This window comes from Mesorhizobium sp. SARCC-RB16n, from assembly GCF_008520305.1.
In the GTDB taxonomy this organism is placed as follows: domain Bacteria; phylum Pseudomonadota; class Alphaproteobacteria; order Rhizobiales; family Rhizobiaceae; genus Mesorhizobium.
The window spans coordinates 55,871-98,506 of the sequence record NZ_ML703277.1; the positions used below are offsets into that span (position 1 = coordinate 55,871).

The 42,636-nt window shown below is 62.2% G+C and carries 54 protein-coding genes, 2 tRNA genes and 1 pseudogene (1 of these 57 running past the window's edge); 33 read left to right on the forward strand and 24 right to left on the reverse strand.

Features of this window, described 5'->3' with window-relative positions:
* Together C7I87_RS22405 and C7I87_RS22410 are read right to left on the reverse strand one after the other, a co-directional pair.
* A protein-coding gene (locus C7I87_RS22405; protein WP_149906258.1) for a sensor histidine kinase crosses the window boundary here: on the reverse strand, positions 1-50 show its 5' end (the start). The gene continues 1,309 nt to the left of window position 1, outside the view; 50 of the gene's 1,359 nt are visible here — the first part of the coding sequence; it begins with the start codon at positions 48-50; its stop codon lies beyond the left edge, outside the window.
* A 12-nt stretch (positions 51-62) separates the two neighbouring features.
* Entirely contained in the window at positions 63-740 is a 678-nt protein-coding gene (locus tag C7I87_RS22410) for a response regulator (RefSeq protein ID WP_149906259.1), read from the reverse strand.
* Between the two features lie 486 nt (positions 741-1,226).
* On the opposite strand from C7I87_RS22410, the gene C7I87_RS22415 reads away from it, so the two are divergent.
* The 4 genes from C7I87_RS22415 (at position 1,227) to C7I87_RS22430 (ending at position 2,844) form a co-directional block, all read left to right on the forward strand.
* Complete coding sequence (locus C7I87_RS22415) at positions 1,227-1,427, forward strand: DUF680 domain-containing protein (RefSeq protein WP_015318441.1); 201 nt, start codon at positions 1,227-1,229, stop codon at positions 1,425-1,427.
* Positions 1,428-1,473: 46 nt separating this feature from the next.
* Positions 1,474-1,701 (forward strand): DUF680 domain-containing protein, encoded by a 228-nt coding sequence (locus C7I87_RS22420; RefSeq protein ID WP_149906260.1) that lies wholly within the window; start codon positions 1,474-1,476, stop codon positions 1,699-1,701.
* A 452-nt stretch (positions 1,702-2,153) separates the two neighbouring features.
* Positions 2,154-2,387 carry a DUF680 domain-containing protein gene (locus C7I87_RS22425; RefSeq protein ID WP_149906261.1) on the forward strand — a complete coding sequence of 78 codons (234 nt, stop codon included), beginning with the start codon at positions 2,154-2,156 and terminating at the stop codon, positions 2,385-2,387.
* 217 nt (positions 2,388-2,604) lie between these two features.
* Positions 2,605-2,844: a DUF680 domain-containing protein gene (locus C7I87_RS22430; protein ID WP_149906262.1), complete on the forward strand. Its 240-nt coding sequence runs from the start codon at positions 2,605-2,607 to the stop codon at positions 2,842-2,844.
* 51 nt (positions 2,845-2,895) lie between these two features.
* Here the strand turns inward: C7I87_RS22430 and C7I87_RS22435 are convergent, their stop codons facing one another.
* The 6 genes from C7I87_RS22435 to purM are packed head-to-tail and all read right to left on the reverse strand — an operon-like array spanning position 2,896 to position 6,201.
* Entirely contained in the window at positions 2,896-3,405 is a 510-nt protein-coding gene (locus C7I87_RS22435) for a SixA phosphatase family protein (protein ID WP_149906263.1), read from the reverse strand.
* Between the two features lie 9 nt (positions 3,406-3,414).
* On the reverse strand, positions 3,415-3,747 hold the full coding sequence (locus C7I87_RS22440) for a hypothetical protein (protein ID WP_149906264.1): 333 nt from the start codon (positions 3,745-3,747) through the stop codon (positions 3,415-3,417).
* Positions 3,748-3,757: 10 nt separating this feature from the next.
* Positions 3,758-4,051, reverse strand: coding sequence for a type II toxin-antitoxin system RelE/ParE family toxin (locus C7I87_RS22445; protein WP_149906265.1), 294 nt, complete (start codon positions 4,049-4,051; stop codon positions 3,758-3,760).
* Positions 4,052-4,054: 3 nt separating this feature from the next.
* Positions 4,055-4,330 carry a type II toxin-antitoxin system ParD family antitoxin gene (locus C7I87_RS22450; protein ID WP_149906266.1) on the reverse strand — a complete coding sequence of 92 codons (276 nt, stop codon included), beginning with the start codon at positions 4,328-4,330 and terminating at the stop codon, positions 4,055-4,057.
* Between the two features lie 51 nt (positions 4,331-4,381).
* Complete coding sequence (gene purN, locus C7I87_RS22455; RefSeq protein WP_149906267.1) at positions 4,382-5,095, reverse strand: phosphoribosylglycinamide formyltransferase; 714 nt, start codon at positions 5,093-5,095, stop codon at positions 4,382-4,384.
* The gene (purM, locus tag C7I87_RS22460) at positions 5,092-6,201 is read right to left on the reverse strand and encodes a phosphoribosylformylglycinamidine cyclo-ligase (protein WP_149906268.1); all 1,110 of its coding nucleotides are present in this window, start codon (positions 6,199-6,201) and stop codon (positions 5,092-5,094) included. Before purM ends, purN begins: the two co-directional genes overlap by 4 nt.
* 210 nt (positions 6,202-6,411) lie before the next feature.
* Between purM and C7I87_RS22465 the strand changes: the two genes are divergently transcribed.
* The 3 genes from C7I87_RS22465 to hdaA are packed head-to-tail and all read left to right on the forward strand — an operon-like array spanning position 6,412 to position 8,924.
* On the forward strand, positions 6,412-6,966 hold the full coding sequence (locus C7I87_RS22465) for a CDP-alcohol phosphatidyltransferase family protein (RefSeq protein ID WP_149906269.1): 555 nt from the start codon (positions 6,412-6,414) through the stop codon (positions 6,964-6,966).
* The gene (locus C7I87_RS22470; RefSeq protein WP_246696351.1) at positions 6,941-8,218 is read left to right on the forward strand and encodes an AI-2E family transporter; all 1,278 of its coding nucleotides are present in this window, start codon (positions 6,941-6,943) and stop codon (positions 8,216-8,218) included. The genes C7I87_RS22465 and C7I87_RS22470 overlap by 26 nt, the downstream gene beginning before the upstream one ends.
* A gap of 1 nt (position 8,219) precedes the next feature.
* Positions 8,220-8,924: a DnaA regulatory inactivator HdaA gene (gene hdaA / locus C7I87_RS22475; protein WP_149906270.1), complete on the forward strand. Its 705-nt coding sequence runs from the start codon at positions 8,220-8,222 to the stop codon at positions 8,922-8,924.
* Between the two features lie 237 nt (positions 8,925-9,161).
* Here the strand turns inward: hdaA and C7I87_RS22480 are convergent, their stop codons facing one another.
* Entirely contained in the window at positions 9,162-9,422 is a 261-nt protein-coding gene (locus C7I87_RS22480; protein ID WP_246696352.1) for a hypothetical protein, read from the reverse strand.
* Between the two features lie 142 nt (positions 9,423-9,564).
* Positions 9,565-9,641, reverse strand: a tRNA-Pro gene (locus C7I87_RS22485).
* 124 nt (positions 9,642-9,765) lie between these two features.
* On the opposite strand from C7I87_RS22485, the gene C7I87_RS22490 reads away from it, so the two are divergent.
* Both C7I87_RS22490 and C7I87_RS22495 read left to right on the forward strand, forming a co-directional pair.
* The gene (locus C7I87_RS22490) at positions 9,766-10,071 is read left to right on the forward strand and encodes an ETC complex I subunit (RefSeq protein ID WP_127276639.1); all 306 of its coding nucleotides are present in this window, start codon (positions 9,766-9,768) and stop codon (positions 10,069-10,071) included.
* A gap of 55 nt (positions 10,072-10,126) precedes the next feature.
* Positions 10,127-10,203, forward strand: a tRNA-Arg gene (locus C7I87_RS22495).
* Positions 10,204-10,456: 253 nt separating this feature from the next.
* Here the strand turns inward: C7I87_RS22495 and C7I87_RS22500 are convergent.
* Positions 10,457-11,110 (reverse strand): hydrolase, encoded by a 654-nt coding sequence (locus C7I87_RS22500; RefSeq protein WP_149906272.1) that lies wholly within the window; start codon positions 11,108-11,110, stop codon positions 10,457-10,459.
* Positions 11,111-11,265: 155 nt separating this feature from the next.
* On the opposite strand from C7I87_RS22500, the gene C7I87_RS22510 reads away from it, so the two are divergent.
* From C7I87_RS22510 to C7I87_RS22530, 6 genes are all read left to right on the forward strand, one after another.
* Positions 11,266-12,159, forward strand: a complete 894-nt coding sequence (locus C7I87_RS22510; protein WP_149906274.1) for a LysR family transcriptional regulator — start codon at positions 11,266-11,268, stop codon at positions 12,157-12,159.
* A gap of 319 nt (positions 12,160-12,478) precedes the next feature.
* A complete protein-coding gene (locus tag C7I87_RS22515) occupies positions 12,479-12,700 on the forward strand; it encodes a hypothetical protein (RefSeq protein ID WP_149906275.1) in 222 nt (73 codons plus the stop codon).
* 183 nt (positions 12,701-12,883) lie between these two features.
* Positions 12,884-13,672: a GGDEF domain-containing protein gene (locus C7I87_RS22520; protein WP_149906276.1), complete on the forward strand. Its 789-nt coding sequence runs from the start codon at positions 12,884-12,886 to the stop codon at positions 13,670-13,672.
* A 206-nt stretch (positions 13,673-13,878) separates the two neighbouring features.
* On the forward strand, positions 13,879-14,841 hold the full coding sequence (locus C7I87_RS22525; protein WP_149906277.1) for a glycosyltransferase family 4 protein: 963 nt from the start codon (positions 13,879-13,881) through the stop codon (positions 14,839-14,841).
* A 26-nt stretch (positions 14,842-14,867) separates the two neighbouring features.
* On the forward strand, positions 14,868-14,996 hold the full coding sequence (locus tag C7I87_RS36520; RefSeq protein WP_281409067.1) for a hypothetical protein: 129 nt from the start codon (positions 14,868-14,870) through the stop codon (positions 14,994-14,996).
* Positions 14,993-16,219 carry an anion transporter gene (locus tag C7I87_RS22530; RefSeq protein WP_149906278.1) on the forward strand — a complete coding sequence of 409 codons (1,227 nt, stop codon included), beginning with the start codon at positions 14,993-14,995 and terminating at the stop codon, positions 16,217-16,219. Before C7I87_RS36520 ends, C7I87_RS22530 begins: the two co-directional genes overlap by 4 nt.
* On the opposite strand, the gene C7I87_RS22535 is transcribed toward C7I87_RS22530, so the two are convergent.
* A complete protein-coding gene (locus C7I87_RS22535; RefSeq protein WP_188393943.1) occupies positions 16,209-16,802 on the reverse strand; it encodes a TetR/AcrR family transcriptional regulator in 594 nt (197 codons plus the stop codon). The genes C7I87_RS22530 and C7I87_RS22535 overlap by 11 nt on opposite strands.
* Positions 16,803-16,889: 87 nt before the next feature.
* Between C7I87_RS22535 and C7I87_RS22540 the strand changes: the two genes are divergently transcribed.
* Complete coding sequence (locus tag C7I87_RS22540; protein ID WP_149906280.1) at positions 16,890-17,732, forward strand: crotonase/enoyl-CoA hydratase family protein; 843 nt, start codon at positions 16,890-16,892, stop codon at positions 17,730-17,732.
* A gap of 225 nt (positions 17,733-17,957) precedes the next feature.
* Here the strand turns inward: C7I87_RS22540 and C7I87_RS22550 are convergent, their stop codons facing one another.
* A complete protein-coding gene (locus C7I87_RS22550) occupies positions 17,958-19,046 on the reverse strand; it encodes an HPP family protein (protein ID WP_149906281.1) in 1,089 nt (362 codons plus the stop codon).
* Here C7I87_RS22550 and C7I87_RS22555 point away from each other — a divergent pair.
* The gene (locus tag C7I87_RS22555; protein ID WP_149906282.1) at positions 19,045-19,236 is read left to right on the forward strand and encodes a hypothetical protein; all 192 of its coding nucleotides are present in this window, start codon (positions 19,045-19,047) and stop codon (positions 19,234-19,236) included. The genes C7I87_RS22550 and C7I87_RS22555 overlap by 2 nt on opposite strands.
* A gap of 26 nt (positions 19,237-19,262) precedes the next feature.
* On the opposite strand, the gene C7I87_RS22560 is transcribed toward C7I87_RS22555, so the two are convergent.
* A complete protein-coding gene (locus tag C7I87_RS22560; RefSeq protein WP_149906283.1) occupies positions 19,263-20,447 on the reverse strand; it encodes a cystathionine beta-lyase in 1,185 nt (394 codons plus the stop codon).
* A gap of 528 nt (positions 20,448-20,975) precedes the next feature.
* On the opposite strand from C7I87_RS22560, the gene C7I87_RS22565 reads away from it, so the two are divergent.
* The 5 genes from C7I87_RS22565 to C7I87_RS22585 all read left to right on the forward strand — a co-directional run bounded on the left by C7I87_RS22565 (position 20,976) and on the right by C7I87_RS22585 (position 26,026).
* Positions 20,976-22,004: an amino acid ABC transporter substrate-binding protein gene (locus tag C7I87_RS22565; RefSeq protein WP_015318414.1), complete on the forward strand. Its 1,029-nt coding sequence runs from the start codon at positions 20,976-20,978 to the stop codon at positions 22,002-22,004.
* A gap of 62 nt (positions 22,005-22,066) precedes the next feature.
* Positions 22,067-23,254 (forward strand): amino acid ABC transporter permease, encoded by a 1,188-nt coding sequence (locus tag C7I87_RS22570; protein ID WP_149906284.1) that lies wholly within the window; start codon positions 22,067-22,069, stop codon positions 23,252-23,254.
* A gap of 4 nt (positions 23,255-23,258) precedes the next feature.
* A complete protein-coding gene (locus tag C7I87_RS22575; RefSeq protein ID WP_149906285.1) occupies positions 23,259-24,416 on the forward strand; it encodes an amino acid ABC transporter permease in 1,158 nt (385 codons plus the stop codon).
* Between the two features lie 79 nt (positions 24,417-24,495).
* Positions 24,496-25,245: an amino acid ABC transporter ATP-binding protein gene (locus tag C7I87_RS22580; protein WP_031240865.1), complete on the forward strand. Its 750-nt coding sequence runs from the start codon at positions 24,496-24,498 to the stop codon at positions 25,243-25,245.
* A 115-nt stretch (positions 25,246-25,360) separates the two neighbouring features.
* On the forward strand, positions 25,361-26,026 hold the full coding sequence (locus C7I87_RS22585; RefSeq protein WP_149906286.1) for a TIGR02117 family protein: 666 nt from the start codon (positions 25,361-25,363) through the stop codon (positions 26,024-26,026).
* A 23-nt stretch (positions 26,027-26,049) separates the two neighbouring features.
* Here the strand turns inward: C7I87_RS22585 and C7I87_RS22590 are convergent, their stop codons facing one another.
* Both C7I87_RS22590 and C7I87_RS22595 read right to left on the reverse strand, forming a co-directional pair.
* Positions 26,050-27,288, reverse strand: coding sequence for an FAD-dependent monooxygenase (locus C7I87_RS22590; RefSeq protein WP_149906287.1), 1,239 nt, complete (start codon positions 27,286-27,288; stop codon positions 26,050-26,052).
* A 10-nt stretch (positions 27,289-27,298) separates the two neighbouring features.
* Entirely contained in the window at positions 27,299-27,544 is a 246-nt protein-coding gene (locus tag C7I87_RS22595; RefSeq protein WP_015318409.1) for a zinc-finger domain-containing protein, read from the reverse strand.
* 167 nt (positions 27,545-27,711) lie between these two features.
* On the opposite strand from C7I87_RS22595, the gene C7I87_RS22600 reads away from it, so the two are divergent.
* Together C7I87_RS22600 and ppx are read left to right on the forward strand one after the other, a co-directional pair.
* Positions 27,712-29,904 carry an RNA degradosome polyphosphate kinase gene (locus C7I87_RS22600; protein WP_149906288.1) on the forward strand — a complete coding sequence of 731 codons (2,193 nt, stop codon included), beginning with the start codon at positions 27,712-27,714 and terminating at the stop codon, positions 29,902-29,904.
* Complete coding sequence (gene ppx / locus C7I87_RS22605; protein ID WP_149906289.1) at positions 29,904-31,439, forward strand: exopolyphosphatase; 1,536 nt, start codon at positions 29,904-29,906, stop codon at positions 31,437-31,439. Before C7I87_RS22600 ends, ppx begins: the two co-directional genes overlap by 1 nt.
* Here the strand turns inward: ppx and C7I87_RS22610 are convergent, their stop codons facing one another.
* The 4 genes from C7I87_RS22610 to C7I87_RS22625 form a co-directional block, all read right to left on the reverse strand.
* The gene (locus C7I87_RS22610; protein WP_149906290.1) at positions 31,440-31,862 is read right to left on the reverse strand and encodes a DoxX family protein; all 423 of its coding nucleotides are present in this window, start codon (positions 31,860-31,862) and stop codon (positions 31,440-31,442) included. It abuts the gene before it with no gap.
* Between the two features lie 123 nt (positions 31,863-31,985).
* Complete coding sequence (locus C7I87_RS22615) at positions 31,986-32,408, reverse strand: DoxX family protein (RefSeq protein WP_149906291.1); 423 nt, start codon at positions 32,406-32,408, stop codon at positions 31,986-31,988.
* Positions 32,409-32,629: 221 nt separating this feature from the next.
* On the reverse strand, positions 32,630-34,027 hold the full coding sequence (gene fumC, locus C7I87_RS22620) for a class II fumarate hydratase (protein WP_149906292.1): 1,398 nt from the start codon (positions 34,025-34,027) through the stop codon (positions 32,630-32,632).
* 191 nt (positions 34,028-34,218) lie between these two features.
* Positions 34,219-34,992 (reverse strand): NIPSNAP family protein, encoded by a 774-nt coding sequence (locus C7I87_RS22625; protein WP_149906293.1) that lies wholly within the window; start codon positions 34,990-34,992, stop codon positions 34,219-34,221.
* Between the two features lie 149 nt (positions 34,993-35,141).
* Here C7I87_RS22625 and C7I87_RS22630 point away from each other — a divergent pair, with 149 nt between their 5' ends.
* A complete protein-coding gene (locus C7I87_RS22630; RefSeq protein ID WP_188393948.1) occupies positions 35,142-35,774 on the forward strand; it encodes a TetR/AcrR family transcriptional regulator in 633 nt (210 codons plus the stop codon).
* Positions 35,775-35,836: 62 nt separating this feature from the next.
* Here the strand turns inward: C7I87_RS22630 and C7I87_RS22635 are convergent, their stop codons facing one another.
* Positions 35,837-36,424: a hypothetical protein gene (locus C7I87_RS22635; RefSeq protein ID WP_149906295.1), complete on the reverse strand. Its 588-nt coding sequence runs from the start codon at positions 36,422-36,424 to the stop codon at positions 35,837-35,839.
* 156 nt (positions 36,425-36,580) lie between these two features.
* Here C7I87_RS22635 and C7I87_RS22640 point away from each other — a divergent pair, with 156 nt between their 5' ends.
* Positions 36,581-37,714 carry a metallophosphoesterase gene (locus C7I87_RS22640; RefSeq protein WP_149906296.1) on the forward strand — a complete coding sequence of 378 codons (1,134 nt, stop codon included), beginning with the start codon at positions 36,581-36,583 and terminating at the stop codon, positions 37,712-37,714.
* 34 nt (positions 37,715-37,748) lie between these two features.
* Here the strand turns inward: C7I87_RS22640 and C7I87_RS22645 are convergent, their stop codons facing one another.
* Positions 37,749-37,937: a CsbD family protein gene (locus C7I87_RS22645; RefSeq protein WP_188393944.1), complete on the reverse strand. Its 189-nt coding sequence runs from the start codon at positions 37,935-37,937 to the stop codon at positions 37,749-37,751.
* A 162-nt stretch (positions 37,938-38,099) separates the two neighbouring features.
* Between C7I87_RS22645 and C7I87_RS22650 the strand changes: the two genes are divergently transcribed.
* The 7 genes from C7I87_RS22650 (at position 38,100) to C7I87_RS22680 (ending at position 41,776) form a co-directional block, all read left to right on the forward strand.
* Positions 38,100-38,768: a glutathione S-transferase family protein gene (locus tag C7I87_RS22650; RefSeq protein ID WP_149906298.1), complete on the forward strand. Its 669-nt coding sequence runs from the start codon at positions 38,100-38,102 to the stop codon at positions 38,766-38,768.
* Between the two features lie 575 nt (positions 38,769-39,343).
* Positions 39,344-39,553 (forward strand): cold-shock protein, encoded by a 210-nt coding sequence (locus C7I87_RS22655; protein ID WP_010915421.1) that lies wholly within the window; start codon positions 39,344-39,346, stop codon positions 39,551-39,553.
* A gap of 343 nt (positions 39,554-39,896) precedes the next feature.
* Positions 39,897-40,124 carry a hypothetical protein gene (locus C7I87_RS22660; RefSeq protein WP_149906299.1) on the forward strand — a complete coding sequence of 76 codons (228 nt, stop codon included), beginning with the start codon at positions 39,897-39,899 and terminating at the stop codon, positions 40,122-40,124.
* The gene (locus tag C7I87_RS22665; RefSeq protein ID WP_149906300.1) at positions 40,124-40,531 is read left to right on the forward strand and encodes a hypothetical protein; all 408 of its coding nucleotides are present in this window, start codon (positions 40,124-40,126) and stop codon (positions 40,529-40,531) included. Before C7I87_RS22660 ends, C7I87_RS22665 begins: the two co-directional genes overlap by 1 nt.
* Position 40,532: 1 nt before the next feature.
* The gene (locus tag C7I87_RS22670) at positions 40,533-40,691 is read left to right on the forward strand and encodes a hypothetical protein (RefSeq protein ID WP_149906301.1); all 159 of its coding nucleotides are present in this window, start codon (positions 40,533-40,535) and stop codon (positions 40,689-40,691) included.
* Positions 40,692-40,743: 52 nt separating this feature from the next.
* The gene (locus C7I87_RS22675; protein WP_188393949.1) at positions 40,744-41,073 is read left to right on the forward strand and encodes a YkgJ family cysteine cluster protein; all 330 of its coding nucleotides are present in this window, start codon (positions 40,744-40,746) and stop codon (positions 41,071-41,073) included.
* Between the two features lie 91 nt (positions 41,074-41,164).
* The gene (locus tag C7I87_RS22680) at positions 41,165-41,776 is read left to right on the forward strand and encodes a LysE family translocator (RefSeq protein WP_149906303.1); all 612 of its coding nucleotides are present in this window, start codon (positions 41,165-41,167) and stop codon (positions 41,774-41,776) included.
* A 9-nt stretch (positions 41,777-41,785) separates the two neighbouring features.
* On the opposite strand, the gene C7I87_RS22685 is transcribed toward C7I87_RS22680, so the two are convergent.
* The gene (locus C7I87_RS22685; RefSeq protein ID WP_149906304.1) at positions 41,786-42,172 is read right to left on the reverse strand and encodes a nuclear transport factor 2 family protein; all 387 of its coding nucleotides are present in this window, start codon (positions 42,170-42,172) and stop codon (positions 41,786-41,788) included.
* A 20-nt stretch (positions 42,173-42,192) separates the two neighbouring features.
* Positions 42,193-42,459: pseudogene (locus C7I87_RS22690) on the reverse strand (OsmC family protein); the annotation flags it as partial.
* Between the last annotated feature and the right edge of the window lie 177 nt (positions 42,460-42,636).

The following is a 42,636-nucleotide window of genomic DNA, read 5'->3' on the forward strand; positions in this document are numbered from 1 at the left end:
GGCAGCACCACCCAGGCCAGCAATTGCAGGCGAAGGCTGTTAATCCTCATGGCGCCAAATCCTCATGGCGCTAAATCATCGTGGCGCAAGAGGTAGCCGAGGCCACGCAAGGTGGCGATCTGGACCCGCGACCCCTCAAGCTTCTTGCGCACACGATGCACATAGATCTCGATGGCGCTTGGATCGGCATCGGTCTCGAAATCATAGATCGCGGCGGACAATGCGGCCTTGCTCACGGTGCGTCCCGCCTTGATCATCAATTGCTCGAGCACGGCATGTTCGCGCGGCGTCAGTGCCAGCGTCTCGCCGCCGAGCGAAAACAGTCTGGTGTTGGTGTCGAAGACGAGGTCACCGCAGGCAACGACGGGTGCCGTCCGGTCATTGGCGCGGCGCAGTTGGACGCGGATGCGTGCTTCGAGCTCCTCGATCTGGAAGGGCTTCGCCAGATAGTCGTCGGCGCCTTCGTTGAGGCCTTTGACCCGGCCATCGAGGCTGGCGTTGGCGGTAAGTACGATCACGGGCACCCGGTTGCCGCGCGTTCGCAGCATGCGCAGCACTTCCAGTCCGCTCATGCGAGGCAGCGCAAGATCGAGAATGACAAGCGCGTGGTCGCCCGCGGCAAGCGCATGCTCGACATCCTCGCCGTCATGGACGATGTCGACGACATAATTCGCCTGGCGCAAGGTCTTGCCCAGCCAGTCCGCCAGTTCGCGATTGTCCTCCACAAGCAGCAATCGCATGTTTATTGCCGTTCCAGCATCCGCCTGCTTCCGGTCTCAACGGGCCGCCTGGGCTCGATCGGCGCCCCCATTCGGCAATCGGACCCGAAATGATCGATAGTATCGATCGCAACGCAAGGCAAATCCGGATTGGCGGCGGCCGGCGACGGTTTTTCGCAGGCTAAGGTAGCCCGTTCAGAGTATTAATCGAACCGAACGGTTCGGTTCTGGTTGACGGATTGTATCGCAGACGGTGAACAATGGCCCTAGTCTGCCTTGGCTTGCGCCCCAGGACAAAACGCTAATAGACTGAAAACATTTGAAAAATCAGACTGAAAATGCTGCACCGCAATATTCATTGTCTATAATATAATGAAGTTCTGCAAAATCGATGCGACTGGAAATCCCAAAAGGCCTTCCCCATCTGCAGGTGGTCCGAGCGACGCGAAATCCTCCCAAGGGCACGCCACTAGACGGACAGAACAGAGAAATTCTGGAGTAAATAAAATGACCAAGATCGCTCTTACCGCCGCCGCTATCCTCGTTGCCACGGGCACCGCTTTTGCCGGCAGCGACAATTATGGCTCGGCCAACGCCAACCAGCCCGCCGCCACTGTCGACCATTCGGTCACCGCTTCGACCTCGAAGTCGACGGCCGCGTCGGTCCAGGCTCCGCAGGGCGCTGACCGCAACCTCTTCGGCCGCTAATCGCGACTGCCAATCCATCCAACCTTCAAATTCAGGAGTACTTGAAATGACCAAGATCGCACTCACCGCCGCTGCCATCCTCGTTGCCACCGGCACTGCTTTTGCCGGCAGCGACAACTACGGCTCCAACAACGCCAACCAGCCGGTTGTCAGCCAGTCGACCTCCAACGTCGACACCTTCCACACCGGCTCTATTCTGAAGTCCGACAAGGCGCAGGCTGATGCCAATGCCAACGTTCCGGCTCAGTCGGGCCAGGGCATCTGGGGCCGCTGATCCCTTCAAGCATCGCGTGACTACCGTGACTACAAAGAGCGGTGGGCCTGGCCCGCCGCTCTTGTTTTTTGCGGAAGAGTAGGGTGAGCCAACCCCGGGGCAGGCCATGCCGGACTGCCATCGCGCGGGCGCAGCCCCGCGTGTTCATTGCGGATCGAACCAATCGGTTCAATTAATGTTGACGAGCCGTGAGCGCACTGCGAATCCGTGCCCGGCGAAACAAAGCTCAATGCTTCGTGAATTGCGCAATAAATGACTGACATTGTTGACGAAAAGCACTGCTGCTCAAATCTGTGTCTCAACCTCGAGGTCCGCAATCGGGCCGTGAAGGAACATCTTCGTGATTGGAAGCCGGCGAACGAAAACCCACTTTGAGGTGGTCCGAGCGACGCGAAATTCCTCCCCAGGGCACGCCACTTGACGGACAGACCAGAACGACTGGAGTAAAGAAAATGACCAGGATCGCACTTACCGCCGCCGCCATTCTCGTTGCCACGGGCAGCGCCTTCGCCGGTAGCGGCAACTATGGCTCCGACAACGTCAATCAGCCGGCTGTCACCGCGCCAGCGGGCAAGATCGACCACAGCTACACGGCTTCGATCCGCAAGCCGGTCGAACACCGCGACTTCAAGCTGACGCCCGATTCGAACCAGCCGGAGTCCGGCCAGGGTAACTGGGGCAACTGATCCACGCAGGGCCTCGACTACCTCGACGACAAAGAGCGGTGGGCCTGGCCCGCCGCTCTTGTTTTTTGGATGAGTCCAAGGGCATTGGCCGTATCGGCCGATCTTCGCAGTCGGCAAAAAATTCCCGTCCAGGAATAAACCCAAGCTGCTTCTGGTCTTCTCCTCAGCGGAACCGTCCTCCCAAGACGCCGCCCAACGGATGAACCAGGAGATTGAAATGAACAGACTTGCTCTCGCTACCGCCGCTATCCTTGTCGCAACCGCAGGTGCATTCGCTGGCAGCGACCACTTTGGCTCCGACAATGCCAACCAGCCTGTTGCCCCGATCACCGGCGTGGATCACGACGCCACTGGCGCCGTCAGCAACAACACGAATATGACCGGGCACAAGGCCGACACCAAGATGAAGCCCGCAACCGACTGGCCGGAGCCCGGCCAAGGCATCTGGGGCAATTGATGTCAGCGGTGCGGCAGGCCTGATCCGCCGTACTCGCCAGACACCGGATTTCTACCTTAAATCCTTCGGCCGCAGGCAATGTGTCAGCCGGGCGGCCGACAGGCCAGACCAATCGTCTTCAAAGACAAAGCGCGCGAGAGCTGTTGTCGGAAACTTTTCCTCGAGCCTCTCGCGCGCCTTGGCCTCCGATCCCGGTCCGGCAATCTGTTTTGCCAAATCCTCAAGGCCTGGATTGTGGCCGAGAACCAGCAGGCAGCCGCTCGACGGGTCTGCTTTGCGTATCTGGCGCAGAATATCCGCCGCTGACGCATCGTAGAGTGCTTCGGCAAACGCGACGCGAGGATGCACGGGCAGTTCCGCAGCCACCAGCCGCCACGTATCGCGGGTGCGCAGTGCCGGCGAAACCAACGCCAGGTCCGGCAGCCAGTCGCGCGCGGCAAGCTCGCGGCCGATCAATCGGGCTGCCTTCACTCCACGGTCCGCCAGCGGCCGGTCGAAATCATCGAGGTCAGGATCATCCCAGCTCGATTTGGCGTGGCGCAGCAGAAGCAGCTGTCTCATCGGCATCGTTCAGGACCAGGGAATGTCGGCATTGAAATCCTTGCCATATCCACCACCATACCGCGCGCCCGTGGTGGTATCAAAGGCCGCCGCCAAAGTACCGAAGATGAACAGGCCTACAAATCGCTCGTTCCGATCCCACCTGACGGTGACATCTGCCCCGGTGATCGCCCACGCGCCTGAGCGAATATGAATTCTGCCGGCGACCGGTTCAGATGCCTGGCCCTTGATTTCGCTCAGATAGAAATAGGCCGTGGCATTTTGTGGTCCTTCGGTCTCATCGTATTCGAAGACACCGGCAAGATCACCTTTTCTTCGAATTGCGCTGTCAAAGACATCCAAGAGTTCGATCCTAAAGCAGCGTCGAGACATCGCGCGCGCCGTGCACAATGCGCACGATCTCGATCTGTCCCTCGGCCAGGCGACAGAGGATCAGATAGTTGCCAATGGTCAATGCTCTGGCGTCGACGCAGATGACGGGTCTGCGCGGTCCAGATTCGGGAAAGGCAGCAAGCTGCAGGATGCGCTCGGCGATAGCATCCAGAAAATGGTCGGCGGCACGTGGGCTCCCCTCGGCGACGGCAAGCCAGATATCGACAAGATCATTTTCCGCCGCTGGGCTGCGGATGATCGGGATTCTTGCCATAGGCTATTTCTTGGCGGCTTCAACGAGCCGGCTGCGGGCCTTCCGCTTGATGTCTTCGACGTCAAAAGCAGCAAATGGACCGCTCTCCAGCCCGTCCGTCCAAGCCTGACGCAATCGGTCCACTTCGGCCTCGCGGAGCGGTTGACGCAGGCGCCACTCGCGTAGCGCCTCGCGGATCACTTCGCTTGCCGATCCATAGCGACCGCTGCCGACGGCGTCCTTGACCATCGCCAGCAGTTCAGGGGAAAGCGCCACGCTGACTTTTTCGACTGTCGTCATCGAATTGTCTCCTTGAACGGCAAGTAGCAATATTTGCTACCAACCTCAAGGTTAGGGCGTGATCCGCGCCAGATGCTCCAGGTCGGCTTCCTCGCGCAGCGGGTCGGGCGCCATCACCACCGAGGTGCCGTTGTCGGCATCGTCGGCAAAGTGAGCAAGCACGGCGCGGCCGGCCTCCATGCGTGCCTTGCCTTCGGCGACGAGTCCCAGCGCCAGCGGATAGAGCCGGTGCTCGGCCTTGAGCACCCGGGCTGCCAGCGTATCGGCATTGTCGCCGACCATCACCGGCACAGCCGCTTGGGCGATGATCGGGCCGTCATCCATCTCGGGCGTCACGAAATGCACCGTGCAGCCATGGATGCGGATACCGGCGGCCAGCGCCCTTGCATGGGTGTCGAGGCCCTTGAAGGCCGGCAGCAGGGCAGGGTGGATGTTGATCATGCGACCCTGCCATTTCTGGACGAAGCCGGGGGTCAGGATGCGCATATAGCCGGCCAGCGCCACGATCTCGGCTTTGAAGGCCGTAAGTGCTGCGTCGATCGCCGCGTCATGTGCTTGCTTACTGCCGTGGTCGGTGCGGGAAATGACCTGGATGGCGATGCCGCGTGCCTTGGCGATGCCGAGGCCGGCAGCGTCCGCCTTGTCGGAGATGACGCCGACGATCTCGGCCGGGAAGGCCGGATCGCTGGCCGCCGCGATCAGCGCGGTCATGTTGGAGCCGCGCCCCGATATCAGGACGACGGTGCGTTTTCTCTGCGTGCTCATAGGCCGATCGAGCCCCGATAGATGACGCCGGCGTCCCGGCGCGGCACGATGCGGCCGATCGGCGTCACCGTCTCGCCGGCTTCCTGCAGCACGGCCGCGACCTGAGCTGCCTGACCCGAAGCGACAGCCAAAATCATGCCGACGCCGCAGTTGAAGGTGCGCATCATCTCCTCCGGCGCCACGCCGCCGGTCTTGGCCAGCCACGAGAACACGGGTGGCACGTCGATGGCTTCGAGATCAAGCTCGGCCGAAAAATCCTTGGGCAGCACGCGCGGAATGTTTTCCGGGAAGCCGCCGCCAGTGATGTGGGCCAGCGCTTTTATGCCATGCGTGTTGCGGATCGCCTTGAGGAGCGATTTCACATAGATGCGGGTCGGCTCGAGCAGCGCCTCGGCCAGCGTCGCCTCGTCGTTGAACGGCGCCGGATCGCTCCACGCCAGGCCGCTCGCGGCAACGATGCGGCGCACCAGGGAAAAGCCGTTGGAATGGAGGCCGGAAGAGGCAAGGCCGAGCAGCACATCGCCTTCGACGATGTCGTCGGTAGGCAAAAGCTGCCCGCGTTCGGCCGCGCCCACCGCAAAGCCGGCAAGGTCGTAGTCCTTGCCGTGATACATGCCGGGCATTTCGGCGGTCTCGCCGCCGATCAGCGCGCAGCCGGCCTGGCGGCAACCCTGCGCGATGCCGCCGACGATCGCGGCACCTTGTTCGGGATCGAGTTTGCCGGTGGCGAAATAGTCGAGGAAGAACAGCGGTTCCGCGCCCTGCACGACGATGTCGTTGACGCACATGGCGACAAGGTCGATGCCGATCGTGTCGTGCTTGCCGGCATCGATGGCGATCTTGAGCTTGGTGCCGACGCCATCATTGGCGGCGACCAGCACCGGATCGGTGAAACCGGCTGCCTTCAGGTCGAACAGGCCGCCGAAGCCGCCGATCTCGCCATCCGCGCCTGGTCGGCGCGTCGCGCGCACCAGCGGCTTGATCTTCTCCACCATAAGATTGCCGGCATCGATGTCGACGCCGGCCTCGGCATAGGTGAGCCCGTTTCTGCGCTTGGCCGTTTTGTTCTGGCCCGTTTTGTGCTGGCCGGTTTCGCGCTTGCTCATCGCAATGTTCCTGCTCGTTTGCGGGCTCTTCGCATGAACGGTTTCGGTCCGCAAGGATAACGGCCGAACCGGGCGCCGTTTGGCCCGACAAAAGCGTGGATAGCCGGGGCATTGCACACTGCGTCTGCTGCCGGCCCAGCCTGCTTCTCCCTTGCCTCGGTCCTCCATCTCCCTCATCTATTTCAGGGCATAATACGGCGGGACAATGCCTTGACCATCCCCAACCTGATCACCATCCTGCGCCTTGTCCTGGTGCCTGCCTTGGTGCTGGCCATGTTGCAGGCGCGCTGGGACTGGGCTTTTGCCGGCTTCGTCGTTGCCGGCATTTCCGACGGTGTCGACGGTTTCATCGCCCGCCGCTTCAACCAGCAATCCAGGTTAGGCGCCTATCTCGATCCGTTCGCCGACAAGCTGCTGCTGGTTTCGGTGTTCGTCGTCATGGGCTTCATCGCGCAGTTGCCGCTTTGGCTGGTCGTCACCATGGTGTCGCGCGATGCGCTGATCGTCTGCGCGGTCCTGCTGTCCACGGTGATGGCTCATCCAGTCGAGATAAAACCGTTTCTGGTGTCGAAGGCCAATACCGCCATCCAGATCGTGCTGGCGGCGGTTGTGCTGGGGGAACTCGCCTTTGCCGTGCACCTCGACCCTCTGCGGCCAGCCCTCATATTGCTGTCCGGGGTCTTGACCGTGACTTCGGCCGCGGCCTATCTCGTGGCTTGGCTGAGGCATATGAGCGGCTATGGCGAAGGCGGTAAATCAGGCTGACAAGCCCATCGACAGCAAGGCTGCCCGCAAGCCGGCCGCCCGCAAAGCGGTGGCGCGGGGCAAGGCCGCCGATGACCAGATCGTCGTCGTGCCGGCCGGCGAGACGGCGGCGGAGGCCGAGGCGTCGTCCACGTTCCACCGGCAGATCTTCTTCTGGCTGGCGGGTGCCGCGATCCTGGCGCTTTTTCTTTATGTCTTCAGCGCCATCCTGCTGCCCTTCGTCGCCGGCATGGTGCTTGCCTATTTCCTCGATCCGGTCGCCGACCGCCTGCAGCGGCTTGGCCTCAGCCGCTTCATGGCGACGGTGGTCATCCTCATCACCTTCCTCATCGTGCTGGTGCTGGCCTTCGTCATCCTCATTCCGGTGCTGGCGACGCAGATGGCCGATTTCGCCGGCAAGCTGCCAGAGTACCTGACCCGGTTGCAAAGCCTGATCACCTCCTTTGATCCGAAATGGCTGGAGCAGAGATTCGGCGTCAACGCCAACGGCCTGCGCGACGGGCTGAATTCGCTGCTGACCTCCGGCTTCGGTCTGATAACCACGGTCTTCACCTCCCTGTGGAGCTCCGGCTTGGCGCTGGTCTCGGTGGTCAGCCTGTTCGTGGTCACGCCGGTCGTCGCTTTTTACATGCTGCTGGACTGGGATCGCATGGTGGCGATCATCGACAGCTGGGTGCCGCGCGACAACGTCGCGACGGTGCGCGCGATTGCGCGCGATATCAACACCGCTACCGCCGGCTTCGTGCGCGGCCAGGGCACGCTGTGCCTTGTCCTGGGCGCCATGTATGCCACCGGCCTGACGCTGACCGGGCTGAATTTCGCCATCCTCATCGGCCTGTTCGCCGGGCTGATCTCCTTCATCCCCTATGTAGGCTCGTTGACCGGGCTGGTGCTGGCCGTCGGCGTCGCCTTCGTCCAGTTCTGGCCCGACTGGACGATGATCGTCGCCGTCGCCGTGGTCTTCTTCATCGGCCAGTTCATCGAAGGCAACATCCTGCAGCCCAGGCTGGTCGGCAAGAGCGTCGGCTTGCATCCGGTATGGCTGATGTTCGCGCTGTTTGCCTTCGGCGCGCTGTTCGGCTTCGTCGGCCTGTTGATTGCCGTGCCGGCTTCGGCGGCGATTGCGGTGCTGGTCCGGTTTGCCATTGCCCGTTATCTCGAATCGCCCCTCTACAAGGGCCATGCGACAGAACCCTTGCCGCCACTGCCGGCCGATCGCGGCGGCGGCCATCGCACGCAACCGCGTCGCTGAAGTGACTGCCCAGCGAACCGATCCGCCGCGCCAACTGCCGCTCGATCTCGGCCATGGCACCGGCTACTCGCGCGACGAACTGGTCGTCTCCGGCACCAACAACCAGGCGGCGGCGTTGGTCGACCGCTGGCCGGATTGGCCAGCGCCAGTGGTGGTGCTGGCAGGTCCCGCTGGTTCGGGCAAAACGCATCTGGCCTCGATCTGGCGTGCCCGCGCCAACGCGGTGGCCGTCGACGCCGGGCGCATGGGCGACAGCATCGCCAATCTCGGCACGCGGTCGGCGCTCATCGACGATATCGATATCGGCGCGGTCGACGAGCAAGGCCTCTTCCATTTGATCAATGCCGTGCGCGGCGCCGGCTCGACGATGCTTCTGACGGCGCGGCGCTTTCCGTCGGCCTGGGGCGTCAAGCTGCCCGATCTTGCCTCACGGCTGAAGGCGGCGGCAACCGTCGAGATCCACGAGCCCGACGATCTCTTGCTCGCCGGCGTCATCACCAAGCTGTTCGCCGACCGACAGGTCGAGGTCGAGCCGCATGTCGTGCAGTATCTGGTACGGCGCATCGAGCGTTCGCTCGCAACCGCGATGCGTGTGGTGGAGCGCCTGGATCGCACCGCCTTGGAGCGCAAGATGCCGATCACAAGGGCATTGGCCGCCGAGACCGTCAACGCCATGGATGAAGGGCAGGGCGAGTTCGAGATTTGATGGGCTTCGGTGTTCCAGTGTGATTCCCCGTCTCGACGCCTGTCCCGTTTTGGGAAACAAGACTGGCACCCGTCTTGCATCGTGAGCTTGCCGGCTGACCCCGGTCCTGATTGCGTTCCAAATCAGGTTGTAGGCTCGCCGGGATTGAGGCGGTTGGGGTTCTCGCCCGGCGAGCTTGCCTTCAAATGCATGCCGTTTGCCGGGAGATTGCTTTGTCGTCGGATGAACAGCGGCCAATCACAGCCACATTCCGACGAAATGCCGAACCAACAGATAGATGGCGGAATGCGCGGCGATATAACTGGCCGCGACCAGCACGAACATCCCGATGCTGGCAGGCCAGGAACGCGAAGCGGCTGTCCCCGGTGCCAGCTTGGCTTGCCTGCGGCTCTCTCTATTGTTCCACATCGCCAGCGCCGCACAGGCGATTGCCCACGCCGCCATGAACGGAATCGTCACGCCCGCATAGGCAAAATAGGCCGGCCCGAACAGCGACACCCATGCATCGATCCCAAACACCGCAAATCCCCCGTTTGCCGAAGTTTAAGCCGGCAATGGCGAGGGAAGCGAGCCGGAAATGGTGAAACGCGAATGAGGGCCAACCCCTTCGGTGCCATCGGTATCGCATTTTAAAGAGAAATGGTCGGAGTGGAGAGATTCGAACTCCCGACCCTCTGGTCCCAAACCAGATGCGCTACCAGGCTGCGCTACACTCCGAACGGTCTGTTGCCTATTCATTTCGGTGTTACATGGCAAGTGCAAAAACCTTGCCGCCGGTGCCAATGCGCAGTAATGACGGCCAAGGGGCGGTGATGCCGCCTTGCACAACAAAGAGGTGGCCATGTCCGCGCGCATTTTCAGCCCAGCCAAAACCGCGATGCAGTCCGGCAAGGCCAAGACCGGCCACTGGGTGCTGGAATTCGATCCCGAGATGCGCAAAAAGATCGATCCCCTGATGGGCTACACCACGTCGGGAGACATGAGAAGCCAGATCAGGCTCACCTTCGGCACCAAGGAAGAGGCGGTGGCCTACGCTGAAAAGGAAGGGCTTGCCTTCCGCGTCGAAGAGCCGAAAGAACCTAAGCGCCGCCAGATTTCCTATGCGGAGAATTTCCGCTATGACCGCAGAACGCCCTGGACGCATTGACCGGCTAGCCCGGCGCGCGCCAGCGCCACTATCTACCGGCCCCGAGCCGGCCAGCGGTCCCGTAGCTCAGCTGGATAGAGCACCGGCCTTCTAAGCCGATGGTCACAGGTTCGAATCCTGTCGGGATCGCCATAATTTCAATGGCTTATGGAACCACAATTGGCTCGCGGCGCGCCTTGCATTCAGACATGGCCAGCGTCTTGTGGAGGGGATGACGCTAATGCATGTCGCCCGGAAGTGTCCTCGGTTCCGGGATAACGACATGCATAAAATCAGGAGCTTACAGCAGGTCGGGCGAATCCTATTCGCCGCGACATGCTGTAGTCGATAGGCAATCAGCTTGTTCGGAGCGGATCGCTCAAGACTTTCGTCACCCCCACCCAAATCAGCGCACCGTGCTCGGCACGGGCGTGTTGAGAAGCTGCTGTTCCCAAAGATACGCGATGCCGCTGCCGCCGAAGTGCTGGATGAGAATCTCGGTCAGCTCCTCGACATGCTCGGTGCGCGCCCAATCGCGTTGCCATTCGCCAGCGAGCGCCATCACGGTCATCACGTTCGCGCCGGCGGTGATCATGCGCTGGATGGCAACTTCGTGAGACTCCTTCGAAATCCCGCCCGACGCGTCGGTGATCACGGTCACGTCCCAGCCTTCGCCGGCGGCCTGGATCACAGGCATTGCGACGCAGACCTCGGTCCACAGTCCGGCGATGATCAGCTGCTTGCGGCCGGTCGCCTTGACGACGTTCACCACATTCTCGTCCTGCCAGGTGTTCACCCAGGTGCGATCGATGACTTCCTGGCCCGGAAATACGTCGGTGATCTGCTTAAAGAGAAGTCCACCGCGCGCCGCGATCACGCTGGTGAGAATGGTCGGAACATTGAAGGCTTTTGCTAGCTTCGCCAGCGCGGTCGTGTTGTTGACCACCATGTGCGGATCGTGGCTGTTCAGGTTTGCGAGCTGATAGGGTTGGTGGTCGATCAGAACGAGGACCGAGTCTTCAGGACGAAGTAGCGAATCAAGACCGTTGCGAGGGGTCATCAGGACTTCCTTTCTATGCCGCTATGGACGGCAATGGGTTCACGGGAGACATGCGCCAGCAGGCGACGTTGCCAGGACGCAATTTGCTGTTCCTTTTAGTGATACGGTAGTGCCATAATCGGGCAAGCTGTGTCGCGAAACGAGGAACGCTGAAATTGGACATCGAAGATTTACAGACATTCGTCGCAGTGGCCGATGCCGGGGGCGTATCGGCCGCCGCGCGCCGGCTCGGCGTCTCCAAATCGATCGTCAGTCGGCGGCTCTTTCGGGTTGAAGCGGAGCTTGGCGTCCAGCTTCTGGCACGAACGACCCGTGGCGCTGCGCTCACGGAAGCGGGCATGACGTTCAGAGACCATGCGGCCCGCGCCAGCGCCGAGATCGATACGGCCAGGGAAACGATTCTCCCCACCGGTGAGTTGCGCGGCCGCCTGCGGGTTGCCATGCCGCTTTCTTTCGGCCCGACGCACTTCGCCCCCGTGCTTGCGGAAATGGCGCGACACCACCCGCAGCTCCACATCCATACCTCCTACAGCGATCGCTTCGTCGATCTCATCGCCGAAGGCTTCGATTGCGCGATCCGGGTTGGTTACCTTCAGGACTCCAACCTGATCGCGAGACGCGTCGGGCCGATCTATGGAAAGCTTGTCGCAAGCCCGGACTACGTCAAAGCGCACGGTTCACCTGAGACGGTAGAGCAACTCGTCGACCATCAGGCCCTCATGCAAGGAACGGAAGCCTGGCGGTTCATGGATGGCGACAAGATCGTCACGGTTCAGCCGCAGGGCAGGTTCAAGGCCGACAACGCTACGGCGCTTGCCGCTGCCGCCGCGGCGGGACTCGGCATCGCCTGGCTCCCCGATTGCATCACATACGAATATGTGGCCTCCGGCGCGCTCGTTCCGGTTATGACACGCTATCCGCCACCTTCGGCAGGCGCATATGTCGTCCGGCCGCCGGGTAAACACCCCACACGGAAAGTCCGGATCCTCATCGAAATGTTGATCGAGAACTTCGCCCGGAATCCGGACGTTTGGGGTGTCGATCGTTGAACACGTATTTTATCGTTATTTCCCAAATGGCTACACGTTCCGCATCGTTCGGGATCGCCTTGATTTCAAACGGCATGAGCTGATGCGGTCACTTGACTTCACCCTTGCTCACCAGTGCCGCCACGGCATGTAACGAAAGCCGCACGGGGTTCCGGGCCCGCGCAGGGCTCCGGAATTATTTCGTGATCTGGCCCTGTTGGAACCTTGGGCAAAACTACGCGTTCGGGGCCTTGTATTCGTGGAGCCTCATAAAGGGCAACGTGCGGCTAGCGAATGGGTGGGGCAAAACAGGCGCGGGTCGGGGAAGGAGAGTCAGGTCATGTCGAAACGTGAAATCGGAACGTCCCCTGCCTTGGTGCGGCGTATCGCCGAACTCAGGGCCCGAATGCAGGATGCTGAAATTTCCGGCTATGAGATGAAAACCTTTCACAAAGTCGCCGCCATCATGGGATCTGGCGACGGTTCCTTGCGACTGGATGCCGACGACATGATCGCGGCATCCTTCGTTATCGAGGCGGCTGGGCCCGCGTCCAGCCGCTGACTTCGGAAGTCTCCCTGTCCGAAATCCGATGAGCAAATTGCTTCTGCTACCGGGGCACGGCCGCCTATTTGGGCGCGATCGTGCCCCGGCTCACGGCCATCCGATCTCGAATTGAAAGGAAAGTCTTATCATTTTGTTTGCGTTGGCACGTCATAGTAGGGACGGCTAACGGAGTGAAAGGGCATGAAGCTGGACCTGTCGCCGACCAGCTGGGGCAGGGTGAGCGCCGTCACCGCCGCCGGCACGACATTCTTCATTGCCGTGGCGTTTTTCGTCGATTCGTTCAATTTCCCCTATCTTTCGCCCGAGGCTGTCTGGCGCGCGGAGTTGACCGACCTTCTGCTGCCCATGGTGCTGGGTGGCTCGTTTTTGTTTTTCCTGATGTGGAAGATCCGCCAGTTGGCGATAGCCCAGTGCGACCTCAGCGTCATCGCCGCGACGGACAGCCTGACGGCGGTGTTGAACCGCGGCGCCTTCTCGATGCTGGTCGAGGCCTATCTCGAGCAGACCCGCAAGCAGGAAGAGACCCGTTCCGGCGCGCTGCTGATCATCGATGCCGATCACTTCAAGTCGATCAACGACCGCCTCGGCCACGATTGCGGCGACCAGGCGCTCAAGCTGATCGCGCAGGCGATCAAGGGCCAGCTGCGCGGCAGCGATATCGTCGGTCGGATCGGCGGCGAGGAGTTTGGCGTATTCCTTCCCGGTGTCGACCCCTCGCAATCCTGGCTGGTTGCCGAAGGCATCCGCCGACGGATACGCGAAATGGACTTTTCCCCGGGCGGCCGCTCCTGCCCGCTTTCCGTCAGCATCGGCGGCACCAGCTTCAGCGGGCCGACCACCTACGAGGCAATATTCTCCGCCGCCGACAGACGGCTTTATGCCGCGAAATCGAATGGACGCGATCAGGTCAGCTTCGATCCGGCGGAAGCCTCCCTGGTGTCTCCGCCCAGCATCGCCACCGTGCACTGACCGCAGCCTTGCAGCGAGCAGACATCGGCCGCTTGCTTGACGCTTGCTTGTCTGTGTGCTTCCTCCGGGCAAGTAGTGTACGGAGCATCGCCAGAAATAGTCCTGCCTCTTAAGTCCCGATCGTGCGGTTTCGCGGATACAGCACGGCCTTGGGTGCAGGCAATTGAATGGCGAAACGCTCTGGTAGCCCAGTAAGCACCGCGATCATGATCCATTTATTCAACGGCTTTCAGAACCCGTTTGGCGGCAGTGAGCGCGAAACCCTGGAATTGTACCGGCTGTTGAGCGCCGACTCGCAGGTGCACCTTTGGGCAACCTCGTCGCGCGTATCCGAAGAGCTGATGCACGAATTTCCGATACGCTGCGTCTCGCCGGCAACACGCAACGTACCGGATGGCGGCACCTATGTCTTTCTTGGTGCGCATTGGCGCAACAAAATGTGGCCTTATTTGATTCCACGGCCGCGCCGGCTGATCTATGTCTTCAACACCTTTCATCCCAAGATCATCGCACTGACGACGGGCAGGCCGCGCCTGCTGCGTTGGCCTGATGCCGAACTGGTGCTGATCTCCGACTTTCAGAGGCGCATGCTGCAGGTCGAAGGCGTCGTCCATGCCTCGCCGATCAATATCGAGCGCTTCTCGCCGCGCCCGGCAAGGCCGAACGGTCCGTTCACGGTGGGACGGCTGAGCCGCGACACGGCGGACAAGCATCACGCGGACGATGTGGCGCTCTATGAGGCATTGCTTTCCGATGGCATAGCGGTGCGAATTCAAGGCGGCATGCCGCTCAAGGGCAGCCTCGCGCCGCATCCGCAACTCGAACTCCTGCCACAGGGCGAATTTGCCGCCGAACAGTTTCTGCCGACGCTCGACGTGTTCTACTATCGCACCGGCTCGCATGTGGAGACGTTCGGCCGCGTGGTGTTCGAGGCGATGTCCTGCGGACTGCCCGTGGTCTGCCATTCGAATGGTGGCTACGTCGACCACATTAGGCATGGCGAAAACGGTTTCCTGTTCGAAACGACGCAACAGGCGGCAGGAATCCTGGCCGAGCTTAAAGCCGATCCGGCGCTGCGACTGGCCGTCGGCCGGAAGGGGCGGCAAACCGTGGAGGAACTGTTTTCACCGCAGGCGTTGCAACAGCGGTTGGATTTCTATCGGCGTTAGCGGTGCCACCCCGTCTGGCCTTCCAAATGTTCCCGGCCAACAATCCGCGCGGCCCCTTTGGCATCAATCCCGACATCGCGCTAAAGCTGGCATCACGTGAATCGCTGGCGGCCGGCATCGGTGCGCAACAGATCGAGCAGGGCTTCTACCGATGACATTGATGGGCGCAGCGGCGCTGCTGATCCTGGTCCTGACCTATGCCGGCGTCGCCATCGGCCGCATACCTGGCTTGCGTCTCGACCGGGCAGGCATTGCGCTGCTTGGCGGCGCGGCGATGATCGCCATCGGCGCGCTCAGCATGGCGGATGCATATCGCGCCATCAATTTCGACACCATCACGCTTCTGCTCGGCATGATGATCGTAGTGGCGCATCTGAAGGTATCGGGCGCCTTTCGCGGTCTCGGCGCCATCGCCATCGAGCACGCGCATGCACCGTTCATGCTCCTGGTGATGGTGACGCTCCTGACCGGCGTGCTGTCGGCCTTCCTGGTCAACGACGCCATCTGCCTGGTCATGGCGCCGATCGTCGTCCACGTCACCCGCGTCATCAACCGCAACCCGATCCCCTATCTGATCGCCACCGCCACCGCTTCGAACTGCGGCAGCGTCGCCACCATCACCGGCAATCCGCAGAACATGGTGATTGGCGCGCTATCGGGCGTTTCCTATCCGGCCTTTTCGGCGGCGCTCGCTCCAGTCGCCTTGTTCGGCCTTGTCGCGGTCATCGTCATTGTGCGCATCGTCTACCGCGCCGAATTCACGCGCAACGGCGAACTGACGCCACACATCTCGCGCGGCCGCATGCATCGTGGCCAGGTGCTGAAGGCTGTGGTCGTCTGCATCGGGCTGGCGATCGCCTTCTTTGCCGGTGTTCCCGTAGCCAAGGCAGCGCTCATCGGCGGCGCCATTCTGCTGCTCACCCGGGCCATCAAGCCATCGCGCATCTACCGCGAGATCGACGGGCCGCTGCTGTTCATGTTCGCGGGTCTGTTCGTGGTGGTTGCCGGCGCGGAAAAGACGCTGCTGACACCTGACATGATCGCCTCGGCCAAGAACATCGAGCTCGACGATGTCTGGAGGCTGTCGGGTTTCACCGCCGTGTTGTCCAACATCATGAGCAATGTTCCGGCCGTGCTGGCGCTCAGGCCATTCATACCCGGCCTGGAGAACCCCGAGCGCGCCTGGCTGGTGGTGGCCATGAGTTCCACGCTGGCCGGCAACTTCACCTTGCTCGGCTCGGTTGCCAACCTGATCGTCGCGGAGCAGGCACGGGCCGCCGGCACGCCGCTATCGTTCGGCGCCTTCTTCAAGGTTGGCTTGCCACTGACGCTGGTAACGCTCGTCGCCGGCACGGCATGGCTGGCGTTTAGGTTCTAGACCGGGTGCTTGAAGTTCGCGCCCGGACAAGCGTCGCCGCGCCGCGGCCGGCTGCCTCGATATAATCGGGGTTGCGGTGGATCAGCATGATCGAAAAGGAACCGTCTATCAGGAGCACGATCTCGCGTGCCAAGGCTTGCGGCTCCTCGACACCGTGGTTGGATAACTCCCCAGCCAGCCATGTTTCGAAATTTGACTTGTGTCGTGACCCGACCTTGATCGCCGGGTGCCCAGGCATCGAAGCGAGTTCTGCGGCCGTGCGCAGGAACCCGCATCCCTTCCATTTCGGGTGACGCGCGGCCCTCGCCAGGTTGGTGAAGATCGCCTCGACCTTGCGATCCGCGCCGCCTTCGGCAGCATCGAACCAGCCGGCCATCAGCGTCAGATTGGGCTGGTCGCGGCCATCGAGATAGGCAGCTACGAGGTCGTCCTTGCTCTTGAAGTGGTAATAAAGCGTCCGCTTGGTGAGCCCTGCCTTTTCGGCGATGGCATCGACGCTGACGCGACCGATGCCTTCTGCGTAAAACAGTCTTGTCGCGGCATCGACAATTCGTTTGCGGGTAGGGCTTTGAGCTTCGGGCATCAGCTTTGGTATACTGACTAGTGAATATACACAAGCGGCAACGGGTGTAACCTTCCGGCCCGTGAGCATGATGAAGAAGGAAGCCAAATGACCGATCTTGTCCTTAACGAAACCAGGGATGGGATTGTCGTCCTTACCCTCAACCGGCCGGAAAAACTCAACGCGCTGAACTATGCCCTGATCGATCGTCTGCTCGCGGTCCTCGACGACATTGAAGTCGATGACGTCGTCCGGGCGGTTATTCTCACCGGAGCAGGGGAGCGTGCGTTTTCGGCGGGCGGCGACATCCACGAGTTCTCGGCCAGTGTGGCGCGTGGCGTCGATGTTGCGATGCGTGACTTCGTCATGCGCGGGCAGCGGCTGACGGCAAGGCTGGAAGCATTTCGCAAACCCGTCATTGCCGCCGTCAACGGCATGGCTTTCGGCGGTGGCTGCGAAATCACCGAAGCGGTGCCGCTCGCCGTCGCCAGCGACCGCGCTTTGTTTGCCAAGCCGGAAATCAACCTCGCGATGCCGCCGACCTTCGGCGGGACGCAGCGTCTGCCACGGTTGGCCGGGCGCAAGCGGGCGCTCGAACTGCTTTTGACCGGCGACTGGTTTTCGCCGCAACGGGCGCTTGAACTTGGCCTCGTCAACCAGGTGGTGTCGCATGACGATCTGATGCCGGCCGCAATCGGCTTGGCCAGGCGTATCCTGCGGCACTCCGATCTGGCCGTCGCGAGCATCCTCACCGCGGTGGCGCGCGGCGTCAACCAGAGCATCGCCGAAGGCCTGATGGTCGAGGCCGAGCAGTTTGCCCGCATGGCCCCGACCGCCGATCTGCGCGAAGGGCTCGATGCCTGGATCGGCAGGCGCGAGCCCTGTTATGATGATTCATGGACGCATATCGCCCGGTCTGGCGAGGCCACCACGCCGCGCGCAATCCGGTAGAGGGGCTGATTGTGCGTCTTCATGATGGAGCGGAAAGCGTCGCTCTCGCGCGCCAGCGCCCGTCGCACGAGCTGCATGTCGCCTGAAGCATCAGAAGGCGTCGCCGTCGACACAGCAGGCATGGCCAGTTTCCTCAACCCAATCTCCGAACCGAATCCCGAATAAGAGATTGGACGGCATTGCCGGCAAAAGGTTCCTGGAATTTTTTGTCGGTCCGGTCGGTTGCTATCGTGTCGCGCCCGGCCAAGGCTTGTCAGCAGCCTGCAGACGTGCCGTGGCCGCCAGCAGATCGGTCTGTGTGATCAGTCCGAGGATCCGCTTGTCGTCGTCGATCACGATGACCGCATGGCTGCGGCTGTCGGTAAGCACGGGGAGCAGCCCGATCGCGGCGGAATCGGCCGAGGCCGTCGCAGCTGGCGATATCGCCGACCCGACCGTGCCGGAGGCCAGTGCCAGTTCCCGCAACCCCACCGTTCCCGCCAGCCTTGCCTCTTCGCCGACGACTGGCAAGGTGCGGATGTTGTGGTCGAGCAGCAATTGGCGCGCCGTTTCGGCGGGCGTGTGCTCGTCGACCGAGATCACATCGCGCGACATGATGTCTTCGCACCGAAGGCTCTTGTGCGTGCGCACCATCGCCTGCAGTTCGACTTGCCGCAGCAGCCGGTCAAGATCATTTCGATCGATGTCGAAGGTCTCATCGAGAGCGCCAAGCGCGGCGTCGATATCCTCGGGCCGAAAGCCGACGCGCAACTGCGCTGGCGGATCGATGGTGCCATGGCTGTTCGCCGGCACCGATGCGGGCAGGTGCGGGTAGTTACGCCGCGCCAGCTTGTGGAAGCCGTAACCCAGCGTCACCAGCAGCATGGAGTTCAGCGCCACCGGCACGAATGGAAACAGGAAGCCGGCGCTGGTGACGGCAGGGCCTCCTAGCACCGCGGTCAGCGCGGCGGCTCCGCCCGGCGGATGCAGGCAGCGCGTGAACGACATGGCAGCAATGGCCAGCGCCACCGCGATGCCGGTGGCAAGGGCGGTTTCATGGATGAAATGGGCCACGACTACGCCGACCAGTGCCGATACCGTGTTGCCGCCGATGATCGACCAGGGTTGCGCCAACGGACTTGCCGGCACCGCGAACAGAAGCACGGCGGACGCCCCCATCGGTGCCACCAGCAGCGGCACATGCGGTCCGTTGCCGAGCACCAGGCCCCCGATCGCCCCGGTCAATGCGATGCCGATCGTCGCACCGATGCAGGCGATGATGCGCTCGCGCAGTGTCGCGCCGGCAAGAATGGGAACAAAAAGGCGGAAAGCCATGACGTCGGAAACTTTGCCGGTACTGCAGGGGCGGATCGCACCGCAATGGCCCGGCATTGATGAATTTGAAAGCCAAATCGATCCGCGAAGCCGCGATTTGAGGAAAAAGAATTCCTGGGCTGTCGTTACGCCCCCGCCAGGTGACGTCGGCGTTCGTCAGTCTTTCGAGGCGTTTGCGCTGGTCCGCTGAACCGATTCGACAGCCGCTCAGGCCGTTCAGGCGGCCGCCGCGGCGGCGAGGCCGCGCACAATATCGGCTTTCAGGTCGTCGACATCCTCGAGGCCGATCTGCAGTCGGATCAGCGGACCTTCGTAAGGGCCCTTCGCAACGACGCGGTCGCCAAGCCAGACCGGCACCGCAAGGCTCTCGTAGCCTCCCCAGGAATAGCCGAGCCCGAAGATCCGCAGCGCGTCGAGGAAAGCGTGCTGCTCCTTCTGGCCGCCGCCGGCAAGCACGATGGAAAAGATGCCGCTCGAACCGCAGAAGTCGCGCTTCCAAAGATCGTGGTCCGGATGGCTTGGTAGGGCAGGGTGGAGCACGCGCGCCACGCCCTCCTGGCCTTCGAGCCACGACGCGATGGCAAGCGCGCTACGCTGGTGATGGTCGAGCCGCACGCCCATCGTGCGCAGGCCGCGCAGCACCTGATAGACATCGTCGGGCCCCGCGCAGCAGCCAAGAGTGCAAAAGCTCTCGTAGAGCTGCTTCCAACAGGCCTCATTGGCCGAGACCGTGCCGAGCAGTACGTCCGAATGGCCTGCAGGATATTTCGTCGCCGCGTGGATCGAGATGTCGACGCCATGGTCGAGCGGCCGGAAATAGAGTGGCGTTGCCCAGGTGTTATCCATCATCACGATGGCGCCGGCCGCATGCGCCGCCTTGGCGATCGCCGGGATATCCTGCACCTCGAACGTATTGGAGGCCGGCGATTCGGTGAACACCACCTTGGTGTTCGGCTTGATCAATGCCGCGATGCCGGCACCGATATTGGGAGCATAATACTCGACCTCGACGCCCAACCGCTTCAGCATCGTGTCGGCGAAGTTTCTCGTGGGGTGATAGACGGAATCGACGATAAGCAGATGGTCGCCCGCCGATACGAAGGCGAGCAGCGGAATGGTCACCGCCGCCAGGCCCGACGGCACGGCGATCGTGCCAGCGGAGCCTTCCAGCGCATCGATCGCCTGTGCAAGGGCATCGGTCGTCGGTGTGCCGCGCGTGCCGTAAGTGTATTTCTGGTTGCGTGCGGCCATCGCGGCGGCATTGGGGAACAGCACGGTCGAGGCATGCACCACAGGCGGATTGACGAAGCCGAAATAGTCGTGCGGGTTGTTGCCCGAATGGGCAAGCCGCGTGTTGATGCCCATCTTGCCGGAACCCTGCTCGCTGCCGTCTTTCGCCATTCTTGGTCGCCCTGTTTGATAAGGCGCTAGCCATAGTGCGGCGTCGTGGGCCGTGCAACAGCCCACCATCCGCCAGGAATGGACTTCGAATATGCCAATTCCCTGGTCCGAAAGACATCGCCAGGGGCTGGTCCTGAACTCGACCAACCATGTGCGGCAGTGCTTGTCGGAAGCTCGATCGCCGCCGGTCGACCTACTGTAGCCAGCTATTGTAGCTGGCATGGATTTCACGGCGCCGGCTCATATCTGCGTCAAATGAACTCTGCCGATTCAATTCGCGCTTTTTGACTAAATCGCGGGCGCGTTTGTCTGCAATTCAGGCATTTCGGGCAATCGATTTTCAAACCCGTTGCAATTCGGTCATTTTCCTTGACCTCACGAGAATTATCGCCTTCGATGCTGTTCGTGAATCGGAGGCGGCGTGTCGATTTGCGACGCGGGGTTCCGGGAATGGGCCGGGATGGGAGCTGCGTTCACACGGGAAAAAAGATCAGGGTTTGCCTGAAAAACAGAAAAGGTCTGTGGGTCATGAAACATATTGCTATCGGCATTCTTGGCGCCGCTACGCTTGGATTGATGGCGTCGGCTGCATCGGCCGGCACGCTCGACACCGTCAAGGCGAAGGGGTTCATCCAGTGCGGCGTCTCGACCGGTTTGGCCGGCTTCTCGGCGCCGGACGACAAGGGCGACTGGCAAGGCATCGACGCCGATTTCTGTCGCGCGGTCGCCGCCGCCGTCTTCGGTGACGGCACCAAGGTCAAGTTCACGCCGCTCAGCGCCAAGGAGCGCTTCACCGCGCTGCAATCCGGCGAGGTCGACATCCTGTCGCGCAACACCACCTGGACGATCAACCGCGACACCGCGCTTGGCCTGAATTTCATCGGCACGACCTACTATGACGGCCAGGGCTTCATGATCAACGCCAAGAAACTGCCGGGCGTCAATTCGGCGCTGCAGCTTTCGGGCGCCGCCGTCTGCGTGCAGAGCGGCACGACCACCGAGCTCAACCTCGCCGACTACTTCAAGGCGAACAAGATGGAGTACAATCCGGTCGTCTTCGAGAAGCTGGAAGAGGTCAACGCCGCCTATGATGCCGGCCGTTGCGACGTCTACACCACCGACCAGTCGGGCCTTTACGGCATTCGCTTGACGCTCGGCTCGCCGGCCGATCACGTCGTGCTGCCCGAGATCATCTCGAAAGAGCCGCTCGGACCTGCCGTTCGCCAGGGCGACGACCAGTGGTATCACATTGTCAAGTGGACCTATTTCGCCCTGCTCGACGCCGAGGAACTCGGCATCACCAAGGCCAATGTCGACGAAATGAAGAATTCCGCCAGCCCCGAGATCAAGCGCGTGCTCGGCCAGGAAGCCGATACCAAGATCGGCACCGATCTCGGCGTCTCCAATGACTGGGTCGTCAACATCGTCAAGGCCACCGGCAATTACGGCGAAATGTTCGACCGCAATGTCGGCTCGGGCAGCCCGCTCAAGATTGCTCGCGGCATCAATGCGCTGTGGACCAAGGGCGGCCTGCAATACGCTCCGCCGATCCGCTGATCGAAATGTGATCCGGAAGGCAGGCACCTGCCTTCCGGTTTCTCTTTCACAGGGGACGTGACATGGCATCGCAGGAAATCCTACGCGAGGAGCCGAGCCGCGGCTCCTTCGTCAATGACCCGAGAATACGCAGTCTGTTCTTCCAGACGCTGGTCGTCGTCCTGTTGTTCGGCTCCATCTGGTGGATCGTGCAGAATGTCATCGACAATCTGCAGCGCCTGCACATCGCCTCCGGCTTCGGCTTCCTCAAGGGGCGCGCGGGCTTCGACATATCGGACACGCCGATAGCCTATACGTCGGACTCGACCTATGGTCGCGCCATCGTCGTCGGCCTGATCAACACCATCATCGTTGCCGTCGCCGGCATCATCACCGCTACCATCATCGGCTTCATCATCGGCATCGGCCGCCTGTCGCAGAACTGGCTGATCCAGAAGATCTGCACGGTCTATGTCGAGATTTTCCGCAACATCCCGCCGCTGCTGGTCATCTTCTTCTGGTATTCCGGCGTGCTCGCCGTGCTGCCGGCGCCGCGCGACTCCTACCATCTGCCCTTCGGCTCCTTCCTCAACCAGCGCGGCTTCTATTTTCCGCGCCCGGTCTGGGGCGACGGCTCCTGGCTGATCCTGGTGGCCCTTGTCGTGGGCATCGCAATGTCGTGGTTCGTCGCCCGCAGGGCACGCCAGCGGCAGATGGCGACAGGCCAGCAATTTCCGGTGTTCTGGACGTCCGCTGCGCTGATCGTCGGCCTGCCGCTGCTCGCTTATGTGCTGAGCGGCTTTCCGCTGAGCTTTGACTTGCCGAAACAGTCGACCTTCAACCTGACCGGCGGCTTCCAGGTCAAGCCGGAATTCCTGTCGCTCTATCTGGCGCTGTCCTGCTACACGGCGGCCTTCATCGCCGAAATCGTGCGCGCCGGCATCAGAGGCGTCAGCAAGGGCCAGACCGAGGCGGCGGCAGCACTTGGCCTGCGATCCGGGTCGATCTTGCGGTTGGTCGTGGTGCCGCAGGCCATGCGCATCGTCATCCCGCCGCTGACCAGCCAGTATCTCAACCTGACCAAGAACTCCTCGCTGGCGATCGCCATCGGTTATCCCGACCTGACGGCGACAGCCGGTACGGTTCTGAACCAGACCGGGCAGGCGGTCGAAGGCGTGCTGATCATGATGATCGCCTATCTCATACTCAGCCTTGTAACCTCGGCTGTCATGAACGTGGTCAACGCCAGAATGGCGCTGGTGGAGAGGTAGAGCCATGCAGGAACACGATATGTCCTGGGTGCGTACCGAGATGGCGCTGGCGCAGCCCGCGCCGGCGAGCGTCAGCGGTCCGATCGCCTGGGTGCGCAGGAACCTGATCGGTTCGGTCGGCGACACCATCCTCACCATCCTCGGCATCCTCCTCGTCGCCTGGATTCTGCCGCAGGTCATCAGCTGGGCGTTCATCAACGCGCAGTGGACCGGGCCGGACCGCACGGTCTGCGCGACCGTTGCGCAAGGCGGCATTCAGCCCGACGGCTGGAGTGGGGCCTGCTGGGCTTTCGTCAATGCCAAGTTCGGCCAGTTCATGTTCGGCACCTATCCGGTCGAGGAGCGCTGGCGGCCGATCCTGGTCGCCATCCTGTTCGTGGTGCTGCTGGTGCCGATGCTGATGCCGCGTGTGCCGCGCAAGGGGCTGAACGCGATCCTGCTTTTCCTGGTGTTGCCGATCGTTTCCTTCTTCCTTCTGGTCGGCGGCATATTCGGCCTGCCGCATGTCGAAACCTCGCGCTGGGGCGGGCTGCTGATCACGCTGAGCCTGTCCTTCGTCGGCATCGCCGTGTCGTTGCCGCTGGGCACCGTGTTGGCGCTCGGCCGGCGTTCGAAAATGCCGATCATCAAGATGCTGTGCGTGATCTTCATCGAAGCCGTGCGCGGCATACCGCTGATCACCGTTCTGTTTTTCGTCAGCGTCATGCTGCCGCTGTTCCTGCCGGCCGGCGTCACTTTCGACAAGTACCTGAGGGCGCTGATCGGCGTGTCGCTGTTTGCCGCGGCCTATATGGCCGAAGTGGTGCGCGGCGGCCTGCAGGCGATCCCCAAGGGCCAGTATGAAGGCGCCGATTCGCTCGGCCTCGGCTACTGGCAGAAAATGGGTTTGATCGTGTTGCCGCAGGCGCTGAAGCTGGTCATTCCCGGCATCGTCAACACCTTCATCGGCATGTTCAAGGATACCAGCCTGGTCCTCATCATCTCGATGTTCGACCTGCTCGGCATCGTCAAGCAGAACTTCTCCGACGCCAACTGGGCAACCGCGCAGACCGCGAAATCCGGTTTGGTCTTCGCGGCCTTCGTCTTCTGGCTGTTCTGCTTCGGCATGTCGCGCTATTCAATGTACACGGAACGCCGGCTCGACACCGGCTACAAACGCTAAACAAAAGAACAAGGGGACCCCAGCCATGGCCACCGAAAACGCCGTCAGCGCGGAAGAGATCAAGGTCAATGCCGCCAAGATGCATATCTCGACCACCGATGTCGCCATCGACATCATCGCCATGCACAAATGGTATGGCGAGTTCCATGTGCTGAAGGACATCAATCTGAAGGTGATGCGCGGCGAGCGCATCGTCATTTGCGGACCGTCCGGCTCCGGCAAGTCGACCATGATCCGCTGCATCAACCGGCTGGAGGAACACCAGAAGGGCAAGATCATCGTCGACGGCAAGGAACTCACCAATGATCTGAAGAAGATCGACGAGGTGCGCCGCGAGGTCGGCATGGTGTTCCAGCACTTCAACCTGTTCCCGCATCTGACCATCCTGGAGAACTGCACGCTGGCGCCGATCTGGGTGCGCAAAACGCCGAAGAAGCAGGCCGAGGAAATCGCCATGCATTTCCTCAAGCGCGTCAAGATTCCGGAGCAGGCCAACAAATATCCGGGCCAGCTTTCGGGCGGCCAGCAGCAGCGCGTGGCGATCGCCCGCTCGCTGTGCATGAATCCGCGCATCATGCTATTCGACGAACCGACCTCGGCGCTCGACCCTGAAATGATCAAGGAAGTGCTGGAGACCATGGTGGGGCTGGCCGAGGAAGGCATGACCATGCTCTGCGTCACCCACGAAATGGGCTTTGCCCGTAAGGTCGCCAACCGGGTGATCTTCATGGATCAGGGCCAGATCGTCGAGCAGAATACGCCGGCCGAGTTCTTCGATCATCCCCGCCACGAACGCACCAAACTGTTCCTGTCGCAGATCCTGCACTGAGTGGACTGACGCCGATTCGAGAAAGCCCGGTCGCGCCACGGCCGGGCTTTTGCGTCTGGCCGATCGGATAATGATCGCCTCCATTGAGCCGCGACGAAACCGCGAAGCCGCACCGATGAAAAAACTCCTGTGTTTCCTGGTCACGTTGGTCGCCGCGGTGGTGCTTGCCGCGGCGCTCGGCACGCTGGTGCCGCGCCCTCTCTGGCCCGCGGCCGCCGCGGGCGAGGGCACGCGGCGCATATTGGTGCTGAAAAATCCGATCCACACCGACATCGCCATTCCAGTGGACGACGAGGTGCGCCGGCGCTTCCGCTTCCTGGCCGATGCCGGCCTGCCTTCGGACGCACCCGAAGTGCGCTACCTCGTCTTCGGCTGGGGCGGGCGTGCCTTCTACCTGGAAACGCCGACATGGTCGCAAGTGAAGGCGCTGCCGGTATTCAAGGCTCTGACGCTCGATGCTTCGGTGATGCATGTCGACGTCGCCGGCGATATCTCCGAGGCGCACCCCGATGTCGCCGGCTTCGACGTGGGCGAGGACCGTTTTGCTGCATTGCTCGACTTCATCGAAGCGAGTTTTCAGCAGGGACCGAGCGGCCCGATCGTCATAGACAAGGCCGCCTACTCCAGTTTCGACCGCTTTTATGAGGCCAACGGCCATTTCAACGCGCTGATCGGCTGCAACACCTGGACCGCGGCGGCATTGCGCATCGCCGGCTTGCGCACGGGCTGGTGGAACCCGCTGCCGGCATCGCTTGGGCTGTCGCTAAGGCTTTATAATTAGCTAGCTTTTGCCACGAGCTCCTTTCAGCGACGGACGATCTGCTGCTGTCGCCACCCATAAAGCCAATCCAAATCCGCCGCGAGCTTCTCTCCCGACCGCATCGCGAGCACAACGTTGCGCGCAATCGCCACCGGTCCCCAGGCATGCCAGGCAAGCCGATTGAGCGCGCCGCGTTTCAGCACCTTTTCGATGCGTGGCCGCCGCAGGTTCTCCCAAATGGTGAAGCTTTGCCGTAGGTCGGCTGGGAAGTCGGCGACGAGGTTGGCAAGCGTCGCCGCGTCCTCGATCGCCATGGCCGCGCCCTGTGCCGCAAACGGCGTCATCGCGTGCGCGGCATCGCCGATCAGGGCGATGCCGGCTGGCACCGTCCAGCGTCGCTGCTCGACCGTATGGATTGGGAAGGCGGTCCACGGACAGGCGAGTTCCACTAGCCTCGCCAGCATTGCCGCAGTGCCGCGAAGGGCTCCTGATAGGATGGCGGGATCGGCACGGCCCGACCAGCCTTCCGCGATGCGATCGCCCCGGGTGAAGGCGGCAAGGTTGAAGGCGCGGCCTCTGCTGACGGGGTAGGCGACCATGTGAAAGCCGGGGTGCAGGAAGGTGGTGACGCAGTCGGGGGCGCTGATCGCGGTAAAGGCTCGCCCGGCTTCGCTGTCCGCGCTCACCGTCGCGCGCCACGCCAGTTCGCCGGAGAAGTGGCTGTTCGCGAAGCCGGCTCCGCTGCCTGGACTGGCAAGCCTCCGCACCGACGACCAGACGCCGTCGGCGCCAACCAACAGGAAACCCTCCGCCTGGACCGGCTTGCCGTGCGCCTCGGCAGTCACCGTGATGCCATGCGTGCCGGCGGCAATGTTGCAGATGCGCGCACCGGTGGTGAACTGGATACTGGGCATTTGTGCGACGCGCGCCATCAGGGCGTCTTGCAGATCAGCCCGGTGCGCCACGAGATAGGGCGCGCCCCAGCGTTCCTCACCGGCTCCGCCAAGCGGCACGCGTGCGAGTTGGCGCAGGCTCGCGGCATCCTTCAGCACCACGGCTTCCGGCTTGATGGCATTGGCAAGAAGCGAGTCGAGAACGCCAAGCTGGCGCAGAATGCGCGTCGCGTTTGGAGAGAGCTGGATACCGGCGCCCGCCGCTTCGAGGCGTTTGGCTTGTTCGAACACCTTCACGGGGTAGCCGCGCTCGGCAAAGGCGATCGCCGCTGTCAGCCCGGCGATACCAGCCCCGGCAATCACCACCTGCCGGGACCGCGTCTCACTCATGATCGGGAGGTCAGGCGGCCTGGTCGATGTAGAGGCAGCCCGCCGGCAGCGTTTCCGTCGCCTTCAGCTTCGGCGAATAGCGGTATAGGGTCGAGCAGTAAGGGCAGACTTTCTCATTGTCGTCGCCCATGTCGAGGAACACATGCGGATGATCGAAAGGCGGGTTGGCGCCCGTGCACATGAATTCCTTGACCCCGATGTCGATTGCCGGGTGGCCCGCATCGTTCTGGAAATGAGGAATTGAACCGCCGGCCATCGTCGTCTCCTTAACGCACTCTCTCTTGCATCTGGATCATATCAAGTCTCTTTGCAAGTTCGATGAAATCAAACTGTCGCAAAACCCTGTCAGAGAACTGTCGCAAAAGCCTGCCACAGGATAAGTTAAGCCGGTTAACCGGCTGAGCGGGCGGAAGAGCAGGAATCATGAACGAATTGAAGCCGGTACAAAGCGAATTCAACAATGTCGCGGCAGCGAGCCCGGCCGGCAATCCGGACCGTTTCGTCAACCGCGAGTTCTCCTGGCTGCAGTTCAATCGGCGCGTTCTCGAAGAATCGCTCAACACCCATCACCCGTTGCTGGAGCGCGTCCGCTTCCTGTCGATCTCGGCCGCCAACCTCGACGAGTTCTTCATGGTGCGCGTCGCCGGCCTTGCCGGCCAGGTGCGCGAGGGCATCGTGCTGAAGAGCCCGGACGGACGTACCCCCGAACAGCAGCTCGAGCAATTGCTGCGTGAAGTCGAGCGGCTGCAGGAGGACCAGCAGAAGAGCCTTTCGGCACTCACGGTTCTGCTCAACAAGGAAGGTATCGAGAGCATCAGCCGTGATGCTCTGACCAAGGACGAAAGGGTCTGGCTGGAAGAGCATTTCCAGGACCAGGTTTTTCCGGTGCTTACCCCACTGTCGATCGACCCGGCGCATCCGTTCCCGTTCATTCCCAATCTCGGCTTCTCGATGGCGCTGCAGCTTCGCCATCGCAAGAATGGCGAGGAGATGAGCGCGTTGCTGCGCCTGCCGGTGGCGCTGAAGCGCTTCATCCGCCTTCCGGACCGCAAGAACCATGTCCGTTTCATTCCGTTGGAAGAGGCGGTCGGCCTTTACATCGGCAAGCTGTTCCCCGGCTATGAGGTCAAGGGCTCCGGTACGTTCCGCATCATCCGCGACAGCGACATCGAGGTCGAGGAAGAATCGGAAGACCTGGTGCGGCTGTTCGAAACGGCGCTGAAGCGGCGCCGCCGCGGTTCGGTCATCCGCATCGAATTCGACATGCTGATGCCGGCCGAATTGCGCGATTTCGTCGCCGGCGAGCTTGGCGTCTCGTCGAGCCGCATCAGCGTGCTCACCGGGCCGCTGGCGCTCAGCCAGATTTCCGAGATCGTCTCCGTTCCCCGCGACGACCTGAAATTCACACCCTACAACCCACGCTTTCCCGAGCGCATCCGCGAGCACGGCGGCGACTGTTTTGCCGCTATCCGCGAGAAGGACATCGTCGTCCATCACCCCTATGAGTCGTTCGATGTGGTGGTGCAGTTCCTGCGCCAGGCAATGGCCGACCCCGAAGTGGTGGCGATCAAGCAGACGCTCTATCGCACCTCCAACGACAGCCCGATCGTGCGTGCGCTGGTCGACGCGGCCGAGGCCGGCAAGTCGGTGACGGCGCTGGTCGAGCTCAAGGCTCGTTTCGACGAGGAGGCCAACATCCGCTGGGCGCGCGATCTCGAACGCGCCGGCGTGCAGGTCGTGTTCGGTTTCCTCGAACTGAAGACCCACGCCAAGATGTCGCTGGTAGTGCGGCGCGAGGACGGCAAGCTGCGCAACTACGTCCATCTCGGCACCGGCAACTACCATCCGGTCACCGCGCGCATCTACACCGACCTGTCCTTCTTCACCACAGATCCGACCATCGCCCGCGACGTCGCCCAACTGTTCAACTTCATCACCGGCTATGCCGAGCCGACCGCCGAAATGCGGCTGGCAATCTCGCCGTTTACGCTGAGGAACCGCATCCTCCAGCACATTTCGGACGAAGTTACCCACGCGTTGGAGGGACGGCCGGCGCGCATCTGGATGAAGATGAACTCCCTTGTCGATCCCATCATCATCGACGCGCTCTACGACGCCAGCCGCGCCGGTGTGGAAATCGACCTCGTCGTGCGCGGCATATGCTGTCTGCGGCCTCAGGTGCCGGGTCTGTCGGAAAACATCAGGGTCAAGTCGATCGTCGGCCGGTTCCTCGAGCACAGCCGCATCTACTGTTTCGGCAACGGCCACGGCCTGCCTGCGGACGAGGCGATCGTCTACATCTCCTCTGCCGACCTCATGCCGCGCAATCTCGATCGCCGCGTCGAGACCATGGTGCCGATCACCAATCCAACTGTGCATGAACAGGTTCTGGGCCAGATCATGCTCGGCAACATCATGGACAATCAGCAAAGTTTCGACGTATTGGCTGATGGAACCTCCCGGCGCGTGGTGCTGGAGGAGGGCGAGGAACCGTTCAACGCGCAGGAATATTTCATGACCAATCCGAGCCTGTCGGGACGGGGTGACGCGCTGAAATCGCATGCGCCCAAGCGAATCGCGCAGTTCAAGCGCCGCAAGAAGAACGCCACCGCCTGATGCTGTCCAATTCCCAGGGCCGGCTGCAGGACCGCCGACCGCTGTCCATCATCGACATCGGATCCAATTCGATCCGTCTTGTCGTCTATGAGGGATTGGCGCGTTCGCCGACCATGCTTTTCAACGAAAAGATGCTGGCGGGCCTCGGCCGCGGTATCGTGTCGACGGGGAAGCTCGACCCCGAAGGGGTGGCACGCTCGATGGAGGAGTTTCGCCGCTTCCGCGCGCTCTCCGACCAGGCCGGTGCCGAACACATGTACGTGCTGGCAACCGCCGCGGCCCGCGAGGCGATCAACGGTCCCGATTTCATCCATCGCGCCGAGGATGTGCTCAAGACCGAGATCCGCGTGCTCTCCGGCCGCCAGGAAGCGCATTACTCCGCGCTCGGCGTCATCTCCGGCTTCCACCCGGCCAACGGCATTGCCGGCGACCTTGGGGGCGGCAGCCTGGAGCTCATCGACATCGACGGCGAGGCGATCGGCGACGGCATCACGCTGCCGCTTGGCGGCTTGCGTCTGCAGGACATGGCGAAGAACTCGCTCGTCCAGGCGCAGAAGATCGCACGCCAGGAATTGGCCCGAGCCAAGCTGTTGAAGGGCGGGCAGGGGAGGACCTTCTACGCCGTCGGCGGCACCTGGCGAAACCTTGCCAGGCTTCACATGGAGATGAACAACTACCCGCTCGGCGTCATGCACCACTACGAGATATCGGCCGAAAGTGCTCAAAGCTTCCTCAAGCAGGTGGCCAGGGGCGAGGTCGAAAAGGTGAGGGGTATCGAGGGCGTGTCCAAGAACCGCCGCTCGCTGCTGCCATACGGCGCGCTCGTGTTGCAGGAGATCATGGCGGCGATGCAGCCCTCCAGGATCGTCGTTTCGGCGCAAGGCGTGCGCGAAGGCTTCCTCTATTCGCTGCTCGACGCGGCCGAGCAGAAGGCCGATCCGCTGATCTCGGCCGCCGAGGAACTTGCGCTTTTGCGCTCGCGTTCGGTCCATCACGCGCATGATCTGGTCGAATGGACCGGCAAGGCCTTCAAGGCTTTCGGCATCGATGAGACGGAAGACGAAGCGCGCTATCGCCACGCCGCTTGCCTGCTCGCCGATATCGGCTGGCGCGCTCATCCGGAATATCGCGGCAAGCAGTCGCTCAACATCATCGCGCATGCGTCGTTCATCGGTGTCGATCATCCCGGCCGCGCCTACCTGGCGCTGACCAACGCCTACCGTCACGACGGCGTCTTCAATGAATTGGTGGCGCCCGAAATCAAGGCGCTGGCGCCGCCGCGCCTGTTGGAGCGCGCCCGCGTGCTGGCGGCGATGATGCGCGTCGTGTACCTGCTGACGGCCGCCATGCCCGGCATCATGCCGAGACTGAAATGGGAAAGCCGCCCCAACGGCGCGCTGACGCTGGTGCTGCCGGCTTCGCTTTCCGATCTCTACGGCGAGCGCCCGGCCGGCCGGCTGGCGCAACTGGCGCGCGTCACCAATCGCCGCCTGGTGCTGGCGGTCGAGGGCGGGCCGAGCGTGTCGGTCAAATAGTCAAGTCGCGTCGGCGCCTATGCCGAAGCCCCTTCCGTCGGCCGACCAGGCGCCGGCGCCGGCCATAGCAAGCGCCAGGAAACCGCCCGATATCGCGATATCCTTCATCAGCATCTGCTGGTGCAGGAAAGCAAGCGTCGCATCGCCGGCGCCTTGGCCATAGTGGCCGATATAGCCGGCCGCGACGCAGAAGGCGGCCAGCAGCAGCGCGACGATCCGCGTCTGGAGTCCAACGAGGACCAGCAGCCCTGCTATCAGCTCGAAAAGGCCGGTACACCAGGCGGCGAGCGTTGGCAGCGGCAGACCAAGGCCGGCGAAATAGCTGGTGGTGCCGCCAATGTTGGCAAGCGCCTGGAAGCCGGACGGCACGAACAGCACGGCAAACAGCAGCCGCGAAACCATAAGCAATGCATTGCGACCCATGGCACCCTCCCTTGCCGGCACAGTCGCCGGCGACCATTGCAATCTACGCCTATGATCCCAAAACGAAAAAGCGGCGCGGAAAATTCCGCGCCGCTTGTTTCGGGTCCTTGGGAGGGGAAAGCGTCAGCCGCGCTTGGCGTCGATCGAATAGGCGCCGGCACCCGAGGAGGCCAGCAGCAGGAAGCCGCCGGTGATGGCGAGGTTCTTGAGGAACTGGATCATCTGCATCTGGTCGGCCCAGCCGGTGTGGGCGACGAGCCCGGTCGCGATGGTGAAGATAGCGAGCACCCAGGCTGCGATCCTGGTCTGGAAACCGACAAGGACGGCAAGGCCGCCAAGCAGTTCGATCAGTCCGACGATGACGGCCGTCGCCGTCGGCGCCGGCAGGCCGAGGCCACCGAAGTAGGCGGCCGTGCCGGAAATGGCTGTGAGCTTGCCGAATCCGGAAAGCAGGAAAATGACTGCGAGCAGGATACGGCCGAGCAGGAGGGTGACAGAACTGTTGGATGCGGTACCGGCGCCGGCGGCGGAAGTGTTGATGGACATGGTGACTCTCCGAATGGGTTGAATGACCACTCAGATAGACGATGCCGACTGTTCACCAAAGTCAGCTATGCGGCGACACATTGTTCACAGAATATACATTTCCGTGATTGGGCAGGACGCGCGAAATTCGTATCGGACAGTGCGGCGACGGGAGCAAATTCTCCCGCCGAAAAATATCAGCCGTGGGACGGAAAACGGCTTTGCGCTGTTCCTGGAAGTGCTTACCCCGGATGCGTCATGTCCTCCGGCCGCACCAGGCGGTCATAGTCGGCCTCGCTGACCAGTCCGGTTGCCAACGCTTCCTCGCGCAATGTCGTGCCCTTCTTGTGCGCGGTCTTAGCGATCTTGGCGGCATTGTCGTAGCCGATTGTGGGCGCAAGCGCCGTCACCAGCATCAGCGAACGGTCGAGGGCCGCCTTGATGTTGTCCTCTCGTGCCTCGATGCCGACGACGCAATTATCGGTGAAGGAGACCGAAGCGTCGGCGAGCAACTGCACCGACTGGAGGAAGTTGTAGGCCATCAGCGGATTGTAGACATTGAGCTCGAAATGGCCCTGGCTGCCGGCGAAGGTCAGCGCCGCATTGTTGCCGAATACCTGCACGCAGACCTGCGTCATCGCCTCGCACTGGGTCGGGTTGACCTTGCCAGGCATGATCGAGGAGCCGGGTTCGTTTTCCGGCAGCGACAATTCGCCGAGGCCCGAACGCGGACCGGAGCCAAGGAAGCGGATGTCATTGGCGACCTTGAAGAGTGCCGCGGCCGCTGCGTTGATCGCGCCATGCGAGAACACCATGGAATCATGGGCGGCGAGCGCCTCGAACTTGTTCGGCGCGGTGACGAAAGCGATGCCCGTGATGGCAGCGATGCGATCGGCCACCCGCTCGGCAAAACCGACCGGTGCGTTGAGGCCGGTGCCGACAGCGGTGCCGCCCTGCGCCAGTTCCTGCAGGCCAGGCAGCGTCATCTCGATGCGTTTGATCGACGATGCGACCTGCGCCGCGTAGCCGGAGAATTCCTGGCCCAGCGTCAGCGGCGTGGCATCCTGCGTGTGGGTGCGGCCGATCTTGATGATGTGATTGAAGTCCCGGCTCTTGGCGGCGAGCGCCTTGTGCAGGTGATGCAGCGCGGGGATCAGGTCATGTATGATCCGCTCGGCGCAGGCGATGTGCATCGCCGTCGGATAGGTGTCGTTCGACGACTGGCTCATATTGACGTGGTCGTTGGGGTGCACCGGCTTTTTCGAGCCCATGACGCCGCCCAGCATTTCGATCGCGCGGTTCGAGATCACCTCGTTGGCATTCATGTTGGACTGCGTGCCCGAACCGGTCTGCCAGACCACCAGTGGGAAATGGTCGTTGAGCTTGCCGTCGATGACCTCTTGCGCGGCCTCGATGATCGCCTTGCCGATGGCCGGATCGAGCCGTTTGAGTTCCATATTGGCTTCCGCCGCCGCCCGTTTGACGATACCCAGCGCGCGCACGATCGAAGCCGGCTGCTTCTCCCAGCCGATCTTGAAGTTTCCCAGCGAACGCTGCGCCTGCGCGCCCCAATAACGGTCAGCGGCAACCTCGATGGGGCCGAACGTATCGGTTTCGGTTCTGGTCTTTGGCGTGCTCACGGCAAGTCTCCGTCTGTCGATTTGGGCAAGGGCGTATCGCGTTGCACAAAACGCATCAAGCAGAGATTGCGCATGGTGGGGATGCAAATCGGTTGAAGAAGGTTCACGTGGATACGCTTCGTATGCAGCCGAACCCTGGCTAGGTTCCTGTTGTACTTTCGCGAACCTCTCTTCCCTTGAGCGACCGCTGATCACCTCAACAGCGATCGGGCCGTGGGCACCAGCCGCAATGTCTCGGCCGGCTTTGTTCTGACGGCTTGCTTGCCCTGGCCGAACGCCCGCCACGCCGGCAAAGTCGCGAGGCGATGGCTGGCATGGGCGTCGGCGTCGTGGAAGCCGGTAACGGCGATGAAGACGTTTTCTTCGGCGCGGATGGGAAGTCGCGGGAACGTGTTTGCGGCCGGCTCCGTCAGGAAGGCGCCGAGCAGACGCGCGCCATTGTGGGCAAGCCGCGCAACCATCTCCTCCCGGAAGCGCCCGGCGAAGTCGGCCTCGGAGCCCGCCTGCAAATGGTGAATCGAAATCTCAACCAGACTGGGCAACTGATTCCGATCGCTTGTGCTTTTGGCCAAGGCGGCCGTTGACCGGCTCAACCCCGACAGATCGAAGCCGGCATCCGGCCACGCCGGCTGCAGCAGCAACACATCGTCGGAATCGATCATCGTCGCATTGGCAGCATCGCGATGCGCCGCCCATACGGGTCCGTCATAGAACGCGCCCAGGGCGTCCTTGCGGGCATCCATGCTGTCGAAACCGCGCATCCAGACGAACATGTCGGGGCGGTCGAGGTCGCGGAATTGGCCGATGATCGTCATCCCCGCGTCTTCCTGGCTCTCGATGAACTCCGCGTCGAAGATCTCGATCAACGTTTCGCGGCGGCCGGGTTTCAACGTGTACTGGCGCAATTCGACGATCGGCGAGGCGAGAGCCGCCGGCTTCGGCATGGCATTCGGGGTCGGGTTCATCCGGCGTTCTCCAAAACAGGTTGATCATCCTGTTTTATAAACAGACCGGTTGCCCTGTTTTGTCAACATGCTAGTCTTCGAGAATGTCAGCAGAGACCAACAACCGGCCAAGGCGAGCCCGAGGCAAACGCATCAACGACCCTGAAGGCATGCGCCGGAAAGTGCTCGATGTCGCGGAAGTCGCGTTTCAGGCACGCGGCTACCATGCTTCCAGCCTCGGCGATCTGATGGCGGCGGCAGGCGTTAGCGGTGGCGCGCTCCATCATCATTTCCCGACCAAGAAGGCATTGGCGCTGGCGGTCATCGACGAACGCGTGGCTGCGGCGGTCGAGGAGACGTGGATCACGCCGATGCAAGCGGCGGCTTCGGCGCGCGAGGGCGTGCGTCAGGTGTTCGAAGCCGTGGCGGCGGAACTGGAACGGCAAGGTTTCGTGCGCGGCTGCCCGCTCAACAATCTGGCGCATGAACTCTCGCTCGCCGATGCCGAATTCCGTACGGCACTCGCCGGTATCTTTGCGGCATGGCGCCAGGCGATCGCCGACAAGATCAGGGCCGATCAGCAGGAGGGCAGGGAGCAAGGCACGGATCCCGGGCATTTCGCGGTGGTTGCCGTCGCCGCCTATTCCGGCGCCATGTCGATGGCCAAGACAGCGCAGGACGCCGGCCCGTTGCGCGATTGCCTCGCGGCGTTCGAGCGGAGCGCCTCGCAAGCGGCATCATCGCAGGGTGAGCCGGGGGCGAGGCGGCGTCGCAGGGTGCTGCGACGGCACGGCACCATTTGAGCCGGAGGATCAGTCAGCCCGGCATTGCGGCCGATGCCGCGACGAGCGCGGGAAGCCAGTTACTACTCTAATGGCTTGATCGTCTCGTAACCGTTCACCGATTCCGCACTGGTGCCTTCATCGTAGCGCCGGGCGAGAGCGGCCTGCAGATCGGGTGAATAGAGCGCCGTGAAGGCGTCGAGTGTCTCGCCGGCTCCGTTCTTGAAGGTTTCCTTGACGGCGAGCACATTGTATTTGCAGTCGCCCAGGCTGAACGTCTCCTTGTCCTTGACGGCCAGCGTCAGTGTCTTGGTGGCCTTCGGCTGCTTGCTGGGCGACAGTTCGACGAACTCGATCGTGCTCTTGGCTCCCGCCTTCAGCGGAAACAGTTTTCGCAGATCGGAAAACGGGATCATTGCCAGCCGACCGGTTTCGCTGTCGCGAAAAACCTCGATCAGGCCGGCAAACAGGAACTGCTTCTGCGGCGATTGCTGCTCGTAGGTGTTGGTGACCGATATCATCCCGCCTGCCGCTGGCCGAAACTCGCTTTGGATACCGGGTCTTGCCAGGACAAAGCCATTCCTCGCAGATTTCGCGTCGACGCACGGGCCACCATGCGCGGCGCCAGCGGTGAACAGGATCGCTGATATGCCGGCCGATAGAGTCTTCATGGCCTTCCCCTTGCCATAGAGCTTGATCTGTATGCCCTAGACATGGCAGACGCCTGTCGTGCTGTCGATGATGATAGGGCGGCTCCTTCCATACGACGATCGCAAATGGCGCGGGTTGAACTTTACTGCCGCCCGCTCTCATGCTGAAATCCCCGGATGATAAATCGCACTTCGTCCCTATTGCTCTCGCGCCGCGGCTTTCTGGTGCAGGCCGCCGGTCTTGCCGCGGCCGGTGCGCTTTCACGCCCGGCGCTCGCCCAGACCGGGCAGCGCATCCAGCTTGTCGACGCCACCTTCCTGTTTGTTGCCGATGTCCATGCCTGCCGCATGGCAAGCGGCTTGAGCCCCAATTGCCAGCAGGAAGGCAAGACGGACACGGCGCTGCTTCGCAACGTCGCGGCGTTGAACGCCATCGGTGACAAGGATTGGCCGGCCGAGATCAACGGCATCGCAACGGGCCTGCGGCCGGCCGGCAGCCGCATCGGCACGCCGCTCGGCCTTGTCGTCGGCGGTGACATCACCGACGATGGCGGCGGTCAGATCACCGAGCCCAGCGAAGGCACCCAGCTCCTGCAGTTCAGCCAGCGCTATCAGCAAGGCATGGGTCCCGACCGCGTGCATGTCCCGGTCTATGTCGGGCTCGGCAATCACGACCTCGATCAGAACGGTCCGCCGCACCATGTCGACTGGTACCGGCGCGAAATGCGCGATTATGTCGAGGTCAATCATCGTGCCGGGGTGTTCTTCAAGCCGCCGGTGCCGGCCACCAGCTACGACGTCGACACCGACTGCTATTCATGGGACTGGGGTGGCCTGCATCTGGTGCAGACCCATCGCTTCGCCGGCGACACCGGCCATGGCGCCGACAACAGCCTGCCTTGGCTCAAGCAGGACCTGGCGACCTATGCGGCGGACGGCCGCCCCGTCATCCTGTTCCAGCACTATGGCTGGGATAGTTTTTCGATGGAGCGATGGGACCCCGTCAAAAGAGTATTCGACGACGGCGGCAAGGGAGCGTCGCATTGGTGGAGCGATGCGGACCGCCAGGCATTGCTGGCGGTCCTGAAGGGCTACAACGTTGTCGCCGTTTTCCACGGTCATCAGCACGAGGTGCCGATGATTTATAAACGCGACGGCCTCGATCTCTTCAAGCCGAAAGCCGCCTATATGGGCGGCTTCGCCCTGGCACGTGTTACCGAAGACAGCGTGGATGTCGTGCTGGGTGAAGCCGGCGACGACCATGGCGACGTGATTTTCACCAACGCCTTCAGCAAGTCGCTGAAGACGTGAAAAGGGCCGCTCGACGCGGCCTTTTTCACAGCGATCAAAGCGCTTTCTTGACCTTGTCCTTCACGTCGCCATAGGCCTTTTGCACCTTGCCAGTAGCCTTGTCGGCCATGCCTTCGGCCTGCGTCTGCCTGTCGCCGGCCGCTTTGCCGGCGGCTTGCTTGACCGAGCCTTTTACCTGCTTGGCCACGCCGGCGACCTGATCCTTGTTCACCATTTTTCGCATCTCCCGGGTTTGGTTCGCCTGAGCAAACGAGCCGGCACGGTTTCGGTTCCAGCAGCCGCTGCTTGTGTCGGCAAAACAGGCGCCTTTCGACGGCCGGGCAGGCAGGCTAGGGTGCCGGCAAGCGCACTCCGCAAGGAGAGCAAGACCACCAGGGGGGGACAGATGTCGGAATTCACGCTCTATATCGGCAACAAATGCTTTTCGTCCTGGTCGCTTAGGCCCTGGGTGGCGATGCGGCATCTGGAGATACCGTTCGAGGAGGTCTTGGTTCGGCTGCGTACCCCCGAGACCGCGGCCAAGCTGGCGAAAGTGTCACCGACAGGTCAGGTGCCCGTCTTGGTTCACAAGCCCTTGAAACACGATGGCAGGATTATCTGGGAAACCCTTGCCATCCTTGAATATCTCGCCGACTTCTTTCCCGAGAAAAAGCTCTGGCCGGCCGATATCGGCGCCCGGGCGCTGGCGCGTTCGGCGGCGACCGAGATGCATTCCGGGTTTCGCGAAGTCCGCTATGGCTGGCCGATGAATTTGCGCCGGCCCAAGGGGCACAAGCGACTCGACGCCGAGGGCGAGATCCAACGTGCCCGCATCGAGGCACTGTGGCGTGAGTGCCGTGAGAAACACGGTAAGGGCGGTCTGTTTCTGTTTGGCCATTTCACCGTGGCCGATGCCATGTATGCGCCCGTGGTCACCCGGTTCGACACCTATGGCGGGAAACTGGCGTCCGACACCAGGGCCTATGTCGAAGCGGTTCTGGCAACACCGGCAATGCGCCAATGGTATGCCGAAGCCGCCGGGGAGACATGGCCGGAGCCAAGCCCCGACGAATAGGACCCTGGGGCCTGATCCAGAAAAGTGGAACCGGTTGCCGGCGGCCACATATCGGGCGCACGCTGAGGAACATTCCGCCGGCCGCGCTCTATCGCATAGCACGGTTGGTGCGAAGACGATCGCGGCTCGGCCTGCGTGTATACGGGAAAGGCATGATGCGGTTGGCGCGCCGCCGATGCGCATGGTTCTCGCCAAATAGAACGCCCCTCGCGCCTGTTATCTCGCGGGGGGCGTCTTTGCCATCAACCCTTCTTTCGATTGCTCTCATGAATTGCTGATGACATGGACAAAATGCGCGTTTGCATGGATGGTTCCGGGATGCGGCGATTTTTTTTTTTGAGTTGATGCGGCGCGCCGCGATGCCAGCGGTTGGTGAATCCACGGCTTGGGTCATCCGAGTTTGACAAGCCGCCAAAAGAACCCTACAAGCAATTCGTCGATATTTGTTTGACTGACTTTTGTTATCCGCGCTTTCGAGCGCGCCTTTGACGAACTTCCCACATCAAAAATCGAGACAAACGGCGTTATGCATCCGCATGACGGCGAACGAATATTTGCCATGGAAAGGGTTCGTCATGAGCACCGGCACAGTCAAGTGGTTCAACGCCACCAAAGGTTTTGGTTTTATTCAGCCTGACGACGGCTCCGCCGACGTTTTTGTCCACATCTCGGCCGTGGAGCGCGCCGGTATGCGCGACATCGTCGAGGGCCAGAAGCTCGGCTATGAAATGGTCCGCGACAACAAGTCGGGCAAGATGTCGGCCGACCAGTTGAAGGCGGCCTGAAGATAGAATTCTGCCGTCCCGGTGACCACGGATGTACTGGCACCGGTGAATGGCGAATTCGGGCGCATGGCCACGGGAACCTGAGTTTCCAAGGTTTGTGCTGCCCATCGGGAGCTAGCCTTGTGCATCCAGTTGGATGCACGGCGCTCCCAGGGAAGGTCAGGCGGTGCCTGGCCTTTTTCATTTTACGCTTGTTGCCGCCGAAAATGCGCTGCGCATTGGGCTGAACGTGCTAAGGGACGCTCCAGCAATTTGAATCCGCTGCCGCATTGCTTTGTGCATGGTCCCGACCGAAGACCCGGTCTCGTCCTATCGGCACCAGGCTCCTGACAGGAGAAAGATTTTGACCGCTCATTCGAAGCCCGCCGTCGATCCGGCCGTGTCGCTGTTCAGCAAGACGCAAACCCAGTCGATGTCGCTCAACCGCATCATTTCCGAGCGCGACGCCGTCAGCCAGGCGCGGGAAGCCAAGACCGCGCGCTTGCGCGAGTTGCGGCTGGAGAAGGAAGCCGACGAGATGGCGGCGGCCGCAGCACTTGCGGCGCTGCCGAAACGAGCCGGAAAACGCTGATGGCCACCAAGCGCGTACCGCCAACGCCGATCGCCGCCGATGCGACCATCGCCGACATGGTCGAAACCCTGGACAAGCCGGTCGAATATGTCCGGCGCGTGCTGGAAAAACTCGAACGCTGCAAGCGCGCCCATGGCGATGCCCAGGTGCGCATCGGCGTTCGCGGCCGTGCCGAAGCCCCGAACTATCTGATCGAATATGTCCGCGAGGACGCCAAGACCCATGAGCGGGTGACCTATCAGGATGCTGCCTATAGCGGCAGCACGCATCGTGAGCTGGCGCCGCATCACATCGCGGAAGCCAGGAACTGGTCGCCCGAGGAAATGAACATCACGGCGGTTTCGGCGCTGATCGGCCGCTTGCGCAATCCGCGCGCACCATCATCGCGTTTCGCCGACGAGGACTGACATGGCAATAAAATTTTCCGCCAAGGACCAGCCGGCAGCGACGGCTTCCGCCGCAAAGCCGGCCAAGCCGGCGGTCGCGCCGAAGGCCGCCGAGACAGCGACGGATCTGTTCAAGTCGCCGGTCGACGCACCGAAGGGCAAGACGGGCAAGAAGAAGTAGCACCTTGCCTCGGGATGCCGATCGCAACCTTGCCGCTTCGGGGCCGTTTGCCGTGGCAGCCGCTGGCAGCCTGCCGTCATCAGGCATAGCTCCTGTCTTCGATTGCCAGAGCTGCGGCGCCTGCTGTTCCTATTCGGCCGAATGGCCGCGCTTTTCGACCGAGGACGATGCGCAGCTCGACCGCATCCCGGAAAAATACGTGGCGGCCGACCTGTCGGGTATGCGCTGTGACGGCGTGCGCTGTTCGGCCCTGTCCGGCGAAGTCGGCAAGTCGACCGCTTGCACCATCTATGAACTGCGCCCGGATGTCTGTCGCGCCTGCATGCCTGGCGATAACGAGTGCCTGATGGCACGCCGGGCGCTTGGATTTTCTACCTCTTAGCGGGCGGCGTCCTGGTGGCGAATGCGTGTCGCTTGTGCGGATCCCGCTTGCTGGCTAGGCTGCGTCAGGCAGGGCGCCGGAGGAAATCGTCGTGAGCATCGAATTTCTGTTGACGTCGCTGATTGTCGTGGCTTCGCCCGGCACCGGCGTTCTCTACACGCTGAGCGCCGGGCTTTCGCGCGGTGCGCGTGCCTCGATCATCGCAGCCTTCGGCTGCACGCTCGGCATCATCCCGCACATGGCGGCCGCCATCACCGGCCTGGCGGCGTTGCTGCACACCAGTGCTGTCGCCTTCGAGACGCTGAAATATCTCGGCGTCGCCTACCTGCTCTATATGGCCTGGAACACGCTGAAGGAGAAGGGCGGCCTGAGCGTCGAGGACGATGTCGTTCCGCGCTCGGCAGGCAAGGTGATCGCCACAGGCATCCTCGTCAACGTGCTCAATCCGAAACTGTCGATCTTCTTCTTCGCCTTCCTGCCGCAATTCGTCAGCACCACCGAACCCAATGCGCTGTCGAAGATGCTCGAGCTCAGCTCCGTGTTCATGCTTTTGACCTTCGTGGTCTTCATCGGCTACGGCATCTTCGCGGCCTCGATCCGCAGCCATGTCGTGTCGCGACCAACGGTGCTGACCTGGATGCGCCGGACATTTGCCGGCGCCTTCGTCATGCTCGGCGCCAAGCTGGCGCTGGCGGACAGGTGATCGCGCGGCTCAGCCCTTGACGTAACCCATCGCCTCGACGATCCGCCCGTTTTCGACGCGCATCAGGTTGACGCCGCGCAGCGAATTGCCGTCGGCCATCCAGTAGCGCCAGCGGATCGTGGCGCGGTCGCCGGCCACGAAGGTCTCCTCGATGTCGAAGCGCGTACCGGGTGCGGTGGCGATCGCCGACCACAGCTCGACGCAGGCAGCTTTGCCGGCGCGGCACGCGCCGTCCGGCGCCGGCGTGGTGTTCTCGATCACGCAGTCCTGCGCCACAAGCTCGTCGAGCGCCGAGGGATCATGACGCTGGAAGACGTCGTTGTAGCGCCGCATGATCTCAGCCGTGCAGCCGGTGCGGTTAGTCGTGGCGATGTCGATGATCAATTCCCGGGTCATGGGATTTTCTCCTTCCGTTTTCAGTGAGTTATGAGGTTCGTCTTCAGCGTGATCGCGGCGACGCCGGCCAGCGCCCGCGAGACGAGGCATCCAGCCTTGGCCGACTGCGCCAGCCGCTCGAAGTCGGCGGCGGCGAGCCCAGCGACATTCGCCTCCGTCTCGATCTCGATGCGGGTAATCGTCGGCCCGGCCGAGGTGGCACCCAGATGCACCTTTGCGACCGTATGGATGTCGCTTGCGATATGACCTTCACCACCGAGAATGGCGGTGAGCGCCATCGAGAAGCAGCCGGCATGAGACTTCCTGTGTCAACCTGTTGTGAGCAAGAGGCTAGCGGCGGGGTGTTTGTTGGGGTCGTAGGATGTGCGGTCCTGCCATGCGCGCCAGAGGATCCTGAGCCAGGCTCTGGCGAGGATGCGAACGGCATGAGGGTGTCTGCATCCTCGCTTTCTGGCATCGTGATA

Excerpts from the sequence above, each read along its gene's own strand:
- C7I87_RS22585 (WP_149906286.1), top strand. The coding sequence starts at position 25,361 with ATGAAAAAACTCCTGTGTTTCCTGGTCACGTTGGTCGCCGCGGTGGTG.
- C7I87_RS22670 (WP_149906301.1), top strand. The coding sequence starts at position 40,533 with ATGGCAATAAAATTTTCCGCCAAGGACCAGCCGGCAGCGACGGCTTCC.
- C7I87_RS22575 (WP_149906285.1), top strand. The coding sequence starts at position 23,259 with ATGCAGGAACACGATATGTCCTGGGTGCGTACCGAGATGGCGCTGGCG.
- C7I87_RS22635 (WP_149906295.1), bottom strand. The coding sequence starts at position 36,424 with ATGAAGACTCTATCGGCCGGCATATCAGCGATCCTGTTCACCGCTGGC.
- C7I87_RS22430 (WP_149906262.1), top strand. The coding sequence starts at position 2,605 with ATGAACAGACTTGCTCTCGCTACCGCCGCTATCCTTGTCGCAACCGCA.
- C7I87_RS22565 (WP_015318414.1), top strand. The coding sequence starts at position 20,976 with ATGAAACATATTGCTATCGGCATTCTTGGCGCCGCTACGCTTGGATTG.
- C7I87_RS22665 (WP_149906300.1), top strand. The coding sequence starts at position 40,124 with ATGGCCACCAAGCGCGTACCGCCAACGCCGATCGCCGCCGATGCGACC.
- C7I87_RS22525 (WP_149906277.1), top strand. The coding sequence starts at position 13,879 with ATGATCCATTTATTCAACGGCTTTCAGAACCCGTTTGGCGGCAGTGAG.
- C7I87_RS22580 (WP_031240865.1), top strand. The coding sequence starts at position 24,496 with ATGCATATCTCGACCACCGATGTCGCCATCGACATCATCGCCATGCAC.
- C7I87_RS22445 (WP_149906265.1), bottom strand. The coding sequence starts at position 4,051 with ATGGCAAGAATCCCGATCATCCGCAGCCCAGCGGCGGAAAATGATCTT.
- C7I87_RS22550 (WP_149906281.1), bottom strand. The coding sequence starts at position 19,046 with ATGGCTTTCCGCCTTTTTGTTCCCATTCTTGCCGGCGCGACACTGCGC.
- C7I87_RS22520 (WP_149906276.1), top strand. The coding sequence starts at position 12,884 with ATGAAGCTGGACCTGTCGCCGACCAGCTGGGGCAGGGTGAGCGCCGTC.
- C7I87_RS22640 (WP_149906296.1), top strand. The coding sequence starts at position 36,581 with ATGATAAATCGCACTTCGTCCCTATTGCTCTCGCGCCGCGGCTTTCTG.
- C7I87_RS22570 (WP_149906284.1), top strand. The coding sequence starts at position 22,067 with ATGGCATCGCAGGAAATCCTACGCGAGGAGCCGAGCCGCGGCTCCTTC.
- C7I87_RS22685 (WP_149906304.1), bottom strand. The coding sequence starts at position 42,172 with ATGACCCGGGAATTGATCATCGACATCGCCACGACTAACCGCACCGGC.
- C7I87_RS22435 (WP_149906263.1), bottom strand. The coding sequence starts at position 3,405 with ATGAGACAGCTGCTTCTGCTGCGCCACGCCAAATCGAGCTGGGATGAT.
- C7I87_RS22560 (WP_149906283.1), bottom strand. The coding sequence starts at position 20,447 with ATGGCGAAAGACGGCAGCGAGCAGGGTTCCGGCAAGATGGGCATCAAC.
- C7I87_RS22600 (WP_149906288.1), top strand. The coding sequence starts at position 27,712 with ATGAACGAATTGAAGCCGGTACAAAGCGAATTCAACAATGTCGCGGCA.
- C7I87_RS22535 (WP_188393943.1), bottom strand. The coding sequence starts at position 16,802 with ATGCCCGAAGCTCAAAGCCCTACCCGCAAACGAATTGTCGATGCCGCG.
- C7I87_RS22625 (WP_149906293.1), bottom strand. The coding sequence starts at position 34,992 with ATGAACCCGACCCCGAATGCCATGCCGAAGCCGGCGGCTCTCGCCTCG.
- C7I87_RS22515 (WP_149906275.1), top strand. The coding sequence starts at position 12,479 with ATGTCGAAACGTGAAATCGGAACGTCCCCTGCCTTGGTGCGGCGTATC.
- C7I87_RS22590 (WP_149906287.1), bottom strand. The coding sequence starts at position 27,288 with ATGAGTGAGACGCGGTCCCGGCAGGTGGTGATTGCCGGGGCTGGTATC.
- C7I87_RS22450 (WP_149906266.1), bottom strand. The coding sequence starts at position 4,330 with ATGACGACAGTCGAAAAAGTCAGCGTGGCGCTTTCCCCTGAACTGCTG.
- C7I87_RS22540 (WP_149906280.1), top strand. The coding sequence starts at position 16,890 with ATGACCGATCTTGTCCTTAACGAAACCAGGGATGGGATTGTCGTCCTT.
- ppx (WP_149906289.1), top strand. The coding sequence starts at position 29,904 with ATGCTGTCCAATTCCCAGGGCCGGCTGCAGGACCGCCGACCGCTGTCC.
- C7I87_RS22655 (WP_010915421.1), top strand. The coding sequence starts at position 39,344 with ATGAGCACCGGCACAGTCAAGTGGTTCAACGCCACCAAAGGTTTTGGT.
- C7I87_RS22630 (WP_188393948.1), top strand. The coding sequence starts at position 35,142 with ATGCGCCGGAAAGTGCTCGATGTCGCGGAAGTCGCGTTTCAGGCACGC.
- C7I87_RS22425 (WP_149906261.1), top strand. The coding sequence starts at position 2,154 with ATGACCAGGATCGCACTTACCGCCGCCGCCATTCTCGTTGCCACGGGC.
- C7I87_RS22470 (WP_246696351.1), top strand. The coding sequence starts at position 6,941 with ATGGCGAAGGCGGTAAATCAGGCTGACAAGCCCATCGACAGCAAGGCT.
- C7I87_RS22420 (WP_149906260.1), top strand. The coding sequence starts at position 1,474 with ATGACCAAGATCGCACTCACCGCCGCTGCCATCCTCGTTGCCACCGGC.
- C7I87_RS22415 (WP_015318441.1), top strand. The coding sequence starts at position 1,227 with ATGACCAAGATCGCTCTTACCGCCGCCGCTATCCTCGTTGCCACGGGC.
- C7I87_RS22490 (WP_127276639.1), top strand. The coding sequence starts at position 9,766 with ATGTCCGCGCGCATTTTCAGCCCAGCCAAAACCGCGATGCAGTCCGGC.
- C7I87_RS22500 (WP_149906272.1), bottom strand. The coding sequence starts at position 11,110 with ATGACCCCTCGCAACGGTCTTGATTCGCTACTTCGTCCTGAAGACTCG.
- C7I87_RS22610 (WP_149906290.1), bottom strand. The coding sequence starts at position 31,862 with ATGGGTCGCAATGCATTGCTTATGGTTTCGCGGCTGCTGTTTGCCGTG.
- C7I87_RS22645 (WP_188393944.1), bottom strand. The coding sequence starts at position 37,937 with ATGCGAAAAATGGTGAACAAGGATCAGGTCGCCGGCGTGGCCAAGCAG.
- C7I87_RS22595 (WP_015318409.1), bottom strand. The coding sequence starts at position 27,544 with ATGGCCGGCGGTTCAATTCCTCATTTCCAGAACGATGCGGGCCACCCG.
- C7I87_RS22555 (WP_149906282.1), top strand. The coding sequence starts at position 19,045 with ATGACGTCGGAAACTTTGCCGGTACTGCAGGGGCGGATCGCACCGCAA.
- C7I87_RS22410 (WP_149906259.1), bottom strand. The coding sequence starts at position 740 with ATGCGATTGCTGCTTGTGGAGGACAATCGCGAACTGGCGGACTGGCTG.
- C7I87_RS22530 (WP_149906278.1), top strand. The coding sequence starts at position 14,993 with ATGACATTGATGGGCGCAGCGGCGCTGCTGATCCTGGTCCTGACCTAT.
- C7I87_RS36520 (WP_281409067.1), top strand. The coding sequence starts at position 14,868 with ATGTTCCCGGCCAACAATCCGCGCGGCCCCTTTGGCATCAATCCCGAC.
- C7I87_RS22650 (WP_149906298.1), top strand. The coding sequence starts at position 38,100 with ATGTCGGAATTCACGCTCTATATCGGCAACAAATGCTTTTCGTCCTGG.
- C7I87_RS22615 (WP_149906291.1), bottom strand. The coding sequence starts at position 32,408 with ATGTCCATCAACACTTCCGCCGCCGGCGCCGGTACCGCATCCAACAGT.
- purN (WP_149906267.1), bottom strand. The coding sequence starts at position 5,095 with ATGAGCACGCAGAGAAAACGCACCGTCGTCCTGATATCGGGGCGCGGC.
- purM (WP_149906268.1), bottom strand. The coding sequence starts at position 6,201 with ATGAGCAAGCGCGAAACCGGCCAGCACAAAACGGGCCAGAACAAAACG.